Annotated in this window: 52 protein-coding genes, 1 other RNA gene and 2 riboswitches (1 of these 55 running past the window's edge); of the genes, 42 read left to right on the top strand and 11 right to left on the bottom strand. The window is 42.1% G+C overall.

Annotated features, from left to right (window positions below; all coding sequences use genetic code 11):
• On the top strand, window positions 1-789 hold the 3' portion of the coding sequence (gene eno / locus IOC57_RS08475; protein WP_063574712.1) for a phosphopyruvate hydratase. The gene continues 507 nt to the left of window position 1, outside the view; 789 of the gene's 1,296 nt are visible here — the last part of the coding sequence; its start codon lies beyond the left edge, outside the window; the stop codon is at window positions 787-789.
• Between the two features lie 223 nt (window positions 790-1,012).
• On the opposite strand, the gene IOC57_RS08470 is transcribed toward eno, so the two are convergent.
• Together IOC57_RS08470 and IOC57_RS08465 are read right to left on the bottom strand one after the other, a co-directional pair.
• Window positions 1,013-1,837 carry a M15 family metallopeptidase gene (locus tag IOC57_RS08470; RefSeq protein WP_207438309.1) on the bottom strand — a complete coding sequence of 275 codons (825 nt, stop codon included), beginning with the start codon at window positions 1,835-1,837 and terminating at the stop codon, window positions 1,013-1,015.
• 55 nt (window positions 1,838-1,892) lie between these two features.
• Window positions 1,893-2,435, bottom strand: a complete 543-nt coding sequence (locus IOC57_RS08465; RefSeq protein ID WP_207438308.1) for a hypothetical protein — start codon at window positions 2,433-2,435, stop codon at window positions 1,893-1,895.
• A gap of 176 nt (window positions 2,436-2,611) precedes the next feature.
• Between IOC57_RS08465 and secG the strand changes: the two genes are divergently transcribed.
• The 6 genes from secG to IOC57_RS08435 all read left to right on the top strand — a co-directional run bounded on the left by secG (window position 2,612) and on the right by IOC57_RS08435 (window position 8,390).
• Window positions 2,612-2,845, top strand: a complete 234-nt coding sequence (gene secG, locus IOC57_RS08460) for a preprotein translocase subunit SecG (RefSeq protein WP_063233970.1) — start codon at window positions 2,612-2,614, stop codon at window positions 2,843-2,845.
• A gap of 139 nt (window positions 2,846-2,984) precedes the next feature.
• On the top strand, window positions 2,985-3,731 hold the full coding sequence (locus IOC57_RS08455; RefSeq protein WP_207438307.1) for an alpha/beta hydrolase: 747 nt from the start codon (window positions 2,985-2,987) through the stop codon (window positions 3,729-3,731).
• A gap of 33 nt (window positions 3,732-3,764) precedes the next feature.
• Window positions 3,765-6,122 carry a ribonuclease R gene (gene rnr / locus IOC57_RS08450; protein ID WP_207438306.1) on the top strand — a complete coding sequence of 786 codons (2,358 nt, stop codon included), beginning with the start codon at window positions 3,765-3,767 and terminating at the stop codon, window positions 6,120-6,122.
• Window positions 6,123-6,190: 68 nt separating this feature from the next.
• A complete protein-coding gene (smpB, locus tag IOC57_RS08445) occupies window positions 6,191-6,658 on the top strand; it encodes an SsrA-binding protein SmpB (RefSeq protein ID WP_057912049.1) in 468 nt (155 codons plus the stop codon).
• 123 nt (window positions 6,659-6,781) lie between these two features.
• Window positions 6,782-7,143: a transfer-messenger RNA gene (gene ssrA / locus IOC57_RS08440) on the top strand.
• A gap of 188 nt (window positions 7,144-7,331) precedes the next feature.
• The gene (locus IOC57_RS08435) at window positions 7,332-8,390 is read left to right on the top strand and encodes a nuclease-related domain-containing protein (RefSeq protein ID WP_286184647.1); all 1,059 of its coding nucleotides are present in this window, start codon (window positions 7,332-7,334) and stop codon (window positions 8,388-8,390) included.
• 311 nt (window positions 8,391-8,701) lie between these two features.
• Here IOC57_RS08435 and IOC57_RS08430 read toward each other — a convergent pair whose 3' ends face one another.
• Together IOC57_RS08430 and fdhF are read right to left on the bottom strand one after the other, a co-directional pair.
• The gene (locus tag IOC57_RS08430) at window positions 8,702-9,178 is read right to left on the bottom strand and encodes a helical membrane plugin domain-containing protein (protein ID WP_207438305.1); all 477 of its coding nucleotides are present in this window, start codon (window positions 9,176-9,178) and stop codon (window positions 8,702-8,704) included.
• Window positions 9,179-9,197: 19 nt separating this feature from the next.
• Window positions 9,198-12,137 carry a formate dehydrogenase subunit alpha gene (fdhF, locus tag IOC57_RS08425; RefSeq protein WP_207438304.1) on the bottom strand — a complete coding sequence of 980 codons (2,940 nt, stop codon included), beginning with the start codon at window positions 12,135-12,137 and terminating at the stop codon, window positions 9,198-9,200.
• Window positions 12,138-12,472: 335 nt separating this feature from the next.
• Here fdhF and IOC57_RS08420 point away from each other — a divergent pair, with 335 nt between their 5' ends.
• The 17 genes from IOC57_RS08420 (at window position 12,473) to IOC57_RS08340 (ending at window position 29,074) form a co-directional block, all read left to right on the top strand.
• Entirely contained in the window at window positions 12,473-12,835 is a 363-nt protein-coding gene (locus IOC57_RS08420) for a Na-translocating system protein MpsC family protein (RefSeq protein WP_063234138.1), read from the top strand.
• A gap of 55 nt (window positions 12,836-12,890) precedes the next feature.
• Window positions 12,891-13,688, top strand: a complete 798-nt coding sequence (gene fdhD, locus IOC57_RS08415; protein ID WP_207438303.1) for a formate dehydrogenase accessory sulfurtransferase FdhD — start codon at window positions 12,891-12,893, stop codon at window positions 13,686-13,688.
• Window positions 13,689-13,835: 147 nt separating this feature from the next.
• Entirely contained in the window at window positions 13,836-14,708 is an 873-nt protein-coding gene (locus IOC57_RS08410) for a LysR family transcriptional regulator (protein ID WP_207438302.1), read from the top strand.
• A 153-nt stretch (window positions 14,709-14,861) separates the two neighbouring features.
• Window positions 14,862-15,788, top strand: coding sequence for an AEC family transporter (locus IOC57_RS08405; protein WP_207438301.1), 927 nt, complete (start codon window positions 14,862-14,864; stop codon window positions 15,786-15,788).
• 160 nt (window positions 15,789-15,948) lie between these two features.
• Window positions 15,949-16,971, top strand: coding sequence for a tripartite tricarboxylate transporter substrate binding protein (locus tag IOC57_RS08400; RefSeq protein ID WP_207438300.1), 1,023 nt, complete (start codon window positions 15,949-15,951; stop codon window positions 16,969-16,971).
• Window positions 16,972-17,028: 57 nt separating this feature from the next.
• Window positions 17,029-17,484, top strand: coding sequence for a tripartite tricarboxylate transporter TctB family protein (locus IOC57_RS08395; RefSeq protein WP_207438299.1), 456 nt, complete (start codon window positions 17,029-17,031; stop codon window positions 17,482-17,484).
• An 18-nt stretch (window positions 17,485-17,502) separates the two neighbouring features.
• A complete protein-coding gene (locus IOC57_RS08390; protein ID WP_207438298.1) occupies window positions 17,503-19,029 on the top strand; it encodes a tripartite tricarboxylate transporter permease in 1,527 nt (508 codons plus the stop codon).
• Window positions 19,030-19,106: 77 nt separating this feature from the next.
• Window positions 19,107-20,696, top strand: a complete 1,590-nt coding sequence (locus IOC57_RS08385) for an ATP-binding protein (protein ID WP_207438297.1) — start codon at window positions 19,107-19,109, stop codon at window positions 20,694-20,696.
• The gene (locus IOC57_RS08380) at window positions 20,697-21,404 is read left to right on the top strand and encodes a response regulator (RefSeq protein WP_207438296.1); all 708 of its coding nucleotides are present in this window, start codon (window positions 20,697-20,699) and stop codon (window positions 21,402-21,404) included.
• A 313-nt stretch (window positions 21,405-21,717) separates the two neighbouring features.
• Window positions 21,718-22,773 carry a Delta(5) desaturase DesA gene (desA, locus tag IOC57_RS08375; RefSeq protein WP_207438295.1) on the top strand — a complete coding sequence of 352 codons (1,056 nt, stop codon included), beginning with the start codon at window positions 21,718-21,720 and terminating at the stop codon, window positions 22,771-22,773.
• Window positions 22,774-22,867: 94 nt separating this feature from the next.
• Window positions 22,868-23,989, top strand: a complete 1,122-nt coding sequence (locus IOC57_RS08370; RefSeq protein ID WP_207438294.1) for a sensor histidine kinase — start codon at window positions 22,868-22,870, stop codon at window positions 23,987-23,989.
• Between the two features lie 12 nt (window positions 23,990-24,001).
• Complete coding sequence (locus IOC57_RS08365) at window positions 24,002-24,610, top strand: response regulator transcription factor (protein WP_207438293.1); 609 nt, start codon at window positions 24,002-24,004, stop codon at window positions 24,608-24,610.
• Window positions 24,611-24,730: 120 nt separating this feature from the next.
• Window positions 24,731-25,252, top strand: a complete 522-nt coding sequence (msrA, locus tag IOC57_RS08360; RefSeq protein WP_207438292.1) for a peptide-methionine (S)-S-oxide reductase MsrA — start codon at window positions 24,731-24,733, stop codon at window positions 25,250-25,252.
• Between the two features lie 367 nt (window positions 25,253-25,619).
• Window positions 25,620-26,315, top strand: coding sequence for a response regulator transcription factor (locus tag IOC57_RS08355; protein ID WP_207438291.1), 696 nt, complete (start codon window positions 25,620-25,622; stop codon window positions 26,313-26,315).
• On the top strand, window positions 26,312-27,667 hold the full coding sequence (locus tag IOC57_RS08350) for a sensor histidine kinase (RefSeq protein WP_207438290.1): 1,356 nt from the start codon (window positions 26,312-26,314) through the stop codon (window positions 27,665-27,667). Before IOC57_RS08355 ends, IOC57_RS08350 begins: the two co-directional genes overlap by 4 nt.
• Before the next feature lie 65 nt (window positions 27,668-27,732).
• Window positions 27,733-28,287 (top strand): PepSY domain-containing protein, encoded by a 555-nt coding sequence (locus tag IOC57_RS08345; protein WP_207438289.1) that lies wholly within the window; start codon window positions 27,733-27,735, stop codon window positions 28,285-28,287.
• Between the two features lie 304 nt (window positions 28,288-28,591).
• Window positions 28,592-29,074: a tetratricopeptide repeat protein gene (locus IOC57_RS08340; protein WP_207438288.1), complete on the top strand. Its 483-nt coding sequence runs from the start codon at window positions 28,592-28,594 to the stop codon at window positions 29,072-29,074.
• Between the two features lie 215 nt (window positions 29,075-29,289).
• On the opposite strand, the gene shc is transcribed toward IOC57_RS08340, so the two are convergent.
• From shc to IOC57_RS08325, 3 genes are all read right to left on the bottom strand, one after another.
• Window positions 29,290-31,185 (bottom strand): squalene--hopene cyclase, encoded by a 1,896-nt coding sequence (gene shc, locus IOC57_RS08335; RefSeq protein WP_286184643.1) that lies wholly within the window; start codon window positions 31,183-31,185, stop codon window positions 29,290-29,292.
• Between the two features lie 146 nt (window positions 31,186-31,331).
• Entirely contained in the window at window positions 31,332-32,981 is a 1,650-nt protein-coding gene (locus IOC57_RS08330; protein ID WP_207438286.1) for a M14 family metallopeptidase, read from the bottom strand.
• Window positions 32,982-33,200: 219 nt separating this feature from the next.
• Window positions 33,201-33,542 carry a DUF1450 domain-containing protein gene (locus tag IOC57_RS08325; protein ID WP_286184642.1) on the bottom strand — a complete coding sequence of 114 codons (342 nt, stop codon included), beginning with the start codon at window positions 33,540-33,542 and terminating at the stop codon, window positions 33,201-33,203.
• Between the two features lie 272 nt (window positions 33,543-33,814).
• Here IOC57_RS08325 and IOC57_RS08320 point away from each other — a divergent pair, with 272 nt between their 5' ends.
• The 5 genes from IOC57_RS08320 (at window position 33,815) to ltaS (ending at window position 40,677) form a co-directional block, all read left to right on the top strand.
• Window positions 33,815-34,765, top strand: coding sequence for an ABC transporter permease (locus IOC57_RS08320; RefSeq protein ID WP_207438285.1), 951 nt, complete (start codon window positions 33,815-33,817; stop codon window positions 34,763-34,765).
• Window positions 34,758-35,705 (top strand): iron chelate uptake ABC transporter family permease subunit, encoded by a 948-nt coding sequence (locus IOC57_RS08315; RefSeq protein ID WP_207438284.1) that lies wholly within the window; start codon window positions 34,758-34,760, stop codon window positions 35,703-35,705. The genes IOC57_RS08320 and IOC57_RS08315 overlap by 8 nt, the downstream gene beginning before the upstream one ends.
• Window positions 35,699-36,457: an iron ABC transporter ATP-binding protein gene (locus tag IOC57_RS08310; RefSeq protein WP_207438283.1), complete on the top strand. Its 759-nt coding sequence runs from the start codon at window positions 35,699-35,701 to the stop codon at window positions 36,455-36,457. Before IOC57_RS08315 ends, IOC57_RS08310 begins: the two co-directional genes overlap by 7 nt.
• Window positions 36,458-36,667: 210 nt before the next feature.
• A complete protein-coding gene (locus tag IOC57_RS08305; protein WP_207438403.1) occupies window positions 36,668-37,612 on the top strand; it encodes a siderophore ABC transporter substrate-binding protein in 945 nt (314 codons plus the stop codon).
• A 1,097-nt stretch (window positions 37,613-38,709) separates the two neighbouring features.
• Complete coding sequence (gene ltaS / locus IOC57_RS08300) at window positions 38,710-40,677, top strand: lipoteichoic acid synthase (RefSeq protein WP_207438282.1); 1,968 nt, start codon at window positions 38,710-38,712, stop codon at window positions 40,675-40,677.
• A gap of 62 nt (window positions 40,678-40,739) precedes the next feature.
• Here the strand turns inward: ltaS and IOC57_RS08295 are convergent, their stop codons facing one another.
• Window positions 40,740-41,360 (bottom strand): RraA family protein, encoded by a 621-nt coding sequence (locus tag IOC57_RS08295; RefSeq protein WP_207438281.1) that lies wholly within the window; start codon window positions 41,358-41,360, stop codon window positions 40,740-40,742.
• A 127-nt stretch (window positions 41,361-41,487) separates the two neighbouring features.
• On the opposite strand from IOC57_RS08295, the gene IOC57_RS08290 reads away from it, so the two are divergent.
• A complete protein-coding gene (locus tag IOC57_RS08290; RefSeq protein WP_207438280.1) occupies window positions 41,488-41,760 on the top strand; it encodes a hypothetical protein in 273 nt (90 codons plus the stop codon).
• Window positions 41,761-41,778: 18 nt separating this feature from the next.
• Here IOC57_RS08290 and IOC57_RS08285 read toward each other — a convergent pair whose 3' ends face one another.
• Entirely contained in the window at window positions 41,779-41,958 is a 180-nt protein-coding gene (locus tag IOC57_RS08285) for a hypothetical protein (protein WP_063233999.1), read from the bottom strand.
• A gap of 118 nt (window positions 41,959-42,076) precedes the next feature.
• Between IOC57_RS08285 and IOC57_RS08280 the strand changes: the two genes are divergently transcribed.
• From IOC57_RS08280 to IOC57_RS08250, 7 genes are all read left to right on the top strand, one after another.
• Window positions 42,077-42,406, top strand: a complete 330-nt coding sequence (locus IOC57_RS08280) for a DUF948 domain-containing protein (protein ID WP_207438279.1) — start codon at window positions 42,077-42,079, stop codon at window positions 42,404-42,406.
• A gap of 40 nt (window positions 42,407-42,446) precedes the next feature.
• Window positions 42,447-42,545: riboswitch (guanidine-I (ykkC/yxkD leader) on the top strand.
• A 48-nt stretch (window positions 42,546-42,593) separates the two neighbouring features.
• Complete coding sequence (gene sugE, locus IOC57_RS08275) at window positions 42,594-42,914, top strand: quaternary ammonium compound efflux SMR transporter SugE (protein WP_207438278.1); 321 nt, start codon at window positions 42,594-42,596, stop codon at window positions 42,912-42,914.
• Between the two features lie 54 nt (window positions 42,915-42,968).
• Entirely contained in the window at window positions 42,969-43,487 is a 519-nt protein-coding gene (locus IOC57_RS08270; RefSeq protein WP_207438277.1) for a YhcN/YlaJ family sporulation lipoprotein, read from the top strand.
• A 162-nt stretch (window positions 43,488-43,649) separates the two neighbouring features.
• Window positions 43,650-45,158, top strand: a complete 1,509-nt coding sequence (locus tag IOC57_RS08265) for a spore germination protein (RefSeq protein WP_309487688.1) — start codon at window positions 43,650-43,652, stop codon at window positions 45,156-45,158.
• A 23-nt stretch (window positions 45,159-45,181) separates the two neighbouring features.
• Complete coding sequence (locus IOC57_RS08260) at window positions 45,182-46,156, top strand: GerAB/ArcD/ProY family transporter (RefSeq protein WP_286184638.1); 975 nt, start codon at window positions 45,182-45,184, stop codon at window positions 46,154-46,156.
• 123 nt (window positions 46,157-46,279) lie between these two features.
• Window positions 46,280-47,362, top strand: coding sequence for a Ger(x)C family spore germination protein (locus IOC57_RS08255; protein WP_207438275.1), 1,083 nt, complete (start codon window positions 46,280-46,282; stop codon window positions 47,360-47,362).
• Between the two features lie 85 nt (window positions 47,363-47,447).
• Window positions 47,448-49,127 (top strand): glycoside hydrolase family 13 protein, encoded by a 1,680-nt coding sequence (locus IOC57_RS08250; protein ID WP_207438274.1) that lies wholly within the window; start codon window positions 47,448-47,450, stop codon window positions 49,125-49,127.
• A 49-nt stretch (window positions 49,128-49,176) separates the two neighbouring features.
• Here the strand turns inward: IOC57_RS08250 and IOC57_RS08245 are convergent, their stop codons facing one another.
• Together IOC57_RS08245 and IOC57_RS08240 are read right to left on the bottom strand one after the other, a co-directional pair.
• Window positions 49,177-50,628 carry an amino acid permease gene (locus IOC57_RS08245; protein WP_286184637.1) on the bottom strand — a complete coding sequence of 484 codons (1,452 nt, stop codon included), beginning with the start codon at window positions 50,626-50,628 and terminating at the stop codon, window positions 49,177-49,179.
• 96 nt (window positions 50,629-50,724) lie between these two features.
• A riboswitch (Lysine riboswitch) is annotated at window positions 50,725-50,909 on the bottom strand.
• A gap of 245 nt (window positions 50,910-51,154) precedes the next feature.
• Window positions 51,155-52,117: a LacI family DNA-binding transcriptional regulator gene (locus IOC57_RS08240; RefSeq protein ID WP_207438273.1), complete on the bottom strand. Its 963-nt coding sequence runs from the start codon at window positions 52,115-52,117 to the stop codon at window positions 51,155-51,157.
• Between the two features lie 701 nt (window positions 52,118-52,818).
• Between IOC57_RS08240 and IOC57_RS08235 the strand changes: the two genes are divergently transcribed.
• The 5 genes from IOC57_RS08235 to IOC57_RS08215 all read left to right on the top strand — a co-directional run bounded on the left by IOC57_RS08235 (window position 52,819) and on the right by IOC57_RS08215 (window position 57,642).
• Entirely contained in the window at window positions 52,819-53,742 is a 924-nt protein-coding gene (locus IOC57_RS08235; protein ID WP_207438272.1) for a metal ABC transporter solute-binding protein, Zn/Mn family, read from the top strand.
• 12 nt (window positions 53,743-53,754) lie between these two features.
• Window positions 53,755-54,510 (top strand): metal ABC transporter ATP-binding protein, encoded by a 756-nt coding sequence (locus IOC57_RS08230; RefSeq protein ID WP_207438271.1) that lies wholly within the window; start codon window positions 53,755-53,757, stop codon window positions 54,508-54,510.
• Between the two features lie 10 nt (window positions 54,511-54,520).
• Entirely contained in the window at window positions 54,521-55,444 is a 924-nt protein-coding gene (locus IOC57_RS08225; RefSeq protein ID WP_207438270.1) for a metal ABC transporter permease, read from the top strand.
• Window positions 55,441-56,322 (top strand): metal ABC transporter permease, encoded by an 882-nt coding sequence (locus IOC57_RS08220; RefSeq protein ID WP_286184636.1) that lies wholly within the window; start codon window positions 55,441-55,443, stop codon window positions 56,320-56,322. Before IOC57_RS08225 ends, IOC57_RS08220 begins: the two co-directional genes overlap by 4 nt.
• A gap of 147 nt (window positions 56,323-56,469) precedes the next feature.
• Window positions 56,470-57,642 (top strand): FtsW/RodA/SpoVE family cell cycle protein, encoded by a 1,173-nt coding sequence (locus IOC57_RS08215; protein ID WP_207438269.1) that lies wholly within the window; start codon window positions 56,470-56,472, stop codon window positions 57,640-57,642.
• Window positions 57,643-57,671: the final 29 nt, after the last annotated feature.

Below are 57,671 nucleotides of genomic sequence, written 5' to 3'. Positions count from 1 at the left end.
GTAGGAGCTCCTAGCTTCAAAGAAGCAGTTCGTATGGGTGCAGAAGTATTCCATGCATTGAAATCTGTCCTTTCTGCCAAAGGCTTGAATACGGCAGTCGGCGATGAAGGCGGCTTTGCGCCAAACCTTGGTTCAAACCGTGAAGCACTGCAAGTCATCATCGAGGCAATTGAAAAAGCTGGCTACAAGGCAGGCGAAGATATCTACCTTGGCATGGACGTAGCTTCATCTGAATTCTATAACAAGGAAACAGGCAAATATGATCTTGCAGGCGAGGGCCGCAATGGTGTTACATCCGAAGAAATGGTTGCCTTCTATGAAGAGTTAGTGAATGAATTCCCAATTCTATCCATCGAGGACGGCCTGGATGAAAATGACTGGGACGGCCACAAACTTTTAACGGAACGCATCGGTTCTAAAGTTCAACTTGTTGGTGACGATCTTTTCGTGACGAACACGAAAAAATTGGCTGAAGGCATTGAAAAAGGCATTGGTAACTCTATCCTGATCAAGGTGAACCAAATTGGTACATTGACTGAAACGTTTGATGCAATCGAAATGGCTAAACGCGCAGGCTACACTGCAGTCGTTTCCCACCGTTCCGGTGAAACGGAAGATGCAACCATTGCTGATATCGCCGTTGCAACAAACGCAGGACAAATCAAAACGGGTTCAATGTCCCGTACGGACCGTATCGCTAAATACAACCAACTTCTTCGCATCGAAGACCAGCTTGGTGACTTGGCTGTATATGGTGGCTTGAAATCTTTCTATAACTTGAAGAAGTAATTATTTTGGATTCCGCTTCTGACGAGAAGATGGATTCTGGACAGTAATCACTTTTCCCCTCCTATTCAATGTGGCGATCCACATTGAATAGGAGGTTTTTTGATGCTTATAAAGTCAGCTGGAATTACGTCCAGTCACTGATCTGAGCTTGGTTCAGGGTATTAATCAAACGTTTGATTAATACCATTTCATAAAAAAAGGTGCCGCATGGGGGCACCTTTTTTTATTTATCCGACACAGCTTCCACTGGTACGGCATTATAGTATTCTTCTAATGTACTCTTCGTTTCAAAAATTTCAGTTGCAGCATCAACACCGACATAGCGAATGTGCCATGGTTCGTATTTATAGCCTGTGATGTTTTCCTTGCCTTCCGGATAGCGGATGATAAAACCGTATTCATGGGCATGTTCTGCAAGCCAGGCCGCTTCATTCGTGTCACCGAAGCAGTCCTGGGCGGCACATGCACCGTCATGGGTCGTGACGTCAATCGCTAGACCCGTTTCATGCTCGCTTGTCCCAGGCATTGCACTGTAGGTTTTCGCTTTTTCTTCCCCGTCCTTAGCCACATAGTTGTTAAAGACAGCGATTTGCGTTTGATGTGAACGGTAAGCGGAAACACCGGCAAAGTGCATGTTTTCGCTTTCGGCAGCTTGGAACATCTCTTCAAGCGCTACTCCCGCTTCTTTTCGCATCATTCTTTTTTCAATTTTATCTTGAAAGATGAAATCCACTTTTGGATAGATAAGGTCATTAGGTTTGTAATCTTCCGGCAGGCTGTATTGTTTATTGACAAGTACAGGTATGCTTTCCGGGTTCGCTAACGTCTGAAGGCCAGCCTGTGCGGGTTCAGACGTTTCATCAACTTCTACCTGTCGTTGGGGCGTTTCCTTTGAATCATTATTCTTATCAGTCTCCGTCTTCGAATTCTGGGAGCTCGGCTGTTCTTCTTTTGGCTCTTTTTTTTCCTCGTTTGATTGGTCGAATGAGCATCCGGACAATAAAATGAAAGATGATAGAGCGGTTGCTGCAAATATAGGTTTTAACATATGAAAGGCCCCTTGCTTATAATATAAGATTTCCAATGAAAGTAGTGTTGAAAAATTATCGTGATAAGTAATCCCTTGTTAATTCACTTTGATATTTATCAAGAAATAAGCCAATCCAGACGACCATCAACAAAAAGGGATAATCATTACGGACTGCAGTTTCCACGACCGGATCAGACCAAAAGTTCGGAAGGAAACCTGACGACATCCTGATTGTCTCGAATGTGACAAGGGCGTGCAGCGATAACCAAAGAATCGTAAGGGTATTGGTCCCAAAACCAATGACCGCTGCTATGATGCTCAGCAAGGCGGCTGCTGCCCCGATCAGGAGGACATTGAAGCTGGATTGGAAAAAGTCGGTACTGCTATTGGAGAGTCCATTATAAATAATAGCAGTAAAATAAACGGTTGTCGTGATATATGCAGCAAATAATAAGTATCGATTTCCGTGATACTTTGCCAGCAGCAATAAAACCGGTGATAGGATGATTAATAGAACACTGATAAGATTGCTTCCGCCTGTCCATAAAGAATAGCCGGCAACCGCCGAGAATAGGATGGTCAGGAGATCAAGAATCCGAAGTATGGACTTAAACATGTTGACACCTCTTTCTCTATTTATGCAAATTATCTCAAACTTTGTTCCAAAAAGAAATAAATGACTATGGATATTTAGGAATTCCTACCATCATAGTATAACAAAGATTGTGGATATGTAGTGGGTGTGGTAAAGTTAAAGTAATTGTTTATTGGTTCTTCAGGAGGTGTAATTGCATGCATGCATTTCTCATAACGCTTTTAGTGATTGTCAGTATCGCCCTCATCGTGACGGTATTGCTTCAATCAGGTAAGAGTGCAGGTTTATCAGGTGCGATTGCCGGCGGTGCTGAGCAGCTATTCGGAAAGCAAAAAGCACGCGGTCTGGACCTGGTTTTACATCGTGCAACGATAGTATTGGCGATTTTATTCTTTGCTTTAACTTTACTTGTTGCATTCTTTGATGTGTAATGGATCAAAAATGAGTCTAGCTAAATAGCTAGGCTTTTTTCTTTGCACAATAGTTGCATGAATAGATATAGTGATTTTAGTACTTAATTATAGGATAGGCATTTTTTGATTCTATTTAGTGATAAAGGAGCTTAAAGTCATGAAAATCAAGCTGCAGCAGCCCTTTACTTTTGAAGGCGGAAAAAGAGCTGTCTTACTTTTACATGGATTTACGGGGAATTCAGCGGATGTGCGGATGCTAGGCCGTTATTTGGAGAAACAGGGATACACCTGCCATGCGCCGCACTATAAAGGACATGGCGTTCCGCCAGAGGAGCTGGTGAAAACGGGTCCGGGAGATTGGTGGAAAGATGTCATGATGGCCTACGATTTTTTGAAAAACAAAGGCCATGAAGAAATTGCTGTCGCCGGACTCTCATTAGGAGGCGTATTTTCTCTTAAATTAGGTTACACTGTACCTATAAAGGGTATCGTATCAATGTGTGCGCCTATGTATATCAAAAGTGAAGAAATGATGTTTAAAGGAGTATTGGAGTACGCCAGAGAATTTAAGAAGTATGAAGGGAAAACTCAAGAGCAAATAGAGCTTGAAATGGACCTCCTTGCCGATAAACCCATGAATACATTGAAAGCACTTCAGGAGCTGATAACGGATGTACGAGAGCACGTCGACCTTATTTACGCGCCGACATTTGTCGTGCAGGGCAGGCATGATGATGTTATCAATCCAAAAAGTGCCGATATTATTATTGACGCCATTGAATCACCGGTCAAAAAAATCAAATGGTATGAAGAATCCGGTCATGTCATAACTCTTGATAAAGAGCGAAACCAGTTGCATGAAGATGTATTGGGATTTTTAGAAAGTCTGGATTGGTCCGAATAACAAATTAATCATACCCTGAATAGGAGGGTTTTCATGGAAGATAACATTCAAGAACATATTGATAAGCTTCTGACGTACATGACAGATGAAGCATATAAGCCGTTAACGGTGCAAGAACTGGAAGAGGCTTTGAAGATCGAAGACTCGGCGGATTTCAAGAATTTCGTTAAGGCTTTAGTGAAGATGGAAGAAAAGGGATTGGTGGTCAGAACGAGGAGCAATCGCTATGGCCTGCCGCAAAAAATGAATTTGTTCCGCGGTAAATTAACGGGACATGCAAAGGGATTTGCCTTCGTGACACCTGAAGATAACCCAGGAATGGATGATATCTTCATTCCGCCAAATGAAACGGGTACAGCGATGCATGGAGATGTCGTCATGGTACGGGTATCTTCGGAAACATCCGGCTCAAGGCAAGAAGGCACGGTCATCAGAATACTTGAACGTGGAATTACACAAGTGGTTGGTACATACTCCGAAAGTAAAAGTTTTGGTTTCGTCATTCCTGATGATAAAAAGATTGCAAACGATATCTTCATACCACAGCATGCTTCACATGGAGCGGTAGAGGGCCATAAGGTTGTCGTTAAGCTTACTTCTTATCCTGAAGGACGCGTAAGTGCTGAAGGCGAAGTCATTGAGATTCTTGGGCATAAAAATGATCCGGGTGTAGATATTCTTTCAGTGATCCATAAATATGGTTTGCCGATGGAGTTCCCGGATGATGTCATGGAGCAAGCCAATGCCGTTTCGGATACCATCCATGAAAGTGAAATTGGCAATCGCAGGGATTTGCGCAATGACGTTTTGGTCACGATTGACGGAGCGGATGCAAAGGACCTGGATGATGCGGTCACTGTTTCTAAACTTGAAAATGGCAATTACAAGCTGGGTGTTCATATTGCTGATGTCAGCCATTATGTGACGGAAGGCTCGCCGATCGATAAGGAAGCTTTGGAAAGAGGGACGAGCGTTTATTTGGTGGACCGGGTCATTCCAATGATTCCCCATCGTTTATCGAATGGCATTTGTTCCTTGAATCCACAAGTCGATCGTTTTACACTATCTTGTGAAATGGAAATCACGCAGGATGGCCAGGTCGTTAACCATGAGATTTTTGAAAGTGTGATTAAGACGACGGAACGTATGACATATGGCAATGTGAACAAAATCCTTGTGGATAAAGATGAAGAACAGCTCGAACGCTATGAAGCGTTGGTGCCGATGTTCCAGGACATGGAGAAGTTAGCGGCCATCCTTCGTAAAAACCGGATGAACCGCGGTGCGATCGACTTTGATTTCAATGAAGCGAAAGTTATCGTTGATGAACAAGGCCATCCCACCGATGTGGTTTTACGTGAAAGGTCGGTTGCGGAAAAGCTGATTGAAGAATTCATGCTTGCAGCTAATGAAACCGTTGCTGAGCACTTCCACCGTCTAAAGGTTCCATTCATTTACCGTATTCATGAAGATCCCAAGCCGGAAAAACTGCAGCGGTTCTTCGAATTCATTACGAATTTCGGATATATTGTACGGGGATCGGCCAATGACGTTCATCCTAAGGCGTTACAGGAAATCATTGAGGCGGTTGCCGGCAAACCGGAGGAAACGGTCATATCCACCGTTATGCTTCGTTCCATGCAACAAGCGAAATATGATCCGGAGAGCTTAGGCCACTTTGGGTTATCAGCTGAATTTTATACACATTTCACATCGCCTATTCGCCGATATCCCGATTTAATCGTACACAGGTTGATCAGGACCTACCTGGTGGAAGGTAAACTCGATGAAGCTACGAAGGAGAAATGGAATGCCATTTTACCTGAGATTGCAGATCATACATCGAAACGTGAACGTCGCTCAGTCGATGCTGAACGGGAAACGGATGATCTGAAGAAAGCGGAATATATGCTTGATAAAATTGGTGAAGAATATACCGGGATCATTGGTTCGGTTACGAATTTCGGAATGTTTGTAGAATTGCCGAACACCATTGAAGGACTTGTCCATGTCAGCTTCATGACGGATGATTATTACCGCTTCGATGAGCGTCAGCTCGCAATGATTGGGGAACGTACCGGTAATGTGTTCCGGATTGGCGATGAGATCGACGTACGTGTTTCCAACGTCAATAAAGAGGAACGCGCCATCGATTTTGAAATTATCGGCATGAAGGTAAGCCGTCCGCGTCCATCTGGCGAGAAGAAAATATTCAAAGCCAATTCTGGTGAACGTAAACGTGGCCGAGGCGGCAATGGAGGACGTAACGAAGGGAAGGGCGGCGGCCGTAATGGAGAAAAGCCTTCTTCTGAGAGAAAACCGAAAAAGAAGAAAAAATTCTTTGAAAATGCGCCAGCAGCCAAGCGCAAGAGAAAACCAAAAAAGAGATAAAGATTGAGGCGGGGGAATGATCATTTCATCCTCTCGCCGCGATTGGATGTAAAAAAGGGGAGAGTTAGATGCCAAAAGGCTCAGGTAAACAACTAGCACAAAATAAAAAAGCTTATCATGATTTTTTTATTGAACAAACATTTGAAGCGGGAATCGTTTTAAAAGGGACCGAAATCAAAGCAATCCGTGCGGCCCGAGTGAATTTAAAGGATGCCTTTGCTAAAATAGAGAATGGTGAAATTTATCTTCATAATATGCATGTCAGCCCGTATGAGCAGGGAAACCAGTTTAACCATGACCCGTTGCGGACACGGAAGCTTCTTTTGCATAAGAAAGAAATCAGTAAACTGATCGGTGAAACAAAGGAAACAGGTTACACCATCGTCCCGTTGAAGATGTATTTAAAGAATGGCTTTGCCAAAGTTTTAATCGGACTTGGAAAAGGGAAGAAACAATATGACAAGCGTGATGACCTGAAGAAGAAGGAAGCGAAGCGTGATATTGAACGTGCTTTCCGTGATCGTCAGAAGATGTAGAACTGCCAAGACCTTACAATTGATTTTTTGAATCAATCTGTTATAATTAATCCTGTACCGATGACAATTGAATATCAGCCAACTTGCTGACTATTCTTCTCTCGTACGCTCCATTTCTATCATGGGGACGTTACGGATTCGACAGGGATAGTTCGAGCTTAAGTTGCGAGTCGAGGGGATCGGCCTCGTTAAAACGTCAACGCCTATAACTGGCAAACAAAACAACAACCTAGCTTTCGCTGCGTAACAACAGTCGATAGCTGTTCCTCCCTCCATGGCCCACGTGGTAGGGTAAGGGACTCACTCTAAGTGGGATACGCCGGAATCCACCGTCTGAGGATGAAGGAAGAGACCAATCAGACTAGCTGCTCTGCCGCCTGTCGATAGGCTAATGAGTTCGCGAAATGCGAATATATCGACTACACTCGTAGAAGCTTAAGTGCCGTTATGTCTGGACGTGGGTTCGACTCCCACCGTCTCCACCAATACATATATTGGTGGTTTTTTATTTGTTTTTTTTGTCGAAAAATCGATATATCGTATAATTCGCTGATATATCTCCATTTTCGGAGATATATTTCCGCTATCGCAGATAAATTATACAATCGCCTATCATTTAAAGGGAAATCCCCTACTGCCATAGAATCCTTTGGGAGAAACCAAGATTGGAACGATGAAATTGATTGTAAAAAAGCGAATAGTTCCTCTTGCCATACGTAAATTGCGTGCATTAGCGTGCAGGCTTCCTCAGAATCACCCTAAAATCCCCGTAATCATGAACGATCTTAAAAAAAGGGAAGCGGGTCATAAAGGGGAATGTTCCATTGATTTTCCATTAAGCTTTCTTGAACCGAAAAGCTATTTCATCTTCCACGATTTGAGGCTGCAGGATCAATCAAGGTTTTTTCAACTGGATACCTTATTGGCCTCCAAAAAATATGTGCTTATCATTGAAGTGAAGAACATTGCAGGGACAATCTATTTTGATCCGCATTTCAATCAGCTCATTCGAACGATAGAAGGAAAAGAGACGGCATTTCCCGATCCCCTCATCCAAGTCAGCCGCCAGGAATCGCAGTTGACGAATTGGTTTTTGAAAAATGGTTTTCCCCCATTACCCATCCTTTCTTTAATTGTCATCAGTAATCCCAAAACAATCATCCGTACATCTCCTGAAAACGATAAACTCCACTATAAAGTCATCCATCGCGATGCACTTCCATCTAAAATTATGCAAATGGAAGATTCCATAACAGACTCCAGTTTTAGTGAAAAAGATTTGAAGAAAGCAATTCGCCTAATGAATAAACATCACATCGATGCGGACTTTTCCATTCTGGAACGATACAATCTTACCGAAGAAGACCTAATAAAAGGAGTGATATGTCAAAATTACAAGGGGAATCAGTTATTCAGAAAGCATGGCACATGGTTTTGCAATCGAAGCCAACAACCCAGTAAAACTGCGCATATCCAGGCTTTACGAGATTATTTTTATCTATTAGGCTCGACCATAACGAATAGGCAGTTGAGACATTTTTTGAACATTTCCTCTGTATCCAGTGCAACGAGGATCCTACAATCATGGGTGAGAATAAGGGGAGGGTGTACAGCTTGTTTTTTGAGGAATGATCTGGCCCTCATTCAATCATTCCTCTATATTTACAACAACATTTTGGAAACCCCCAGAATAATATCTATTACTGGAAATGCCCTTAGATTGATAAGCTAATCAGTTTTTTTACTGTGGATCTAACTCACTGTAAAGCCATTTGATAATTCTCCATAATACCTAGGTTTTAAATTCGGGGACATACTGTCATGTACTTTAAAAAGTGCATGCTTCAATAAAAACAATTCGTATTCTAATTTCTTAATTTTTTCTTCTTGATTCATTAAATCATCCACTCCGAGGCTTTTAACATTAGTTAACGTAGGTGTTGGCTTAGTAGGTATCCCAATTCAGGATCTTCAACGCATTTCATCACGTACAGAAAAAAGACCCAAAAGAAGCATGAACTTCTCTTAAGTCTTTGTTCCGATTCATTCTTTTAATTCTTTGCCCATTCCCTTTAGGAAGTGGACGCCAAAACCGATCGCCCGGTTTATGTCTGGATCATTCAAAGTTTTCATTAAATCCAAAACACCAATCTTTTTATCAGTCTGAAGGAATTTGTTTCCTTCATCGATTCCTGCAAGTGCACTGTTAAGCAGTTTCGTGGATTGTGCGGCATCGGCATTCATCAAGGCTCCTGTTGCGCCCATAAGGGTATTGATCAGGTTGGTTACAGGTTGCCTGGTGACTTGTTGAAGAGCGATTTTCGCAATTTTTTCTTTTCCTTGAAGCATGGAGGTCGCGGCTTCGAATACTCCCGAGTCATTCAGTTCATTGACGATTTTAAACATATTGTTTAAGGCATCTTCATTGTCGGTGATCAGCGTTTTCAGTTCTTCTAGTTTTTGTAGCTTCATTTCTTCCTCAGTAATGGGATTATGAATTTCCGTAATAGGAGCTGCCATGTTCTTCACCCTCCTTAATTTATTTATCCGTTAAGTGAACATACCCTGGACGTGCCCACTTACGTTCAACCTCGACACCATGTTGAGGATGGCGTTTTTTGTTCCGCGGATTTGTACCCGGTAATGGGATTTCCCCGCTTGCGCTCAATACTTCCATGCGGACCATCGTCTGTTTGTAAGCAGGCGTGCTTGTGCGTTGATCATAGATAGGACCAGTCAGGAAGTTAATGGCTGAGTCTTTATCGACGGAGTTCATCGGTAAAAATAGCTCATTATTTTTTACGCGGTCTGTGATCAGGGCTTTTAATTTAACGGCCCCGAATGGGGATACTAAACGAACGAGCCCGCCATCACTGACTTTACGTTCTTGTGCAAGTTCTGGTGAAATCTCAACGAAAATATCAGGTACTTTCGATTGGATTCCATTGGATTTGTTCGTCATATTTCCTTCATGGAAATGCTCCAGCATGCGACCATTATTGATATGAAGGTCATATTCTTCCGGGAATTTATGCGGTTCTACCCAGTCAGCCAGTGCAAAGCGCGCTTTCTTATCAGGGAAGTTGAAGCCATCGACATAAAGTAGTGGCGTGTTTGATCCATCATGGCTTCCCCAGAGGAAGCTGTTCCATCCTTCCAGCACCTCGTAATTCGCTTGGCTGAATATCGGTGACAGGCTTGCCATTTCATCATAGATTTCTCTAGGATGTGTGTAGTTCCAATTCGCACCTAAGCGGTTGGCGATCTCTTGAGTGATTTCCCAGTCCGCTTTAGAATCTCCCATTGTGGGAAGGGCTTTATATAAACGCTGTACACGGCGCTCCGTATTGGTGAACGTTCCGTCTTTTTCAAGAGAGGGAGCTCCGGGCAATACCACGTCGGCATATTGGGCTGTCCTTGAAAGGAAAATATCCTGGACAACAAAGAAATCCAACCCAGATAGCACTTTATCTACATGGTTTGCATCCGCATCAACAAGTGCCATATCTTCACCGACAAGATACATGGCCTTCATGTCGCCTTTTTCTATCGCTTTAAGCATTTCAATATTATTCAAGCCTGGTTTTCCATCGATCTTCACACCATAAGCTTTTTCGAATTTAGCACGTGCCACGTCGTCGGTAACATGCTGATATCCTGGAAGCCATGTTGGCAGGGTGCCCATATCGCAAGCGCCCTGTACATTGTTATGGCCACGAAGCGGATAAGCTCCCGCTCCGGGTCGACGGTAGTTACCCGTAGCCAATAGGAGGTTGGAAATTGCCGCCGAAGTATCGGAAGCACCGGTGTTTTGTGTAACGCCCATTCCCCAGAGAATGCATGTTCCGTCTGCATCGCGAATGGTCTCAGCTATTTGGATCAATGTTTCTTTTGAAATACCTGTGTGTGTTTCTGCATATTCAAGGGTATATTTTTCAAGTACTTCTTTATAATCATCGAAGAAGTTAACATTTTGATTGATGAATTCTTGGTCATGCCAGCCTTGATCGATCATATACTTTGTAAGCGCCATCAACCAAACTTGGTCTGTTCCTTGTTTTGGACTGATATGGATGTCGGAACGCTCTGCCATTTCATTTTTGCGGATGTCAGCTACGATCAGTTTTTGTCCGTGAAGCTTGTGTGCCCGTTTAACGCGTGTCGCCAATACGGGATGGCCTTCTGCCGGGTTAGCCCCAACGATGATGACCAGACCTGCTGCGGCAATATCTTTGATCGTACCAGCATCTCCGCCCATGCCGACTGTACGGAACAGTCCGTCTGTTGCCGGGGATTGACAGTAACGCGAGCAATTATCGACGTTATTCGTTTCGAACATTTGACGTGCCAGTTTTTGAATCACATAGTTTTCTTCATTCGTGATCTTGGATGAGGAAATGAAGCCTATTGAATTTCCGCCATATTGCTGTTTGATCGAACCCAGTCTGGATGCAACCAAATCAAGTGCTTCTTCCCAGCTTGATTCAACGAATCTTCCGTTTTTCCGAATCAGGGGTTTTGTCAAACGTTTTTCCGAGTTTACGAAGTCCCAACCGAATTTTCCTTTCACACATGTGGAAATCGCATTGACGGGTGCTTCATGAGTAGGTTGGATCTTAAGGATTTTACGGCCTTTTGTCCAGACTTCGAATGTGCATCCTACCCCACAGAACGTACAGACCGTTTTTGTCTTCTTCGTCCGTGTATCACGCATTGCCGCTTCAATCTCCGAAATGGCGAAAATTCCGCTGTATCCAGGTTCCACTTCTTTAACAAGGTCAATCATTGGTTCAAGCATATCGTTTTTCAAACCTGACATGAAGCCAGCCTCACCCAACATCGATTTTTCCATTAATGCATTACATGGACAAATGGTTACACACTGTCCGCATCCTACACAGGATGAGTTATTGATTTCCGTTCCTTCATCCCAGATTACCCGAGGGCGTTCTGCTTCCCAGTCGATGGACAGCGTTTCGTTGACTTGAAGGTTTTGGCAGACTTCGACACATTGCCCGCATGCGATGCACTGATTGGCATCATAGCGGTAAAATGGGTGGGACATATCGACGGCATCCAATTCCACTTTTGGTGTGTATGGATATTTTTGGTGTTCAATTTCCATTAATTCCGCTGTGTTATGCAGTGTGCAATTTCCATTATTATTATCACATACTGTACAGTATAAAGAGTGGTTTTCCAGGATCCGGTCCATGGCTTCGGTTTGGGCTTCTTTTGCCTTGCTTGAGTCCAAGGCTATATCCATGCCGTTCACTGCCTTTGTTGAACATGATCGGACGAGTTTCCCATTAACTTCGACGATGCATGTGTCGCATGTTTGGATCGGATCCACTTCAGGAACATAACAGATCTGTGGATGGGCCATCTTATTTTGATTGATTATCTCCAGTATTGTCGCTCCTTCATCAGCGGTATAATCCTTCCCATTGATTTTGATGGTGATGTTTGGATCGCTCATTAAATTTCCCCCTTATATAGCAAAAAAACACGCAAAAAACCACCATGATCACACTTCCGGCTCTGAACGGACATGTAGGTCATGGTGGAATAGTTTAATAGCAAAGCTTGCCAATATACCAATCCATACCATAATGGATAATTTTTAAAAAAAGATAGGACACAACAGTACACTATTATGCTCCCAACTTTCATCATTGATATTATACCTTTAATTATGAAAAGAAACAATCCTGGAAAGAGGCTATCATTCCCAAATTCCTTTCGTTTTTCTTCGCTTTGATTTATGATAAGAAAATTGAGAACTTATTTTTCTTGAATTGGAGTGACGTAACGGTGTCTAAAGTTATCCATGAATTCAATGATATGATTCGTAAGCTGCGCAAGGAACTATTCGGTAAAGGACCAGAACGCATACACACGGTATTCGTGGAAAATATGGCCGTTTCTACGTTATATGGGAATTTGACTCCTACGGAAATGTTCATATCAAGGTCAGAGGAAGGAAGGGATATGGTCCATTCAGCACGAACTAAAATGGTCCAGGATGTGTATTCGGAGAGTCCTCCTGATGGAATGGAAGAACTGGTCGGAGCTAAACTGGTCCATTTGTTTTCAGACATCAAAATCAAAGAGAACATAGCGATTTCCGTATTTGTATTTGATAAGAATATAGCTGACAAACTCAACGGGCATTGACCAGGTCCATAACATATTGGTCAATTGGCTCCTGGATATTAAAAGGAGTGGGAACATGAAAGCGATTGAAAGGAAAAGGGACATCATCCGGATAACAAAAGGGAACATCGAGCGGACGGAGGATACGATCGTAACGGAGTATCCCGTTACTGTCAAAATAAATGGCCAGGAATTCGTCACGATGGTATGTACGCCTGAATACATCGAGGATATGGTGATTGGCTATTTGGCTTCGGAAGGCATCATCAAAAAATATGATGAGATAAAGGAAATCTGGTTCCAGGAAAAAGAAGGCTTTGTTCATGTGAAGACAGATAAAGTGAATCCCTACTTCCGGGACTTTCAAAATAAGCGGTATATTACATCATGCTGCGGAATGAGCAGACAAGGGTTCGTCTTTGTGAATGATGCATTGACTGCCAAGAAAATGGATAATGTTTCGGTGAGCCTGACTCCTGATGACTGCTTCCGCTTGATGGCGGATTTACAAAATTCCGCTGTCACCTTCCAGAATACAGGCGGAGTCCACAATGCCGCATTATGTGATGTCGATGGCCTGGTATTAAGCAGGGTGGATATAGGACGGCATAACGCCTTGGACAAAATATACGGCCATTGCTTGAAAAATGACATTTCAATAGAAGGGAAAGCTATCGTGTTCAGCGGCCGGATTTCATCGGAAATTCTCTTGAAAGTGGCGAAAATCGGCTGTGAACTGATACTCTCGAAATCCGCTCCTACCGAATTGGCCCTGGAGTTGGCTGAAGGATTGGGAATCACCACGGTCGGGTTCATTCGTAATGATTCACTGAATATCTACACATGCCCTGAAAGAATTCAATTGAATGACTGAGCATCTTCCGCTTGAGAGATGCTTGTGGGAAAGTCCTTGCCGGCATGGCCTGGGCTTTTTTGGACTTGTAAAAGGATATAACCTACAGGCCTATTGTGGTACAGTTTGGATAAAACATTCAAGGAAAAGTGTATCGGGGGAAGGGTTATGAACGAAAGGGATTGGCATATTTTAAAGGTGTTGCATGAAAACAAGAATATTACTAAAACGGCGCAAAGTTTATATATCTCGCAACCTTCTTTAACGAAACGGATTCAACAAATCGAGAAGGAATTCAATCTAAAAATAGTGGAACGTGGTACAAGGGGAGTGCAGTTCACCCCTCAAGGGGAATATTTGGCCATCTGTGCAGATGAGATGCTGATAAGGCTCCGGCAGATAAAAGAGACAGCATTCAATATGGGGCAGGAGATCAGTGGAACATTACGGCTAGGTGTTTCCAACTATATTACGCTGCATAAATTGCCAGGCCTGTTGAAAATATTTAGTGAGCGATATCCTAAAGTGGATTTCCATGTGACAACTGGATGGAGTAAAGAAGTGCTGAACCTCATATATAAGGAAGAAGTGCATGTCGGGATTGTTCGGGGGGACTATCAATGGTCAGGATTAAGGCATCATCTTTTTAAGGAAACGATTTGTATTGCTTCTAAGGAAGAAATCGAAGTCCGGAACCTGCCTTTCTTGCCGAGGATCGATTATGGGACAGATACTCTTTTGAAAACAATGATCGATAATTGGTGGAGAGACAATTTCTCTGGACCTCCTCTGGTGGGGATGGAAGTGGATAAAGGTGATACATGCAAAGAAATGGTCAAGAATGGCCTGGGCTATGGCATCCTTCCTAGTGTTTTATTGGAGAAAGACCAACATCTCCGTCAAATGGACCTTAAGGATAAGCAAGGCAATCCCCTTATCAGGAATACGTGGATGTTATACCATGAAAAGTCGCTGGAATTAAAACTGGTCAAAGAGTTTGTTGAATTTGTCAAAGAAGTCGATTTCATGCGTGATATTTAAAAGGAAGCGCAGAAACTTCTGTGCTTTTTATCATTCCTTTTTTGAATGGTTAACGATAATTTATTGGTATTTTAATTATGGTTATCCCGGCATTATGATAGATGGGAGATGTAAATCATCAGGAATATGCCTAAGGAATGGAGAGGAAGTCAAGTGAGTGTCCTGTTACTGATCGTATTGAATGTCATTGTGCCGGTCTTTTTCCTAATAGGGTCGGGGGCCATTTTGCATCGTAAATTCAAGTTGGATATGAATACACTATCCAAATTGAATCACTTCCTGCTCATGCCGGCCATTAGCTTTGTCAATATCTATCAAAGCAACATGGGCGGTGGGATGATTGTCCAGATATTCAGCTTCCTTGCTCTTCAAGCAGTAAGCCTCATCATCGTGAGTACATTGGTGGCTAAACTAGCCGGGTTTGATCAAAGTCTTTCTGCCACGTTTAAAAATAGTGTAGTCTTGAATAACTCGGCCAATTTCGGTTTACCGGTCAGTCAGATGGTTTTTCATGGAAATCCCCTTGGCCTGTCGATACAAGTCATCGTGATCATCTTTCAAAACCTGTTGACCTATACCTATGGATTGATGAATTCCGTTTCCGTCCATACAAAAAGTGCAAAGGGGGCCATTCGCGAGTTCTTGAAGAACCCTGTCATTTATGCTTTATTACTCGGCTTTCTATTACAGGCCGCTTCATACGACATTCCTCTGTTCTTATGGACCCCGATTGATAATATCGCGAGTGCCTTCATAGCCATTGCCCTGATTACATTGGGTGCACAGAGTGCCTATTTGAAAATAGCGCATTTCCCGCTCCCGCTTATCCTTAGTTTGATTGGGCGGTTAATACTTTCACCATCCATCGCATTCTTGATCATTCTCCTGCTGGGCTTGGAAGGGACAGTCGCTCAGGGATTATTTATCGCAAGCTCATTTCCAACATCAAGAAACAGCGCATTATTCGCTTTGGAATATGGCAACCATCCGGAGTATGCGGCACAGGCGGTTTTGATGTCGACTTTATTCAGCAGCATAACGGTAACGATGGTCGTTTATCTTTCAAAAATATTATTCTAGCAGGGCTGCTCTTAAGGGGCAGTCCTTTTCCCCATGTCCGCCCCTGAAACTTTATGAACAATATGGGAGGTATGGAATTTATGCATCTTAGTTGGGTAATAAAAGAAAATGACAATATTTTTGTAGAATTAAGAAAACGCTTTCAATGAGGGGGATTATCATGTTTTCTCGTAAAAGGATTTCAGCGGTACTATTGGCAGGTTCGTTAGCTTTAAGTTTAGGTGCATGCAGCAGTTCGGATACATCAGGAGAAAAGAAAGAAAGTACAGGCTATCCGAAAAAAGCGATAACGGTTGTTGCTCCTTCGGGCGCAGGCGGGGGATGGGATTTAACGGCCCGTTCATTTACAAAGGTCATGGGTGAGACAGAACTGGTGAACCAGCCATTGACCGTCGAAAACAAACCAGGAGGCGGGGGTGCAGTCTTTATGGCGGATTATGCAACACAGCAAGCGGATAACAATGACATGCTGTTCGTGAATTCACCGCCTGTCATCATCAATAACCTGAAAAAGGAAGGAAACAGCCCTTATGGATATAAAAATACGACTCCTTTGGCGCAGCTGACAAAAGATTATGGTGTGATAGTGGTCAAGGAGGATTCTGAATTCAAGGACTTGAAATCGGTGCTGGAAGCGGTGAAGAAAGATCCGCGTAAGTTGACCTTTGCAGGAGGATCGGCTCCGGGCTCCATGGATCATTTGATTTCCATTCTTCCAGCCTATGAATACGGCTTGAATCCAACTGAACTTAAATACGTTTCGTACGACGGTGGCGGGGAAGCGATTACGGCCTTGCTAGGTGGAAATGCAGATGTGATCGGAACGGATGCATCCAGTGTCAGGGAATTTTTAAAAGCAGGGAAGATTAGAGTGTTGGCCGTAACCTCGACTGAACGTTTGGGTGGGGACCTTAAAGACATACCCACGGCAAAGGAACAGGGTGTTGATGCTGAATTTACGATTTGGAGAGGGGTTTTTGGACCTCGGAATATGACTGATGAAGCGAAAACCTTTTGGGACGGAACCATTGCAAAGCTAGTTGAAACTTCTGAATGGAAAAAGGAAGTGGAGGTTCAAGGGTGGGAACAGGAATATAAAAACAGTGAAGAATTCAGCAAGTTTTTAGTAGAACAGGAGAAACAGGTACAGCAATTATTAGATGCTTTAGGCATGGGAAAATAATCGAGAAGAAGGGGGTGCTTTCACCTTCTTCTTATTTTCTGAAATGGAGGGATTATAATGGATGTTAAATTTGATCGCTTTGCATCTGTAGCCTTTCTGGCTGTCGGAGTACTGTTTATGATAGGTAGCAAGAAACTGGCCAGTTCTTCTTATGGAAGTTCGGTGGGACCGGACATTTTCCCTTTTGTTTTGGGGCTCGTTCTTGCCGTTTTAAGTATTCGCCTGTTCTATGAAGCATTTCGGAGCAAGGTGCAGGAATCGGGTAAGGAAAAGCTTGAATATAAACCCTTTATTATCATTCTACTCTCCACCTTGATTTATATTTTGACATTGGAAACGGTAGGGTATGTCATTACGACCTTTCTCTTTTTGTTTGTTTGCTTTCAAACGATGGAACGTAATAAGTGGGTGACCTCGCTCATCATTTCCGCAGGATTTTCCGGGATCATCTATTATTTATTCGTGAATATTTTAAAAGGAACACTGCCGGGCTGGCCAATCTGGTTTTCATAAAAGGAAGGGGGATGTGAAGTGGGCACTTTTGATTATTTAATTCATGGATTTGAAACGGCACTAACTTGGTATAATATACTTTTTGCATTTGTCGGCGTATTGATCGGTACGGCTGTCGGCGTTTTGCCGGGAATCGGGCCGATGAGCGGTGTGGCTCTTTTAATTCCGGTAACCGCTTCGATTACAGGGGGACTTCCACCAGAGCAAGCGGCGACAAGCGCCATCATTTTACTTGCAGGTGTTTATTATGGAGCGATGTATGGGGGATCGACAACTTCAATCTTATTGAATACACCTGGCGAATCTTCTTCTGTCGTCACCACATTGGATGGCTACCAAATGGCGAAGAAGGGAAGAGCCGGGAGTGCTTTATCGATTTCGGCAATCGGTTCCTTCGTAGGGGGGATCGTCACCCTTATCGCCATGATTGCCTTGGCTCAGCCATTGTCGACGATTGCCATTAAATTCGGTCCGGCTGAGTATTTTTCGCTTATGCTTCTAGGGTTGGCGGCAGTCAGCGGACTAGCGGGAAAATCCGTAACCAAGGCACTGATCATGACGGTTTGCGGTTTGTTGATCGGGACGATAGGCATTGATAATGTATCAGGGATCGCCCGTTTCACATTCGACTTTCCCTGGCTGTATCAGGGGATTGAATTCCTGACGATCGCAGTCGGTCTATTTGCCCTTGGAGAAGTATTCAAGACAATCTTGGAAAAAGACGAGGATGATGGGGAAATGGCAAAGATCAATAATCTGCTTCCTTCCAAAGAAGAATTCAAGGAATCTGCGGGGCCCATTGCAAGGGGGTCGCTCTTAGGTTTCTTTGTTGGAATCCTGCCAGGTGCAGGGGCTACTCTTGCTTCTTTCTTCTCCTATCTTATGGAAAAACGGATTTCAAAAAATCCCGGGAGATTCGGTACTGGGGCGATCGCTGGAGTGGCTGGACCTGAAACGGCCAATAACGCGGCATCTGGTGGAGCGATGATTCCTTTATTGACGCTGGGAATTCCGGGTTCCGGTACAACGGCGATTTTAATGGGTGCGCTCATGATGTACAATGTTCAGCCGGGTCCATTATTATTCGAGGACCATCCTCAGGTGGCCTGGGGACTTATCGCCAGCATGTTCATCGGAAATTTGATGCTTCTCATCCTTAACCTCCCACTCGTTAAGGTTTTTGCGAAAATCATTGAAACGCCAAAGAAATATTTGATTCCGATCATTATCGCCATTTCCATTTTTGGCGTTTATGCGGTACAAGTATCAACTTATGATCTATTGCTATTACTAGGGTGCGGGGTCTTGGGATATTTCTTAAGTAAAAATGATTATCCAATCGCCCCGTTGGTATTGGGACTGGTTTTAGGGCCGATGATAGAAAATAATATGCGCAGGGCCCTGACGATATCCGATGGTGATTACAGTTTGTTTTTCACTCGCCCGCTTTCCCTGACATTCCTGATCGTAACGGCATTATGGCTGCTCATTCCTGTTTTACTTAAGAAGAGAGGGAAGGATGTTGTCATCAATATTGAAGGCTAATCATTATTTTCTGAATGTTGCGAAAAACCCTTTTTTAAAGGGGTTTTTTTTTATATGATGTAAGTAGAGGTGATTGAATGCGTTTACACACCAAGTTAATGCTGGGCATCTGTACGTTAATCATCTTAATGGGTGGAATCTTTGAAGTTATTTTCATAAATATCTTGGAAAATAACCTGAAGCAGGAAACAGGGGAAAAAGCATTGTCGGTTGCCCAGACCATTTCTTTGCTGCCTGAAATTAAACAAGCTTTTGGAACGGATAATCCTTCTGTAATCATTCAGCCCATTGCGGAAAGAATTCGCAGGCAGATCGATGCGGAATTCATAGTAATAGGGGATGAGAATGAAACACGGCTGTCCCATCCTGATCCCAACTTGATCGGGAAGAAAATGGTAGGGGGAGATAACGCCGAGGTTTGGGATGGGAGATCCATCATCACGGAGTCCACTGGAACATTGGGACCTTCCATTAGGGGGAAATCCCCGATAATCGAAAATGAAACAGTCATTGGTGTAGTCTCCGTGGGCTACCTTCAGGATGATATCGAAAAAGAATTATCTAGTATACAAAGAAAGATAGTCTGGATCATCTCTTTTATATTAATCGGTGGTTTATTCATTGCCTTTTTCATTTCATTCAATATAAAAAAGGCGATATTGGGTCTGGAGCCGAAAGAAATCGCATGGATGTTTCAAGAGAAGCATGCCATTTTGGAATCCATTCATGAAGGCATCATTGCCATTGATGTTCATGGGAAAATCACGGTCGTCAATGAAACGGCGCATAGAATCCTTCATATCCCTAGAGACGTCATGCTTCGCGGGCAAAAAATTGAAGAAGTCATAACACATATACATTTGCTTGATGTAGTCAGCACGGCACAGGCGGGGTATGATCAGGAATTCATGATTGATGGTGAAGTTTTTTTGGCAAGCCGGATCCCCATTTTGAATGGACAGGGTGAAATCATCGGTGCAGTAGCAAGTTTGAGAAATAAATCGGAACTGTCCAATCTCCTTCAAGAACTGTCACATGTAAAGGCGTATGCAGAAGGGCTGAGGGCCCAGACACATGAATATTCGAATCGGCTCTATACTCTGCTAGGTTTGATTCAACTTGGTTCACATAAGGAAGCGATGGATTTCATATCGAAGGAAGTGGATGTCACCCAAGGCTTCATTCACTTTCTAATGAAGGAAGTACCTGATCCACTCATTGCTGGGTTCATCTTAGGGAAGGTAAGTTTAGCCAGCGAGCTGAAAATTGATTTTACAATTGACAGAGAAAGCAGTTTTAAAGATCTTCCGCCTGAAATAGATCGGAATTTATTAGTGACGATCATCGGCAACCTCATCAATAATGCCTTCGAGGCCGTTCGGGAAAACGAAAGGGAGGAAAAAAGGGTATCGTTGTTCGTCACGGACTTGGGTAAAGAGTTGATCATGGAAGTTGAAGATAATGGTAAAGGGATGAATCCTGATGTTTCCGAACTGATTTTCCAGAACGGTTTTACGACGAAAAGCCATCAAACCAATTCTGGTATAGGTTTGAGCCTTGTTCAGGAAGCGATTGATGGATTAGGGGGATATATCACTTTTTCGACGAAAGAAGGGGAATATACGATTTTTACTGTTGCCATACCAAAAAAACAGAGGGGTAATTAAATGATGGCCAATCGCGATATAGAAGTTTTAATCGTAGAGGATGACCTGCGGATTGCCGAGATACAAAAGCTATTCATCGAAAAGCTTGAGGGGTTCCAAACGATCGGAATCGCGTCAAGCTATGACGAGGTTAAAAGCTTCATTGAAATCATGCAGCCGGATCTATTGCTGCTCGATATGTATTTTCCGGATATGAATGGGCTCGATATCCTGAAAGAAATCAAGCAGCAAAGCAAACTTATGGATGTCATTATGATAACGGCGGCTAAAGAAATCGAAAAAGTCCAGGAAGCCATCAAAATCGGTATATTTGATTATATTATCAAGCCTGTCGCATTTGAACGTTTCAAGCAATCCTTACGCCGATATCAAGAGTATCGCATTAAGCTGTCAGAACTGGAAAAGGGCAATTTTCCCGTAACCCAGCAACAGGTGGATAAGCTTTTGCGAAAGGAAATGATAGAAAAAGGGAGGGAACAAACTTCACTGCCAAAAGGGATCGATCAGATGACTTTGGAGAAGGTGATGGTTGTGCTGGGGAAATCCTCCCCAGGGTTAACTGCCGAAATAGTGGCAAAGGAAATCGGAGTGAGCAGGACAACGGCAAGGCGTTATCTGGAGCACTTGATATCAGAGGGAAAAATTGAGGCTGATTTAACATATGGCACGGTAGGACGTCCAGAACGGGTTTATGCGATCAAGTTATAAATGGGTTCGCCAAAAGGCGGATCTTTTTTTATTTGACCGAATAAATGTCAGGCATTTTCTTGGAATCGGATTGATTGGAATTCATCGTTTTTTGAAGCGTAAAAATGATGAAAAAGGAAAAAATACGTGTGGAAAGTGTTGAAGCAGACAAGTATATGACAAGTGTCATGGCAGGGAATTGACGTTTATGACTATAGAAAGTCGGTTATTATTTCTATACTTAAAGAAGAGATACCGCTAAAGTTTTTCGGAATATGGAAGCAAAACCAATCCAATTAAACACTCCAATCCTATATATTATGAGGAGGAAACCATGAGTAAGCATAATCAAAAACAATTAAGAAAAGATATTGCGCCTTTTGAAAAATCCAATACTAAATCAAGCGTGAAACAGCTCATAAATACATTTCCGCCATTTTTTCTGTTATGGTTTTTAGCTTATCAAAGCTTAACCATTTCATACTGGCTGACCCTTGCATTGGCTGTTCTGGCTTCAGGATTCGTAGTCCGGATTTTCATCATTTTCCATGATTGCTGTCATCAATCATTTTTCAAAAGCAGGAAAGCGAATAGCATCCTGGGTACAATCAGTGGAATCGTTACATTATTTCCGTATGAGCAATGGAAGCATAGCCATTCCATACATCATGCAACAAGCAGTAATTTAAACAAGCGCGGTACAGGAGATATTTGGATCATGACCGTTGATGAATATATCGCCGCTTCATTCTGGGGGCGTTTGGCTTACCGTTTATATAGAAATCCGATCGTCATGTTTGGATTAGGTCCCTTTTATCTATTTCTTGTATCGAACCGTCTGAATAAAAAAGGCGCTAAAAAGAAAGAACGGATGAATACGTATTTGACAAATGCCGCAATCGTGGCAATTTATGGTCTTTTATGCTTGGCCATCGGATGGCAGGCATTCCTGATGATTCAGGTACCGATGCTTTTTGTAACGGGATCACTGGGCATCTGGCTGTTTTATGTACAGCATCAGTTCGAAGATTCTTATTTCGAAGAGGAATCGGAATGGGATTACGTGAAGGCTGCCATTGATGGAAGTTCTTATTATAAACTTCCGAAGGTTCTGCAGTGGGTAACCGGCAATATCGGATTCCACCACGTGCATCATCTTAGCCCTAGAGTCCCAAACTATAACCTGGAAAAAGTCCATGATTCCACCCTGCCTTTGCAGCAGGCAACGACAATCACCCTTAGTTCAAGTTTAAAATCGCTTCGCTTCCGCCTTTATGATGAAGAAAACAAGACGTTTGTAAGTTTTAAAGAGATTAAGGAACGACGTCTGAATGAAACAAAATCAAAGGTGGAAATCAATAATAAACGTCCAAGTCTTCAAGAAAAATAAATAGTTCATCAAAAAACCATTCAATTTCCATTGGGTGGTTTTTTGATGAAACTCCTTAGTATATACTAGGGTAAAAAGAAATAGAGGCGGCGCCATGCAAAGTTGGTATCATATCTTTCCAAAGAACACAGGGCTGAGCCCATATGTCTGGATCATTTTTTGTATCCTACCTTTTTATTTCATTTTCAAATCTTCTTCGATGTTGGAGATTGTCTTTGGAATCGTCATGATCATTTTGTTTTTCATATCATATGGTCTCTCATTCGTTTCCAAGGGATGGCCCGTATACGTATGGACGGCGATACAAATAGTCATATCCATATCCATGACCATATTTTTCAGCTACATTTACTTTTCGCTTTTTTTAGCATTCTTTATCGGGAATGTTCAAAATAAGGTTGGTTTTTTCGTGTTATATTCGATCCAGCTATTAGCTACCATCGTGTCTGTCAATATTGGATTCATCATGAAAGATCCCACTTTCTTTTCGCAATTTCCCTTTATGCTCATTTGTGTGGTAGGCGTGATCCTGCTCCCATTCAACACATATAATCGGAATAAACGGGGCAGGCTGGAAGAACAATTGGAGGACGCACATAAAAGAATATCAGAGCTTGGCAAGATGGAAGAACGTCAGCGGATTGCCCGGGACCTACATGATACACTTGGACAAAAACTGTCTTTGATTGGCTTGAAAAGTGACCTTGCAGGGAAATTGATCGATTTAAATCCGGAGTCGGCCAAGAAGGAAATCAAGGATATCCGTCAAACAGCGAGGACGGCACTGAAGGAAGTACGTGAAATGGTGTCGGAAATGCGCGGGGCAAAGCTAAGCGATGAAATCATCCGGGTCAAGCAGATATTGAAAGCGGCAGAGATAGAATTCAGTTTGGAAGGCACCACGGAATTGCAAGATACCCCTTTGCTTGTTGAAACGGTTTTAAGCATGTGCCTGAAAGAGGCTGTGACCAATATCGTCAAACATAGCGGTGCCGACTGCTGTAATATCGTCATTGAAGAATTGCAAACAGGAGTGACGATCACCGTACAGGATAATGGAGTGGGGCTTTCACATAGAACAGAGTTTTTTAAAGGCAATGGGCTTCAAGGAATGAAAGAGCGGCTGGAATTCGTTAATGGCAGCCTGGATATTAAATCAACAGATGGAACGACACTTTATATAAGGGTTCCGAATGCTATAAAAAATAATGGATAGGAGGGATTAACATTGATTCGAATCGTAATTGCCGAAGACCAGCGGATGCTGCTTGGCGCGCTAGGTTCCATCCTTGATTTGGAAAGTGATATGGAAGTTGTAGGAAAGGCGAGCAATGGGGAAGAAGCAATGAATCTCGTCAATCAATTAAAGCCGGATATCTGTATAACCGATATTGAAATGCCAGTTAAAACCGGGCTCGATGTAGCGGAGGAGATCAAGGATCAGGGCCACCAATGCAAAGTCATCATTTTGACCACTTTTGCACGCCCTGGGTATTTTGAAAGAGCCAGAAAGGCAGAGGTTGGCGGATATCTGCTGAAGGATAGTCCAAGTGATGAACTTGCGAATTCGATCCGTGTCATCATGGATGGTCGTCGCATTTATGCTCCTGAGCTGGTGGATATGGCCTTCGAAGAAGAAAACCCTTTGACTGAACGAGAGAGCCAAGTGCTCAAATTGATAGCGGATGGTAAGACCACAAAGGAAATCGCTAGCCAGCTTTATCTGACCAACGGCACGGTCCGTAATTATATATCGGTCATCCTTGATAAATTGGATGTAAGCAACCGCGTTGAAGCGATTGTAAGATTCAAGGAAAAGGGCTGGTCAAAAGATTGATCGAGGGGTAGAGCCCTTTTGGCGCATATAATGGAGGCTTTGTAAATCAAAAAAGCACAGTGTCAGGATTGGAATATGGTATATTAATTTTTATTACATACAAGGAAGGGGATGACCATTATGCAAAAGGCTACATTTGCTGGAGGCTGTTTTTGGTGCATGGTGACACCGTTTGAAGAACAACCGGGGATTGGGGGGATCGTATCCGGTTATACAGGAGGACATGTTGAAAACCCGACTTACGAGGAAGTGAAGACGGGAACTACGGGGCATTATGAAGTCGTGGAAATCACTTTCGATCCTCAGTTATTTCCTTATGAAAGATTGCTGGAACTGTATTGGCAGCAAATTGATCCAACTGACGATGCCGGACAATTCCATGACAGAGGCAGTCAATATCGGACGGCCATCTTCTATCATGATGAAGCTCAGGAGAAACTGGCTCTTGATGCGAAGGAAAAGGTAGCGGCCAGCGGGAAATTCAAGAAACCCATCGTAACGGAAATCCTTCCGGCCCAAACCTTTTATCCTGCCGAAGAATACCATCAAGGCTATCATAAAAAAAACAAAGATGATTATAAAGCGGACCGTGCGAAATCGGGACGCGATGAATTCATTGACCAGCATTGGAACGGTGAATGAGAGGGATCATTATTAAACGTTCCAGTTGATTTCAGAAATCCCCTCCCTTTCCGCAAAGCGCCTATGGGGTCTTGGCTAGCCAGTTATTGGGGTAGACCGTTCCGAACCCTATTTTGTCCACAAACTGTGACTATGGAAATATTCCATAGTCTTTTTATTATGGTTGGCCATTGAAGATTTTTTATGATTGTGAGGAATCTGTTTATGGTGACTGAAAAGTCCCTTTTGGACTTTTCACATCGGGTATTTTTTTACCTTTTAAAGGCATGAATATAGGCATTTTTCATGGGGTTTTTATGCGGTGTGTTCAATTTCTCATGATATTTTCATATTTCTTCAGTACACTAAGGGGGAGGCGGTGATCATCATGAATAAAAGAATTTTGATAATAGAAGATGAAGAAAAAATTGCGAGGGTTCTCCAGCTGGAGCTTAATCATGAGGGGTATCATACAGAATCGGCTTTTACCGGAAAGAAGGGGCTGGAAAGGGCAGAAGCCGAAGAGTGGGATTTAATCCTATTGGATGTGATGCTGCCCGAGTTGAATGGCATAGAAGTACTTAGGCGTTACCGGAATAAGAATGGATCGACACCTGTCATCCTTCTAACCGCAAGGGATGCTGTGCCAGACAAGGTGAATGGCCTGGACCATGGTGCGAATGATTATGTAACGAAACCGTTTGAAATTGAAGAGTTGCTGGCACGGATCCGCGCTTGTTTTCGCACTAATGTACGGGAGAGCCGATCAGAAGGGGAAGTGGATGAACTAAAAATCCATGATCTGAAGTTGAATCTTGGGACAAGGGACATTCACAGGCAAGGCAAAAGGATTGAGCTGACCTCCCGTGAGTTCGATTTGTTGGTTTATCTTTTGCAAAATAAAAATCAAGTACTTTCGAGGGAGCAAATCCTGACCCATGTGTGGGGATATGATTTTGCAGGGGATACGAATGTGGTTGATGTGTATATCCGTTATTTACGCAAAAAAATAGATTATCCCTTTGAGTTGCAGCTCATACATACTTACCGAGGTGTAGGCTATAGCTTGAAGGAGCCAGTATGAGGATTCGGACGAAAATCCAATCGTATTCCAGTCTTTTTTTAAGCGTCATGCTTATATTGTTGAGTATCATCGTTTTAATCGCCTTTCTTTGGATATCGGTTGAGAGGGAACGGGATTTGCTTGAAGACCAGGCTTCATTAATTGAAGAAAATATCCTGACGAAAGATTTGATTTCCGGTGATTCCGATTTAATGGAGCCGTATATCCCGGACGATGGAATGGTGAGGATATTCGGCACGGATGGAAGGTTGGTAAAAACATTTACGGATGAAGAGGGCCTTAATGGGCTTGCGGTTAAAGCCATTAACGAGAACGGATATGATTTTACCAAAGCTGATGGGGAGTATGTATTGACCTACCGTTATCTTTATCCTGATGAAGGGGAGAAACTAGGGGTGATCGAGGTCACACAGCCGCTTGATACCCTCCTTGATAATTTATCGACGCTTGCCCTCGTTTTAGGCGGGGCATCGCTTTTTGTCATTCTTTTATCCATTCTTGCCGGTAAGTGGCTGGCCAATCTAATTCTCAAACCCATCTCGATCATGAGCGGAACGATGAAGGATATCGAGAAAAGCGGGGAATTCAAACGGATACCGCTATCGGATCATTCAAAGGACGAGCTGCAGGTGATGGGAGTGGCATTTAACGGGATGATGGAAAGGCTGGAGCGGAATTATAACCAACAGCAGCAGTTCCTTTCAGATGCTTCACATGAATTGAAAACACCGATTACGGTCATAGAAAGCTACTCCTCTCTATTGAAACGATGGGGAATGAAGGATGAAGCGATTCAGGAAGAGGCGGTGGAGGCAATCCATCATGAAGCCGTCCGGATGAAAAAACTGACGGAACATTTACTGCAGTCAGCTTCCCTAACGGAACCTTCAGCAGATGTGAAAGGGAAAATAGAACTTATTTCGTTTTGTGAAGGGATTGCCCAAACATTCAGAAGGACGGGTAATCGTGAAATAGAGATAGAATCAGAGTTTAAGGAAATACATGCAATGGCCATTTCCAGTAAGCTTGAACAGGTGATTGTCATCCTATTGGACAATGCAATGAAATACAGTGAATCAAGTATACAGATCATGATAAAACGGCAGTCGGATGAAATTCACATCAGTGTGAAAGATCACGGCGCAGGGATATCACGAGAACATCTCCCCCACGTATTTGAACGTTTTTATCGGGTGGATTCATCAAGGGCAAGGAAAACGGGAGGCAATGGACTCGGGCTTTCAATCGCCCGGACGCTTGTCGAGTCATTCGACGGTAAATTGGAGATTCAAAGCGAAGTGGGAATGGGGACGTTGGCGACTCTTATTCTTTCTCATCAAATTCTAATCTAACGCTCATGTTCGTTTCATGAAGGGTGCTTATTATTAAGGTAACAACTTAAAGGAGGAATTCATTCATGAAAAAACAGTGGAGTACGATTAAAGAAGGTATCATTCGAAGGAAAAAGGTAATCATGACGGTCTCCATAGCTTCCGTATTGCTTTTCGGCGGTGCTGCTGGAACGGCGGTATATGCAGTCAATAAGGGGAACATATCCGAGGATGAGGCTGTCAAAATGATTTCAGAAAAACTAGGCGGGGAAGTTACTCAATTTGAAAAGGATTGGGACCAGCCAATGACCTATGAGATGACCGTTAAAACGAAAGAAGGCTATCAAGACGTTGACGTCGATGCTGCAAAAGGAGAGATTCTTTCCCTGGAGATGGAAGACGATGACGATGACGATGACGATATGAGCACACAACAAGCGGTGGAAGCTGCAAAAATCAGCAGTGATCAAGCTGAAAAGATTGCCTTGAAAGCGGTGGATGGCCAAGTGACGGATGTCGAGCTGGATTCGGAGAATGGAACCCTTGTGTACGAGCTGGAAATAAAACAAGGACTAAAGGAATATGATGTAGTGGTAGATGCCACCACGGGAAAAGTATTGAAAAACCAGCTGGATGATTAATCAAATATGATAAGTCATAAGTAATCTGTGAAATATGAATGATCTCGAACTGAAGTGTATGAAAGGATTTGCCAAGTGGCAGATCCTTTTTTAAATTGCCAAGACAGTTAGGGAGTGTAGCTTCCTCATCCTTAACAACCATGCATAAACTAATGGAAGTCGAGTAAATCACCTCCAGTATCAGCATTTTAATTCCTTCCTTTGTTTGGAGAGTGTGCTTAGAGATATCAATGATTAAGAAGGAATTAAAATGGGGAATCGCGAATAGGGGCAATGAGGAATCTTATTCAATGGAGGAATGGCAATGGGAAATTTGGAAATGGCACTGTCATTAAGGGGAAAGAAGGAATTCGAAAAATCCAATCGGTTATTGATGGATCTGGCAAAGCAAAATCCCGTGGATGCAGTCATGCAGTATCAGTGTGCCTGGAGTCTGGATATACTTGGACTTGAGGTAAAGGCGGTGGCCTATTATGAAGCGGCACTCAAATTAGGTTTGCCGGAGGATGATGCAAAAGGGGCTTACCTAGGGCTGGGGAGCACATATCGCACCATAGGGGAGTATGAAAAATCAAGACAGACATTGGAATCTGGGCTGGCGAAGTTTCCTGAGGGTAAGGCTTTATTGGTATTCAGGGACATGGCATTTTATAATTTGGGCCAACATGATCTTGCGATGGAATCCCTATTGAAGATCATTGCCGAAACGTCTAAGGATCGAGAAATACAATCTTATGCGAAGGCCATAGAATTTTATAGTGATAAACTGAATGAAGTTTTCACATAATAGCGATCATCCCCAAACTATCCACAAAGCCTGTATAAAACCAGTCATTCTTACATACCCGAAATGGATTAATCAACAAATTTTCTTGCATTTAGCACTTTTATGGATAAATGAATGTGGATAACCTCGGATTGTGGATAACTCCCCGGTGTTATTCACTACTTTTCCACAGGTAATCCACATATTCACCTTTATATAATAAAAAACACTGGCGATTAAGTCTGCAGGAATTTGTTATTGTAATGACTTAAGGCTAAAAGGGGATAAATATAGCGATAGCTATGATAATGGATATACAAAAAATCTGCCATTCCCTGGCCAGCAGGATAATCATTGGTCCAGCTTTCTAGCTGACCTGCACGGATGAGGTAGGCAATGCCTTTTTCGATTTCGGCTGTCGGCTTATCGGATGCCGATATCAACGCATCTACTGCCCAAGCTGTATGTGTCAGTGTACTTGCTCCGAGGGGGATATATCGTTGCTTGATATCACTGTAACAAGATTCACCCCAGCCACCATCTTTATTTTGAACTTTTTTCAACCAAGTTAGGGCTTTTTGGATGGATGGATGTCCAGTGGCCTGACCCGCTGCCTTCATGCCGGTCAGTGCAGACCATGTGCCATATAGATAGCAGATGCCCCAGCGCCCATACCAGGAGCCATCACGCTTCTGGTCTTCCAATAGCCAATCCACCGCTCTTTTACTGATTTCTTCCGGCTTCTTGATATTTGTATAGTTCCCCAGGAATTCAAGCGTTCTTCCTGTCAGATCAGCGGTAGAAGGATCAGTCAGGAGATATCTCGAACCCTCTATAGGAAGAAGGTGCAGCCATTTATGGTCGTTATTCCGTTCGAAGGCTGGAAATCCACCATCATCATTTTGCATGGATATCGTGAAGGAGACACCGCGCTTCCAGCTGTCCCGAATATCCGGTTTTGTTTGCAGATGCTTAGCCAGCGCCCGCAGTGAGGCAGTCGTATCATCGACATCTGGATTCATGGTATTGAAATCCGAGAACCCCCAGCCGCCTGGAATCGCGTTAGGATTATGGATCAGCCAATCTCCATACATATAATGCTGGCGTGACAGTAAGTACTGATTGGCGGCCTTAACCGTTGGGTCTTTGGAAGATATGCCCGCTTCTTGAAGGGAGTAGCTAATTAAGGAGGTATTCCAAACATGGGGCGTTGTGAATTGGATATGTGTATGTCCTTCAATGGAGCAGGCCATCCCCTTCAGACCGGCAATTGCCTTTAGAATCACTGGATCCTTTTTCGAATATCCAATTGAAAGGAGGGCAAAGATCATGAAAAAGGTAGAACCGAAATAATTGTACAGTGTTCCGTCCGGTTCCAGCCTGTCGAGCATGAACCTTTTCGTTGAATCCAAGGCTAAGGAATGCAAATAATCCGGATAACCAATCAAAGTTTTGACGCCTTTTTGGAGTTTGTTGAAGAAGGAACGATATTCTGCGGTACGATACTCTTCCCACATATGCCCTTCGGAACGGTCCTCCCTTGTTAGGAATAAATCTTTTAAACTTGGACTGTCCGGGGTCTTGAGCTGAAACTTTTTATGGCCAAGCAATAGCAATGGAATCATGTTGACCCGCCCATATACGGAAAGATCATAAATGCTGACGAAAAAGGTCGGAGGCAGTAAGACCACTTCGAGAGGAATGGGAAATAGGCGCGGCCATTGATATTGTCCGGTGACAGTAAGCATCATTTTCGTTAACATTTTGGCCTGTTTGATGCCACCCTTGGAAAGAATGAATTGTTTGGCTTTCCTCATATGGGCATCGTGCTTATTGCGGAGTCCGCTAAAAAGAAGGCCATAGTAAGCTTCGATTGTAACCGTAACATTACCGTCCTGCTCGTCTTGGAAAAGTTTCCATGAACCGTTTTCGGTTTGCTTGCTTTCAATTCTTTTTACTAAAGCCTCTATAAGAGGGGCATCTTCCATATCTAAAATTTTCAATAAAATAATCATATAGGCATCTGCCGTTATCCCGGTGTCAAAGGGATAATTCCACGAACCATCAGCGGATTGGTCTTGTTTCAAGCGATGAACAAGGCGATTGATTTCCAATTGTACATGTTGGTTCAAAGACTTTCCTCCTCTAAAAACACTTTTTCCGTTTATATGTATATTCAAAACTTGTCGTTGCATTCAAGAAATCATGTCAGGCATATCGTCATAAAAAACGCTTTGGCAATGAAAGCTGCCAGAGCGTCATTTAGATATCCTATGCATCATTTAACGGGTAAGGAAGATGGCCGCATATAGCGGTAAATCGGCAATTCTTTTCCCTTGTCAGCCGGGATGAAATTGAATGTCACATAGCTGTCTATGCCTTCAGGTTCGAGGGCAAGGGAGATGAAGTTGGCATCAGGCTGGGCCATGTCGAAAACATAGCTTCCTTTTGGGAAATCACGGGTTTTTGAAGTAACGGTGGTCGTTACTTCCCTTGTGGAATGTCCGCTTTCCAGTTCAGCGGAAATTTTTAAATCCTTGACCCTATAGCTTTCAACAGCTACTTTCATAGGTTTTTTTAATCTTTTCACTTCGACTCCCAATAGTTGAAGTTTCTTTGAGATATTTTTATATTCGGGTGGAAGGATATAAGCTGTCGGACGATCTCTAACAAGGGTAGGGTAGGCATCGGTAGAATCCAGCCAATCGATGGGGGCATCGACCATTTTAGCTTTCGCTAAATCAACTACTTTCAATTTTTGATCCTTAACCAATTTATTTTCGCTGGTGATGACAATTTTATCGTTATCATTTGCTTTGCGCCCTTTTTGCACGACTTCAGTTTCGGCCTGTTTAACGGCCTTTTTAACTTTACTTGCCTGTTCGGCTGCCGTTTTGATGAAAGCTGCCTGTGCTGTAGCCTGTGCAAAAACACGTCGTTTAAAATCCGTCCGGCCAATATTGATTCCCCTTGTTTCAATTAAATAAGTCATTGTATTTTTCAAACCGAGGGCATTTCGGCCAATCCGGGCTTCTGTGCTTCCTTCTGTGGCGGTAAGGACTCCATCATCAGAAGTAGCCAGTGTATAGTAGTCGTGATAGGTAAGCTTTTCTTTTTCCAATGTTTTAAAAACATGAGGTAAAATCAGTTCATCCGAGGCCTTTCGAAGCCGTTCGGGAATATTTAAATTCTTGGCTGAGGAGATGAGTAAATCATAGGAAGCGATCGATCCATTTGCACCCACCTTTTTCAGGGGGGCGGGATTCACTGTATATTCATGTACATCCAGAACGATTTCCGGTTTGTAATCATCGATGGATTGATGAATCGCCTGTACTTCAGGATACTCCACTTTTAAGTAATCCCTATTCGCATCCATATCATTTGCGGTATAGCGCTTGAAGTAATAAGAGCCATCAGGATTGACGCGTGGGATGATGGCAACATTCACTTTATCGAGGACATCACCAAGCTTGCCTTCAGCCAGCGATTGTGCAAGGACTAATGTCGATTCACCTGAAGCAGGTTCATTGCCATGGATTTGACCTTGAATCCAAATCAATGGTTTATGGGAACCCTTATTCAGTCTTTTTGAATCCTTGCTGAAAAGAAGCATCGGGATGTCGCGTCCTTCTGTTGATTTACCTATCGTCCTGACCTGGATGTTCTTGTTTTTATGGGAGATGGACTTGATATGATTCAACATTTCTTCCTGGCTCGTAAAGGCGATTTTGTTTTGTTTAAAGGCAGGGGTCTTGAAAGATACCTTAGGATCAGGGAAAAGGTGGGAGAGGTTATCTGGTTGAATGTAGCTTGGACCATTTCCATAATAAGGAGTGAATTCTTCTGCTTCGGCTATAGGGCCAGGCAATCCAGTGACAAGACCTAGTGTTACGATTGATATGATGGTAGGAATGATTTTTTTCATGGACGTCCTCCTGTCTATCTTTTTCCATAAATTATCATATATTAAGCTATTTATACAGTGAAAAGATAGGGAATGGTAAAAAACAGGAAGTAACGACTAGATTAATGATTCCATAGCACACTTCGCAATTCCTATTAATGGATGTTCATCACCTGTATTCTGTATAATTACAGGTAGAAAGTAAAAATGACACGGATCAAGCAATTTGCTTGGTCTGTATCATTTCAATTCATCATGTAACTGATTTAAAAGATCCTGTGAATCTTCGCTGCTTATTATCCGGCCGTTCACTTTCGCATAGGGGGTTTTCATACAAAGCTTACACTCACTCAAACATTCATATTCCTTATATTGAATTCTTGGATCCGATAAGAACTGACCATAATCGGCACCTGTTTGTTCATTAAGGAAGCGGTCAAGATTATTTTGGCAAAATTCAATCTGGATTTTGGCCTTTTTTGAGAACATTTTGGATAGCAAATTTTTCATCATATCGCTTCTTTCATTGGAAGAGTAAATATTTGTTATTTTGATTTTATCACTTTCTTTAACGAAATGCATGATGGGTTCATCCGAATTCAGTACAATATGACTAGCAGGAGTTTCTCTAAGTAATTCCCTTGTATATATTGACACATGTCTAAGAAATGATAGAATAGGAATGACTAATAATGATAATGAATCTCATTATCATAAATGGAATAACTTTGTAACTATTGCAACCTTAGTGATTTCCATTTCAATAGGTGACTGTGCAATAGTCTTTATTCAAATATTTTTAATTACAAATATTATCGCTGTATTAACTGAGATAGGAAGAGTAGGAAATGTAGATGAAGATAAGATATTTAGTCATGGCGTTAATCGTTTTATCATTTACGTCATTATTCATTGGTGTAAAGGATATTACTCCCCTGGATTTATTGGATCTAAGTGATGATAAAGTGCAAATCATGCTGCAAAGCCGTTTCCCAAGAATGGTGACCATAGTCATTGCCGGTATTGTGATGAGTATAAGCGGTCTGATCATGCAGCAATTGAGCCGTAATAAATTTGTATCCCCGACGACTGCCGGAACCATGGATTCTGCAAGGCTTGGCCTTCTTCTCGCCATTATCATTTTTCCATCGGCGGCACTTATTGAGAAAATGGCATTCGCTTTCATATTCGCTTTGGCAGGTACATTATTGTTCATGAAAATTCTTGATCAAGTGAAATATAAGGATACGATTTTCATCCCATTGGTTGGTTTGATGTTTGGTAATATCGTCGGATCCATCTCGACTTTCTTTGCCTATAAATATGATTTGATTCAAAGCCTCAACACTTGGATGAATGGGGATTTCTCGATGATCATGTCGGGAAGGTACGAACTTATATATGTAAGCATCCCTCTAGTCATTCTCGCATACTTCTTTGCCAATAAATTCACTGTGGCAGGGATGGGTGAGGAGTTTGCTATCAATCTAGGACTCAATTATAAGCTAATAGTTAATTTTGGGTTGATCATCGTGGCATTATCCTCCACTGTCGTTTTGTTAACGGTGGGAACGATTCCTTTCATAGGATTGATCGTACCAAATATTGTATCCCTTTACCTTGGCGACAATTTGAAAAAGAGTCTTTCTCATACAGCATTGCTAGGGGCAGTATTCCTATTGATCTGCGATATTCTGGGCAGGATCCTCATATATCCATTTGAAATCCCGATCGGACTCGTGGTTGGTGTCATAGGAAGCGCCGTATTTATCTATTTGATACTGAGGAGAAAGGCATATGAATAATAAAAGTAGGATCATTATATTGGCTGTTCTTGCAGCAGCTTTAACGGCAGGTTATATCTTTTGGGACCTTGGCCCGAATTGGGATTATGCACTTCCGAGAAGAGTTATAAAAATCATCGCCATCATCGTTGTTGGTTGTGCAATAGCTTTTTCAACAGTGATTTTCCAGACGGTCACGAATAATAAAATCTTGACACCAAGCATTTTAGGGTTGGACTCCATGTATATGCTGATCCAAACGGGAGTGATTTTCCTCTTCGGTTCAACGCATATCATGATCATGAATAAAAATCTCAATTTCCTGATTACACTTGCGGCCATGCTTATTTTTTCCAGCCTGCTGTTCAAGTTCATGTTCAAGAAAAACCGCAATATTTACTTCCTATTGCTAATCGGCATCATCTTCGGAACCTTATTCGGCAGCATGTCTTCATTCATGCAAGTATTGATTGACCCGAATGAATTTCAAATCATTCAAAATAAAATGTTCGCAAGCTTCAATAATGTCAACACGGAACTATTAACCTTAGCTATTATCCTCATGATAGCGGCAATGATCTATTTCATGAGATTTTTGAAGTATTTGGATGTCATGTCCCTAGGGAGGGACCAAGCTATAAACTTGGGTGTGGATTATGATTTTGTCACGAAGCGGGTTTTAATCGTCGTTACGGTGTTAATCTCCATTTCGACTGCCGTGATCGGTCCGATCACGTTCCTCGGATTGCTTGTTGCAAATGTGGCTTATCAATTCATTAAGTCCTATCGGCATAAACATATCATCCCGGGTGCAATGCTGATCAGTGTGATTGCCCTGGTCGGCGGCCAATTCATTGTGGAGAGGGTCTTTACGTTCACTACCACATTGAGTGTCATCATCAACTTTGTCGGCGGTGTCTATTTCATCTATCTTCTATTAAAGGAGAATAAATCATGGTAGAAGTGAAAAAATTATTCAAAAAATATAATAGTAAAACGGTTGTCGAGGATGTTTCCATTGAAATAATGAAAGGGAAAATCACATCCTTCATCGGTCCCAATGGAGCGGGGAAAAGTACCGTCCTTTCGATGATCAGCCGGCTCATTACCCGGGATTCAGGAGAAGTCCTGATCGATGGTAAGGATATGGGGAAATTCAATAGCAATGAACTTGCGAAGAAGATTGCCATCTTAAAACAGGCTAACCACATCAATATCCGATTAACGATTCGTGAACTCGTCGCCTTTGGCCGTTTTCCGTATTCACAAGGCAAGCTGACCAAAGAGGATTGGAAATATGTCGATGAAGCGATTGAATATATGGAACTTGCAGACATGCAGGATAAGTTCCTTGACCAGCTTAGCGGCGGGCAGCAGCAACGGGCATTCATTGCCATGGTTATTGCACAGGACACGGAGTATGTACTTCTTGATGAACCCCTGAACAATCTTGACATGAAGCATTCCGTCCAAATCATGAAGGTATTGAGGAGATTGGCCGATGAATTAGGGAAAACGGTCATTATCGTCATTCATGACATTAATTTTGCATCCTGTTATTCCGACTATATTGTCGCATTGAAGGATGGCAAAGTTGTTCATAATGGACCTACCGAACAAGTCATCAATTCCAATGTATTGAAGGAAATCTATGATATGGATATTGAAATCCAAAATATCAATGACAATAAGATCTGTGTGTACTTCACGTAAGACCATTCCATTTGGTTTTAAATTACTTCAGTATTCGTAGCCGTCCCAGAATCACCTCATCCGCTCATTAGGCTGTTAAGAATTGGCGGGCGCCCAAGCTTTAGCCGCCTTCTGTTTCATATGGCAGGGAAGCGATGTAGGTGGACTCTGTGAAGGTGGGGATTCGATATGTAATTTTAAATAAAAAAAATTTTCGAGGTGACCATAATGATTAAGAAATTATCTTTACTGCTTTTGATTGCAATGCTGGCTGTAGTGGCTGTAGCATGTGGATCAGATAAGGAAAAGGAAGAATCAAGTGCGAAAAAGGAAAGTGCTAAAAGCGAAGAAATTACCGTTAAGCACCAACTAGGAGAAACGAAAGTAAAAACAAACCCGGAAAAAGTAGTTGTATTCGACATGGGTGCTCTTGATACCCTTGATAAATTAGGTGTGGAAGTGGCAGCTGTTCCTCATGATGGCCTTCCAAAATACCTTTCTAAATATGAAGGCACAACTGAAAATGCCGGCGGATTAAAAGAGCCTGACTTTGAAAAAATCAACGAAATTGCTCCTGACTTAATCCTTATTTCTGGCCGTCAATCAGAAGCATATGAAGAGTTAAGCAAAATTGCCCCTACTGTCTTTGTGGGTGTAGATACAACTAAGTATATGGAATCATTTGAAGAAAACGTGACGCTTTTGGGTAAAATCTTCGATAAAGAAGACGAAGCGGCTAAAGAATTGACAAGTGTTGAAGAAAATATCAAGGCTTTGAAAGAAAAAGCTCCAACTGACAAAACTGGTTTAATCGTTCTTTCCAGCGGTGGAAAAGTAAGTGCTTACGGACCGGATTCAAGATTCGGAATCATCCATGATGTTTTCGGGGTACCCGCAGTAGATGATAAGTTGGAAGTATCGACACATGGTCAAAGTATTTCTTTCGAATACATTGCTGAAAAGAATCCTGACTACCTATTTGTTGTAGATAGGGATTCGGTTGTCGGTGATGGAGCTGCAGCGAAAGAGGCTGTTGAAAATGACATTGTGAAAAATACAAAAGCATTTAAAGAAGGTAACATCATTTATCTAGACCCTAACTACTGGTACCTATCAGGCGGCGGTTTGGAATCTGTTGACGCTATGGTTAAAGAAATTTCAGAAGGCATTAAGTAATAGTAATATGGTTAATGGAAGTCCTGTCCTCGATTGATTGAGGGCAGGATTTTTTTTTATAATAAAGCTGGATGAAACAAATATACTAACAAAGGGGACGAAAAGAATGCCTGCAAAACACAGATAAGCTTATAAGCCCCTGCAACCAATTAAGGGGAAATGAAAGGGACAAGGGCCCATATCCACATCTGTTGCACTGCTATGGCCCATATGGGCCCCACTCGCAAGAATATAATCCTTCAGCCAATTGAAAAAATTCAGTTTCTTCCTATTAATATGTCATCCTTTCCGGTTCGTAAAGGGGTTTTAACGTTGTAATTTAAATGAACTTTAGTAAATTGAATCTTTATGGATGGTAAAAGTATCTTGAGGAGTAAAAATAAAAAAATAGATCATTCAAATCATAGGGGAGAATGGGCTGGATCAATTTTCAGGAAAAATTATTTTTAAAAAAGCTAATCAAATATGTCGGAGGGGAATGATGTCGATATTACGCGAATCGCATTTGTTATTTTATGGGAACCGGGAGTGGCAGGATGTAATTATAAACGGGTCAAACTTCTGCAGGATTCGATTTTGAATAGGGTATTAAAAGTAGAAAGAGTGAGGCATCCATGTAGCTGGAAATCAATTCTAAACTGTCGAATTATCAGGAAATAAATCCTGGATATATCAATAGCTTCCAATGATTGAAGATTTATATCTTTACATATTTTGTAATGTGCTGGTTTTTTTATAAAGAGTCGTTTATAATGGTAAAAGCCTGAAGGACGTGTAAATCAAATAGTGACTGTCATCCGCATTAACCCCAAAAAGTTACGGTGATATTTATTGGATTAAGACATGGAGTTCCTATATATTTGTTATAGGTGCGCTAAACATTCGAGACGGGCGAAGCTCTGTTTATTTTTTTAATGGCTTGTTCATAAGCTGAAAAAGTGTTCTGGATATAAGAGTCATGGATGTGACAAAAGGTGGTTTTCACAATCTTGACTATCCGAGTGTAAGAATGCTATTATAAGGTTTCGGTTTTTCCGTCTTTTGTAAGTATGTAAAAATTTATATAAATAAACCACTAGATTAATAGAGGTGAAAGCATGAATAATTTTCTTAAAAAAAGCCAGCATTTATTTGCAAATAACATACTAGGCTTTTTCTTTATTGCGGTAGTCATGTTTTGGATAAAAACTTATATTGGATATCGAGTTGAATTTAACTTAGGTCTTGAAAATGGCCTGCAACAGTTCTTACTGTTCATAAACCCGATTAGTTCAGCCATTTTATTCTTTGGCCTGGCATTATTGGTGAAAGGGAAAAAATCGTTCAAATGGATCATCAGGTTGAACCTATTGATGTCGTTATGGTTATTCTTCAATATTGTATACTACCGTTCATTTACCGATTTCATTACATTACCAACCTTGACGCAAGTGCAAAATGCCGGGGATTTAGGACCGAGTATTCTAGAATTATTTAAAACCCATGATGTATTTTATTTCCTTGATACGGTTCTTTTGATCGTATTGTACAGATTCAAAGACTTTAAAGTGGAAGACTTCAAAGTCAAACGCCGTACGGTTGGAATGGTGTACCTAGCGGGACTTGCAATTTTCGCCATCAATTTGGGACTTGCTGAAAAGGATCGCCCGCAATTATTATCAAGAACATTTGACCGGAACTATATCGTCAAATACTTGGGCATGTTCAACTACACGGTTTATGATGCCGTCCAGAATACGAAAACATACGCTCAGCGTGCGACTGCAAATAGCACGGATATTGCAGAAGTGGTCAACTATACGAAGGCAACAAGCGCTGAACCGAATCCTAAGTATTTTGGTGCAGCTAAAGGTAAGAATGTCATCTACCTGCATTTGGAATCCATGCAGAATTTCTTGATCGATTATAAGTTGAATGGGGAAGAAGTAACTCCATTTTTGAACTCACTTGCAGCAGATAAGTCAGATTTCATGCACTTTGATAACTTCTTCCATCAGGTAGGCCAAGGCAAAACGGCGGATGCCGAGTTCATGCTCGAAAATTCCCTGTTCGGTTTACCTCAGGGGGCAGCATTCACGAATAGATCCCAAAATACGTATCAAGCAGCACCTGCGATTTTAGGACAACAAGGATACACATCCGCTGTGTTCCATGGTAATTACAAATCTTTCTGGAACCGGGATAATATGTATAAGTCTCTTGGTTTTAATCAGTTCTTCGATGCAAACCATTATAATATGGAAAATAAAGAAGAAGTACTAAGTTATGGATTAATGGATAAGCCTTTCTTTAAAGAATCGATTCCTATGTTAGAAACGCTTAAACAGCCTTTCTATACAAAATTCATAACGGTATCTCATCATTTCCCATATGCGATGGACCAGGAAAAAGCAACAATCGGTAAGCATACGACAGGCGATGCTTCCGTGGATAGTTACTTCCAGACTGCACGCTATGCCGATGAGGCGCTTAAAGAATTTTTCGATTACCTGAAGGAATCTGGTCTATATGATAACTCGGTAATCGTTATGTATGGTGATCACTATGGTATTTCCGAAAACCATAAAGAAGCCATGTCAAAAGTGCTTGGCGAGGATGTTGATGCATTTGAGAATGCCCAATTGCAACGTGTACCATTATTGATTCATGTTCCGGGTGTTGAAGGCGGGGAAATGCACCAATACGGAGGACAGATTGACCTTCTCCCAACTTTATTGCATCTGTTAGGAATCGAATCTAAAGATTATGTACAATTCGGTTCGGATTTATTGTCAAAAGATCATAATGAAGTGGTACCTTTCAGGAATGGTGATTTTGTAACACCGGATGTCACTTCCATTAAAGGGAAATACTACGATACGGAAACAGGGGAATTGGTCGAGGAAAATGATAAGATCCTCAATTATAAAACGCGAGCTGAAACGATGCTCAATTTATCCGACCAAGTAGTGAACGGCGACTTACTCCGTTTCTATACTCCAAATGGCTTTAAACCAATAGACCCTACTGATTATGATTACACATATGACGAAGAAGGTTCAAAGGAAGATAAGACCGATAAATAAGGCTAATGAAAAGAACAGGCAGGAAGCCATCGCTTCCTGCCTGTTCTTTTATATGTGTTAAATCATGCTTTAGTGGCCATCATGGCGATATACTTTCTTATTTCTTCAGGCTTCCCTGCATATTTTTCAGAACGATGCTCATCTTTCATGATTTTATCCTTTGCTTTGCTCAGGATTTCTTCGCCCATGGCTTGTGGAACGACCACGACTCCATCTATGTCCCCTATGATAATGTCCCCTGGAAATACAGTGACACCTCCGCAGGAAATGGGGATATTGGTTTGTCCTACTCCCGCCTTGCCACTTGAGGCAACCGTCGTTCCCTTGCTGAAAACAGGGAAATTCAACTCTTTAATGGCTTCAAGATCGCGAATGACTCCGTCGACAACGAGGCCGCCAATTTCCATGGTCTGCATCATGCCGACAACAAAGTCTCCTGCTATAGCCCGGTAGGTATCTCCTTTGCTGTCAACGACTATTATATCCCCTGCCTTTGCTTCGCCGATTGCTTTTAGCACGGCTGAATTATCACCAACGGGCATTTGTACGGTCAAAGCCCGTCCGGCCAGACGAAATTCTTCCTTTAAGGGTTTAATCGTTGATTCCATATTGCTCAACCCCTCCATTGCATCTGAAATCGCAGTGGTGGGCAAAATCCCGAACTGCTGAATGAGAGCATCCATGACTATGATTCCTCCTTGAGAGTTAATGAATATAGCCTAATTATACACATTTTTTAAAATTTTCTAATAGTTATATGTTTGATAAAATGGTAAATGCGGCGTAATCATTAAATGAAGGGGGAGGGAAGTGCTGCTGACACAAAGGGGTTTTAAGACGGATTTCCTTTTAATCAATCGTTTGATTAAATTAAATACTACGCATTTTTTTATGTTCATTAATCAAGTCAAGCATGGCAGGCCCCTTCCTGATGATCATATCAATCAAAAGAAGGCCACCGATCCGTTACAGGGGCATTCTTCTAAAGACAAGAGCAGAATGTTTGTGAATATTCTCGGTGTTTTCCTGATCTGGATGCCGATGTTAACGAAGAAATCCTTAACAGTTGCCGGAGGTCGCTAAAGGGCTTTTCAACAATCTTCAAAGCAGGAGCAGAATTAAGACGGAGGTTGCCAATGTAAGCCAAATGGGGCTGAAAACTTCTGGATGAATGATTAAAAAAATGATTCCTGCAATAGTGGCAGCCTGCTGAATGGTCATATGTCTAATGAAGTGTATTCCAGCTTTAAAGCAGGCTTTAAGCAGTGGCATTTGATTCATTTTCATTCCTCCCTTTTCTTTCAATAATATGACCAGGCATAAAAGAAAATACTTGGGGATTCGTTTTTCGCTCAATTATTACGGGTATAGTAGAAGTAAAATCAAAGGAGGAATCTAGGTGGTCATTGTATATATTAGTCTTGCCCTCTTTATCGGGTCGATTATCTATTTAGCGTTTTTTGCTTTTAAAACATTTAAGGATTCCAAACCGACTATTGATAATGTGACTGAAACCGTTATACGCATCCAGGCAAAAACGGACCAGATTAAATCGGAGACGGACCAACTCACCATGACACAGCATGAAATCACTGAAGATGTTCAATATAAAAAAGAGGCCGTACAATATGCGGTTGATGCGGCTAAAGAAATACCTGAACCCTTTAAAAATATTTGGTTTTCAATGAAAGGTGACAAGTGGAGGCTTAGAAACAGAAGTGATTCATAAGCGTTTGACCGATTTGAATTGTACATGATATATTATGGATATAAGAAGTTTCTAGGGTTCCTCGGTTGAATTTTATCGGAATGGTCCAAGAGAAACGCGCAGGAATCTGCGTACACGGAGGGAAAAAAGCCCGGGAGGTTATGATTTATGACCTTTCGGGCTTTTTCTGTAATTGGAGGGAAAAATATTGGCTTGGATTCAATTGGTGATTGCAGGATTATTTGAAGTGGTTTGGGCAACAAGTTTAAAGTATACCGAGGGTTTTACGAAATTATTACCTTCTTTCATAACGATTGCCGGTATGGTTGTTAGTTTTTATTTTTTGTCATCGGCTATAAAAACCCTGCCAATGGGAACAGCGTATGCAATTTGGACAGGAATAGGGGCTCTTGGGGCTGTTCTGATAGGCATCATCGTGTTTAACGAACCTAAGGATGCCATGCGTTTGGTATTCGTCGGTTTTATTTTAGTTGGAATTATCGGATTGAAGGTCACTTCTTCTGAATAATCTATCGTCTCCTCGCAAATATTAATAGTAAATAATTTTAGAGGAGTGAAGAAAATGAATTATAAAGCGATGGTATCAAGTGTGATGATGGCTTTAGTGATTACAGGTTGTTCACCTAATGATAAAGAGGATGCCAGTGAAAATCTTGGCCTGAACCGTACACATCAGGATAATTTAGATAATCCGATGAATGTAAGCGACACAAGGCGAAATGTTAATGATGATGATAATGGTATAAATGATATGAGGGTCTCCAAGGATATCTCGAATCGAGTCGAAGCCTTGAAGGAAGTAAGTAACGCTAATGTCATCGTGACTGAAAATAATGCCTATGTAGGGGCAGTATTAAAAAATGAAGGGGATAAGGATATCACGAATGACCTTAAGGAAAGGATTGCTGATACAGTAAGGGGAGCCGATCCATCGGTAGATCAAGTTTATGTTTCGGCAAATCCGGACTTTGTTCAAAGAATGGAAGGGTATGCGAATGATATCGAGAATGGAAAACCCGTTGCAGGATTTGCTGAAGAGTTCCGTGAACTTGTAACCCGTATTTTTCCAAGTCCAAGGTGATTGGTAACGTTAACGAATGAAAACGAAAAGACTTATCCGGTGGATACCGGATAGGTCTTTTCCTATTTTAAGGATATTGGTGAATCATGACTAACTTTAAATAGGGTGGTTACAATAATCGAGTGAACTAAAAACTTTGGGAAAGGCAATGGGGGTGGAATGGTGAAGTTGTTTAAGGGCAGGAGGGAAATGGATACAGCATCCTTTCAGGCCACTTCGCAGGATTTTCAGGAAGTCCTTAAAAGGTTTAATGCATCTAATGATTTTCTTACCTTCCAATTCCCGGATGATGAAGGCTATACCATCTCCTATTACAATTCACTGGTTAGCGCACAACAGCTCCATGAACAAGTTCTTGCTGTCATATTGAATCATCCAAAGAAGGATCTTAAGGAATTTAAAAGCGATATACCGATGGAAGATATGCAATTGACTGCTGATATAAAAGATATTCAAAGGTTGGTATTGGCCGGATCGGTCATGATTCAATACAAGAAAGATGATGAAATGTGTTTACTGATTCCATGCGCTCACAGTGTGAAAAGGCAAATTTCCACACCCGAGTCGGAATATACTGTCGTTGGGTCCAAGGAGGCCTTTGTTGAATCGCTTGATTCGAATTTGAATCTGATCCGTAACAGGTTGCCCACTCCAAAATTGCAGTCCAAGGAATTTCGGGTCGGGAGCATCTCGCAAACAAGGTTAGCGGTACTCTACATAGATGGGATAGTAAATCAACAGACCATTAAGACAGTCATGCAGAGAATAGAAGGTTTAGAATATGATACGATCGTTGATATTTCGTTTGTAAGCCAGATGATCACAGATAATCGGAATTCGATGTTTCCGCAGCTGATTGATACGGAGAGGCCTGATCATCTGGCCAGTGTATTATCGGAAGGGAAAATAGGGATTATGCTGGATGGATCTCCTCATGCATTAGTTGGTCCCAATACCATCATTTCGTTCTTTTCGTCCTTTGAAGATTATTTTCAGATTTGGAATCTCGGTACTTCATTCCGTTTGATTCGGCTTTTCGCAGTACTGTTTTCCGTTTTGTCATCACCTCTGTATGTAGCCGTTTTAACCTATCATTATCAAGTGATCCCAACTGATTTGCTGCCCATCTTAATATCATCCAGGGGAGTGATTCCTTTTCCGCCGATATTGGAAGCAATCGTGCTGGAAGGGACAATCGAATTGCTGAGGGAAGCAGCGGTCAGGCTGCCAGCTAAGGTTGGCTCCACCATCGGCATTGTTGGCGGTATAGTTATCGGTACAGCAGCTGTGGAAGCGGGATTTGTCAGTAATGTCTTGTTGATGCTTGTCGCTTTGGCTGCCTTGGCTTCATTTACGGTGCCGATTTACCAAATCAGTAATACGATTCGCCTGATCCGCTTCCCATTTCTAATTGCTGCCCAGTTATACGGATTGTTTGGAATAGCTTTATGTAGTGCATTCATTTTAAGTCATTTATTGAAATTGACTTCGCTTGGCAGTCCATATTTAGACCCTCTTTACCCGTTAAGGATTCATGACTTTAAAGATAGTCTGATTCGCCTTCCTTTTTCAAAGCAGAAAAAACGCCCGCAGTTTCTGCGGACGGAAAATCCGCTAAGGATGAGGAAGGAGGCAGAAACTCCAACCCCCCCAAGCGATATTGATGAATAAGGCGTAGAAAGCGGTGAGAAGGTATGGAACTAAAACCAAATGAAACGAAACAAATATCTCCATTTTTTGTTTTTTTCCTCATGCCTGGCATGCAGATTGGAGTAGGGATATTGGGGTTTGAACGGATCATAGCGAAAGAGGCTGGTCAAGACGCATGGATAGCTGTCCTTATATCAGGGTTACTCATAAATGTTCTGCTTTGGATGTGTTTCAAGCTATTAGGAAGGGGCCCCAAAATACTTGATTTGGTTGCCATCCACAAAGATTTGTTTGGTAAATGGGTAGGAAATGCCCTCAATGTTTTATTCATCCTCTACTTTATAATGATCTCCATCATACTTATCAGGACTTATTTAGAAGTCATTCAGGTTTGGATGTTCCCTGGTGTCAATATCCTGATGCTATTAACCTTTATTCTTATTCTCGTGTATAGTTTTGTGGGCGGGGGGTTCAGGGTCATTACTGGTTTTTGCATAATCGGGCTTATTATCGGATCACCACTATTCCTTTTGCATTACTTTCCTTTGAAGTATGCCCACTTTGAAAATTTGGGTCCCTTTCTTGATCATTCCTTTTTTGAAATCATGAATGCCAGTAAGAAAATGACCCTGAATTACCTTGGTTTTGAATTACTCCTGATTTATTACCCATTCATTAAAAATCGTGAAAAATCCCAAAAGTGGGCCCAATTAGGGGCGTTATTTACTATGTCGATATATTTGTCATCGATTATTGTTTCATTAGCCTACTATCATCAAGATCAGCTGAAAGATGTAATTTGGGCCACTTTGACGTTATGGAAAATTGTAGACCTTCCGTTCATTGAAAGGTTCGAATACATAGGTATTTCCGTTTGGGTGTTCATGGTGCTGCCGAATGTTTGCTTAGGGGTTTGGGCAGCAAGCAGAACAGCGAAAAGGGTATTTGGATTTAGACAGAAAAAGATGGTAGTTTTCATTCTGCTTATCATCTTGATATCCTGCATTTTTTTTAGATAATCGCTATAGAATCGATAAGTTTAACACGATCAGTTCTCAAATAGGTTTTTATATCATTTATTTGTACCTTCCTCTCTTATTCATATGGCAGTCGATCGTCTATAAAGTTAGGGGGCATAAATCATGAAAATCAAACTCCTATTAATTACATTAGCATGTTTCTTGGTGACGGCGTGCGGTGTGGAAAAGCAAATATTGGAAGATATTTTAATTGCTGAAGTCGTAGGCTATGATGATGCCGAAGATAAAAAAATCAAAGGTACGGTCGTCGTCAGCGTTCCTCAGCCTGGGGAGGAAGCAAATCTAGGTAAAGAAGTATATGAATCGATCTCCCATGAAATAAAGGCAGCACGCCAGCAGGAAAATGCAAAAACACCATTCCCGATTGTCGGCGGGAGGCTGACAGTCATTCTCTATGGTACGGAATTGGCAAGTAGGGGATTGAATGATTATGTCGATACATATAGGCGTGACCCGATGGTGGGAAGGGATTTGTATTTAGCAATCGTTCATGGCAAAGCGGAGGATGTAGTTAAAATGGAGCCGAAGTTGATCAAAACTCCAGGGGTTCAAGTGAAAGAGCTGATCAAACAGAATATCAGGACTAATTTGCCTGATGTGGATTTGCACAGGTATTTATATGCGTGTCATGGTAAAGGAATCGATCCGGCCTTGCCATTATTGGAAACGGCAGGAGATCAAATTAGGGTAAAAGGGATTGCACTGTTTAAAAAGGATCGCTATATCGGTAAATATATCCCTTATGAGGACGGATTTTTATTTAAAGTCCTTAGTGAAAACTTTAAGCTGGGGAGTTATGAAATTAAATGGAAGGAAAATGACTTTACAGACATCAATAACGTGGAGTCACGTGTCCATTATCATGTTTCGAATGCCAATCAAGACCCCAAGGTCAGGATTGAAGTGAAATTAAAAGCGAGTCTGCTAGAGGTCCAAGGCTATGATTTGGGCAAAGCGTTCGACCTGAATAAAATAGAGGCCAGGGCAGAGCGTGTCATTGGTGAAAAATTAAATGAGATGGTAATTATGTTTCAGGAGAACAATATAGATCCGATTGCACTCGGTGATCACGCAAAAAGTAAAACAAGAAATTTCGACCAAAAACATTGGGAGAAGGTATATCCCCATATTCCAATCGAGGTGGATCTGGATATTGAAATGATTCAAACGGGAATAGCTGAATAAAAGTAGAATATTCTGAAGTTTCCTCTTTTATAATAGGGGTATTGGTGTAATGATTAGATCAATGCGGCTAAAGAGGGGGAAAGGCATGGACAAAGCATGGTGGAAAGATGCAGTTGTATATCAAGTGTATCCAAGAAGCTTCATGGATAGTAATGGCGATGGGATAGGGGATATAAACGGGATATTTATGAAGCTCGATTATTTACAAGAGCTGGGGGTGAACGTGATATGGCTATCCCCCGTTTATCAATCTCCCAATGATGACAATGGGTACGATATCAGTGATTATAAATCAATCATGACTGAATTCGGGACCATGGCTGATTTCGATAGGTTGTTGTTGGCGGTACATGAGCGCGGAATGAAGATCATGATGGACCTGGTGGTCAACCATTCTTCAGATGAACATCCTTGGTTCAAGGAATCACGATCCTCAAAAGATAATCCGAAACGTGATTATTATATTTGGAAACCTGGCAGGAATGGGAAAGTACCAAATAATTGGGAGTCCATTTTTAAAGGTTCAGCATGGGAATATGATGAAGGAACCGATGAATATTATTTACATTTATTCAGCAGGAAACAACCGGATTTAAACTGGGAGAACCCTAAGCTGCGTGAAGAAATCTACAGTATCATGACTTGGTGGCTGGATAAGGGTGTCGATGGTTTCCGGATGGATGTCATCAACTTCCTTTCAAAAGATCAAAGCTACTCGGATGGAGCCGTTCATCATGAAAAGCTGTATGGTGATGGAAGTCCCTTTTTCTTGAATGGGCCGCGCATACATGAGTTTTTACAGGAAATCAATCTACGGGCACTTTCTGGATATGATGTGATTACGGTTGGGGAGATGCCGGGCGTCACACCGGAGGAAGCACAATTGTTCACAGGTAAAGATCGTGGTGAGCTACATATGGTCTTTCAATTCGAACATATGGATCTGGGGAGCGGGCCGGAAGGTAAATGGAGTAACGATAAATGGAAGCTAACCGATTTAAAGCGAATACTCTCCAAGTGGCAGACTGGTTTGGAGGGGGATGGCTGGAACAGTTTATACTGGAACAACCATGATCAGCCCCGGGTTGTCTCAAGGTTTGGCAATGATGGAAAGTATCGTATTGAAAGCGCAAAGATGCTTGCGGCATGTCTTCATATGCTTCAAGGGACACCTTATATATATCAAGGGGAAGAGCTGGGCATGACCAATGTTGCATTTGAAAGCATTGATGAATACCGGGATATCGAAACGTTGAATTCATATGACGAACTCGTCCATTCACATGGCTGGTCAAAAGAGCGTATGATGTCAGCCATCCACGCCCGCAGCAGGGATAATGCGAGGACACCGATTCAGTGGAATGACTCCCGGAACGCAGGTTTCACGAAAGGGACCCCTTGGATTAAGGTTAATCCCAATTTCCCCGAGATTAATGCAGAAATAGCCTACAATGATCCGAATTCCATTTTTCATTTTTATAAAAAGCTTATCCAATTACGCAAAGAACATGAAATCGTCGTAAATGGACGTTTTGAACTGCTTTGGCCAGATGATGAACGAATATTTGCCTATACGAGATCGTTTGAAGAAGAAAAGCTGCTGGTACTATGCAACTTTAATGAAGAGCAGGCCGCCTATACTTTGCCTGAAGAGCTGCATGCTTATTCTGCTACAAAGCTGATCGGTAATTATGATCAGGAGGAAGAAGGAATCTCCACCAAACCTCTGCGTCCATATGAATGCCGTGTTTATCATTTGAAATGAAAAAGGGATCTGTTCTCCTCCGATTAGAGAAGAACAGGTCCCTTGTGCATTATTTTGATTTAAGGTCACATTCCTCTAGGGGAATGATTTTCGTTTTATGCTTAATTTTATAGCCGAACCATAGGACGAAAAATAGAATCAAGCCAATGTAGGAAACAAACATTGAATTCCAGTCGATCCCATCGCTGCTGAAAGCTTGGTACCCTTGTCCGATGATAATGATTATACAAAGGACAAGCGCGAAAATAGGCCCGAATGGGAAGCCTTTAGCCCGATATGGTAAAGCATCCATATCAAGGCCTTGAGCTGCGTAGGCTTTGCGGAAACGATAATGGGCAATCGCAATCCCGACCCAGGTGACGAATCCCGCCATGCCTGACGCGTTCAATAACCAGATATAAACGACGCCGTCTCCGAAAAACGAAGCTAAGAATGCAACGCAGCCAACTAAAGAAGTCACGATTAGTGCATTTACGGGTACGCCTCTTTTATCTAACTTGCCAAGAAATTTCGGTGCTTTCCCATCACGTGCCAAGTCCCATAGCATACGGGTTGAAGCGTACATGCCAGAGTTACCGGCAGAGAGAACGGATGATAAAATGATCGCGTTCATGATGGATGCAGCAAATGCAAGGCCTGCACGCTCAAATACAAGCGTAAATGGACTTACGGCAACATCTTCACTCAATAAACGTGAATCAGTAAACGGAATGATCATTCCAATTACAAAAATTGCAAGGATATAGAATAAGATGATGCGCCAGAAAACGGATCTGATCGCTTTTGGGATATTTTTTTCTGGATCCTCACTTTCACCAGCAGTCACTCCAAGCAATTCCGTTCCTTGGAATGAAAAGCCGGCCGCCATGAATACGCCTAGAATCGTGAAGAAACCTCCATTAAAGGGACCTTCGCCCATTGTGAAATTGGAAAAACCAATTGGGTCTTTCCCACCCATGATTCCGAGAATGATCAGAACACCCGTGATCAGGAAAATGACGACTGTCACGACTTTTATCATGGCAAACCAGAATTCTGTTTCCCCGAAACCTTTAACTGACATGTAATTGATAAGAAACATAGTGATTAACGCTATGGCACTCCAGATAAATGAAGGGCTATCCGGAAACCAGAACTTCATAATTAAGACAACGGCTGCCAATTCAGCAGCTATGGTGATTGCCCAGTTGTACCAGTAGTTCCAGCCAATCGCAAAACCGAAAGACGGATCGACGAATTTGGATGCATAGACACGGAACGAACCGGCCACTGGCATGAACGCTGCCATTTCTGCAAGACTTGTCATTAAGTAATAAACCATGATGCCGATGATCGCGTATGCCACCAAGGCACCGCCGGGACCGGCTGAATGAATGGCACCGCCACTTGCTAAAAATAAACCTGTTCCGATCGTTCCACCTAACGAAATCATCATTAAATGACGCGCTTTCAGGCTCCTTTTCAGTTCAGTAGGGCTTGATGCTGATTGTGAATTTGACAATTGATGTTACACTCCTTTTTATTGGAAGGGAACGAAAAATAAAAAAACAGCAGTCGAAAAAGATCGACGGCTGTTTATAATAAACCCGTTTATCCTTCCGAAGATAGCTCCCCACGCTTTTTGAAAAAACGTGACAGTGGTGTTCCTGTTCGGTAACACCGCCAGCAAGAATATACATGGAATATACCCTAACTTCGGCAACTTATCCTTTTAAACGGAGTCATTAATTTTCCAGAATCTCGTCCGTTTTACTTTTATAAGCTGCAGCCTCTAACTCATCGGTAAATGAGGAAGTATTCAATTTTCTAAAATCGTTGCGCCAGCTTGTAATTGACGACGGACGATGGTACTCATGAAATCGCTAATAGATTGCTAGTAACTGAGTAAACTTTACTATATCAAAATTATAAAATAACTTCTAGGATATCGCAATGATTATTTTGTGTGGTTATTTTTCCCTAGTTATTGAATGATGGAAGCATGGATGAATTCAAATGTCGATATACTAAAATAAGCATCCTGATAACTAGACGGTCCTCCTTTTAATGAGGGCATATTCCAGTTTTACATGTTTGACCACTTCAGGATTCTCAAATAAGTCCACTGCCATCTTCCCAATCCATTCAAGTGGTAAGGAAATGGTCGTGATGTCGAGCATTTCACTAAGGCCATCATTATTGAATCCGAGAATGGCCACGTCTTCCGGTACCCTTATACCCGATTTCTTAGCGGTAAGAATGAAGCCTGCCGCCGTGTCATCATTCGTGATGATTAAGGCCTCAGGTTTATCTGACATTGAATTCCATTCCTGAAACAATTGTTCACCGTCCTTGATGTGATAACTGCCTTCAAACAGCCAGTTTTTATTGTTTATCAGTTGATGTTTATCCATGATATCGTTGAAGGCCTTTGTACGATGAGAACTATTTCTGCTCTTTTTACGGCCAAGGCTGTATCCAATTTTCTTATATCCTTTAGCAATCACGTACTCAAGGGCACAGGAGAAAGCTGCATAATGATCAATGCTGATGGATGAGAACTCAGCCTGGGCTGTATCTTCGCATAAGATGATCGGTCCGTATTTTTGATAATCCAAAAAGATTTTCATTTCCGAAATCCTCGAACAAACGATAATGCCATCGAGCTGCTTCATTTGCAGCATATTCAGAGCCTGGATTTCTTTCTCTCTATCATAATTTGTTTGAAAGATGACTATATGACAGCCAATTGCATTTGCCTGTTTAGTGATTCCGTTAACGATTGCCCCGTAATAAGGGTGATTGTTGAAGGGGATGATGATGCCGATAAGATTCGTTTTGCCTTTTGAAAGATGAATGGCATTGATGTTCCTCGAATAATTCAAACGATCGATGGCTTCTAAAACACTCTTTCTTTTATCGGGGCTTACATAAGGATGATCATTCAATACACGAGACACTGTGGAGACAGATACACCGGCACATTGAGCAATTTCTTTAATATTTGTCATGGTATCACCGTTTTTTCTTTTTTTTTATTGTACAGTATGAAACCCATTTCAGGGCAAGAGAACAGATTGAGGCTGTTGAAGAATCCTTCAAATAAGGTCTTGTTGTGGTATGGGTTTCATCCTTTAAGATTGGTTTAGTCTTAGAGGAGGAGGGAATCATGATGTTCCAAACTTTATTCACCCTGTGTGTGCTTTGCGGAATCGAATTGGGATTTGCGTACTTGGCAATTTCCTTGAAACAGGAAAAATGAGTGGCAATGATTTTAAATGCCGGGTACCCGTCAAGAATGCCGCGGCATTACTCATGAAATCCGCGCATTTACTCGGGAGTTTCACGTCGTCCCGCCATAAACTTTTAAAAAAAGCTCCCCTAGTTTATATTCACCATTAAAACTCCACAATATAAATATACCTTCATCGTTACGTTTCATGTACGGGAGGGTAACGCACTCTCCATAGAAATGACTGACTGTCTAGAAGCTCCAAGTAGTGATTCCAGACAGTTTTTGCTGTGTGTAAAAGTCATTGGGCTTTTTGAAATGTTTGAAAAAATAGTTGCACTTTTTTCGTATAATTGTGTATAGTATAAAATAAGTTGTGTAGAGGAAACTTTTTAGCATTTGCGACAATGTAAAAAAATTTACACTGAGTTTTGTACATGGCAAACTATTTTAGAGAGATGAAAAAGGGAGGGAATATGGATGGGTTTTCTAAAATCTATTGGGGGCGTGCTTGCTGCATTGCTGATTTTAACAGGGTGCGGCAATGATACGGCCGAAAAGGATAACGGCAATGGCAAGTTGGACGTCGTTACAACAACGGGAATGATTGGGGATTTGGTTGAGAATATCGGCGGTAAACATGTCGAGGTCACCAGTTTAATGGGACCGGGAGTCGACCCCCATCTATATAAAGCGACACAGGGTGATGTGAAGACACTGGATTCGGCTGAAATGATTTTTTATAACGGCGTGCATCTTGAAGGGAAGATGACGGATATATTCGAAATGATGAGCAAGGATAAACCGACGATTGCCGTAACGGGGGACTTCAAGGAGAACCAGCTTCACAAGGTGAGTGCTACGGAACATGATCCCCACGTATGGTTTGATGTAAAGCTTTGGATCGTAGCGGCGGACACAGTCAAGAATGAGTTGATTGCCAATGATCCAGACCATGAAGCAGAGTTCCGCGAAAATTATGAAGAGTACGTTCTGCAATTGGAGGAACTTGATAAATACGTTCAAGATGAAATTAATAAAATACCAGAAGATCAACGGGTACTCGTTACAGCACATGATGCTTTTGGATACTACGGTCAGTCATATGGCCTGGAAGTAAGGGGTCTCCAAGGAATCAATACATTATCGGAATATGGATCAAAAGATGTTACGGATATGAGGAATTATCTTGTGGAGAACAAAATAAAAGCGATTTTCATTGAATCAAGCGTACCAAGGAAGGCTATCGAGGCTGTCATTCAAGGTGCAGGGAAGCAGGGCCACAAAGTTGAAATCGGCGGTGAATTGTTCTCGGATGCCATGGGTGAAAAAGGGACGGAAGAAGGAACATATATCGGAATGGTCCGGCATAATACCGATACCATCGTTCATGCTTTGAAATAAGGGGGAGAAACTATGAATCAAGCAGCTTTAAAGGTAGAGAATTTAACGATTGCATATCATAAGAAGCCGGTTGTCGAGGATGTCTCATTTGAGGTGCCGGAAGGGAATTTAATCGGTATCATAGGCCCCAATGGAGCAGGGAAGTCCACTTTGATAAAGGGAATACTCGAATTGATCCCCAAAATATCGGGGCAAATCACAATAAAGGGTTCGACTTATAAATCGATGAGGAAGAGTATCGGCTATGTACCACAGCGTGAGTCAGTGGATTGGGATTTTCCAACCAATGCACTCGATGTCGTGATGATGGGCAGGTATGGTCATCTCGGATGGCTGAAGCGTCCAGGGAAGTCCGAGAGGCAGAAGGGGATGGAGTGCCTGGATAAGGTGGGGATGGCTGAATACGCTACCCGCCAGATCAGCCAGCTATCAGGTGGGCAGCAGCAGCGGATATTCCTGGCCCGTGCATTGGCACAGGAAGCGGATATTTACTTTATGGATGAACCGTTCGTAGGGGTGGATGCGGCAACAGAGAAAGCAATCATACAATTGCTGATGGAATTGAAGGAAAAAGGCAAAACCGTTCTGGTTGTGCATCATGACTTATCCACCGTGAAGGAATATTTCGACTGGACGATGTTATTGAATAAAAAGGTGATGAAAATAGGTCCGACAGAAGAAGTGTTCATTCCCGAATACTTACAGGAAACATATGGAGGCCGCCTAGCGATACTATCAGACGCCAAGTCCGGCCTTTTATTAAAATGAGGTGCACACGATGAACATACTGGATATTATTACTGATCCAAATACAAGGTGGATATTGCTTGGCACGATGTTTCTCGGGTTAAGCAGCGGGGTCATCGGCAGCTTTGCCTACCTCAGAAAGCAGTCTTTGCTTGGCGACACGCTCGCACATGCAGCGTTACCCGGTATCTGTGTCGCCTTTATGTTAACTGGAGTAAAATCCACTTCCTACTTTCTAATAGGTGCTGCCCTGGCTGGCTTAGTGGCTGTCTTCTTGATCAGTGTGCTTACGAGATACAGTAAGATCAAGCAGGATGCGGCCCTTGGAATCATCTTATCTTCTTTCTTTGGTTTCGGAATTGTCATGCTTACGCAGATCCAGCAGAGCGAGTATGGAAACCAGAGTGGATTGGATACCTTTCTATTCGGGCAGACGGCGTCAATGGTCATGTCCGATGTATATATGATGATGACGGTTTCCTTTATTCTCATTTTCACTTGTACCTTATTTTTTAAAGAATTCAAATTACTGTCCTTTGACCCCGGGTTCGCTAAGGGGATGGGATTGCCGGTTGTTTTTCTGGATTATTTCATCATGATGCTGATCGTGGCAGCTGTAGTGATCGGTATCCAGGCTGTAGGCGTCGTATTGATGGCATCTTTACTGATAACTCCTGCGGTTTCCGCGAGGTATTGGACGGAGCGGCTGCATATCATGGTCATCCTGTCTGGTGTATTCGGAATGTTGAGCGGTGTGTCTGGAACGTTGATCAGTACATCGGTCAATGATTTGCCAACAGGACCGTTAATTGTCTTATCCGCGACGGTATGGTTTTTCTTTTCCATGCTTTTTGCACCTAAACGCGGAGTGCTTTCCTCTGTATGGAGAAGGGTATCGACGAAAAAGAAATATTCTCTCGAACAGGATAGAAGGAAAGGGAGCCACTCATCATGAATGATTTTTGGATTATTTTAGTCGGAGCATTAGTGGCGGGTTCTTGCAGTGTATTAGGATGCTTTTTGATAGTAAGGAAAATGACGTTGATTGGGGATGCGATCAGTCATTCCGTTTTGCCGGGAATCGTATTGGCATTTTTAATAACGGGGACCCGTGATTCGGTTCCAATGCTGATCGGGGCTGCTGCTCTCGGTTTGCTTACCGTATTCTTGATCCAGCTTTTCCAATCGTCGGGCGTTCAATCTGACGCAGCGATCGGGATTGTATTCACTTCCCTTTTTGCAACGGGGATCGTACTCGTGAGCTTATATACGCAACAAATAGACTTTGACCTGGAGCATGTCCTTTATGGCGAAATAGCTTATACTCCCTGGAATACGATGACAATCGCGGGAATTGAAGCTGGTCCAAAAGCTGTTTGGATAGTTGGCAGTTGTTTTATCCTGAACCTCATACTGATCTTCCTTTTCTTCAAACAGTTTAAACTCGTGTCGTTTGATCCATCACTTGCGGCTGCAATGGGAATTCCTGTACTGTTCTTTCATTACTTATTGATGAGCCTCATTTCACTGACAACTGTAGCTTCTTTTGATAGTGTAGGTTCCATTTTAGTAGTTGGAATGCTCATCATACCCGCGGCAACGGCTTATCTGCTGTCAGACCGTTTAAGCCGCATGATATTGGTCAGTATCGGGGTCGGGGTGCTAAGTTCCGTCATCGGCTACTATTCAGCCACCATTTTGGACGCCTCGATATCAGGCTGCATGGTGGGTTCGGCCGCCATATTATTCGGATTGGCCTTTCTCTTTTCCCCAGGGCATGGATTGGTCAGCATAGTACTGAAACGAAGAAAATCAAAGGAGACACAAGCATAGCTCCCCCTGCCTGCAGGCTTCATGGAAATAACTCCATGAAGCCTGTAAACTATTCTTCTATATAGTTGTGATTTTATTTGTTTAAAGTATAATGAATAAGTGTATTTATAGAAGTATCGCAGGAGCCTTTTTAAGGGAGAGTTAAGTATGGAAGAACAAAATAAATTTTCATCACGGATAGATTTTTCTTTGGTCACAATATTGCTGTTATTATGTGTTGGAAGTTGCTTAGCAATCTATAGTGCCCAAACGACTGGACAGTACGCTGAAAACTTCTTAATTAAACAAATTTTTTGGTATATAGTAGGAATCGGAATCGTATTGGGGTTCATCACCCTGGATTCGGATCAGTTGAAAAAAATTTCATGGTATGCCTATGGCTTCGGATTATTTTTGCTTTTTTTGCTGATCATTATGCCGGATTCCATCGTTCCTGTCCGGAATGGTGCGAAAAGTTGGTTCATCATTCCGGGGATCGGTTCGATTCAGCCATCGGAGTTCATGAAGGTTTTCTTAATCCTGGCTTTAGCAAATGTCATCTCAAACCATCATCTCAAAAACACGCTGAAAACGATTCAAACGGATATGTGGCTGCTTATTAAAATCGGTCTTGTGACTGGCGCCCCCTTATTGTTAATCATGCAACAGCCGGATTTGGGTACCTCGCTTGTCATCATGTCAATCATGCTCGGAATGATTTTCATTTCAGGGGTATCATGGAAGATCCTGCTGCCGATCGTTTCAGGAGGAATGGTCGTCGCTTCAGCGGTCCTTTACTTTGTCCTTTGGAAGCCGGAGATCTTGGAAAAATACTTAGGGGTAAAATCCTATCAATTCGGCCGTATCTATTCTTGGCTGGACCCATATAATTATGCCAGCTCTGAAGGGTATCACTTAACCAAATCCTTACTGGCCATCGGATCCGGCCAGACAACAGGCAAGGGAATCGGTTCGAGGGAAGTATATTTGCCTGAAAGTCATTCGGATTTCATTTTCAGCATCATCGGTGAAGAATTCGGCTTCATCGGATCAAGTATCATAATTTCCTTGTTTTTCCTATTGATTTACCACATAACAAAAACGGGAATGGACACGAAAAATAACTTCTATACATACATCTGTGTTGGCGTTATAAGCATGTTGACGTTCCATGTGTTTCAAAATATCGGCATGACGGTAGGCCTTTTGCCAATTACGGGGATTCCGCTCCCATTTGTCAGTTATGGAGGAAGCTCGCTAATGGGGAACATGATGGCCATGGGCTTAATATTCAGCATTCGGTATCACTATAAGAAGTATATGTTTTCAACGGATATTTAAAATAAAGCCGGCCCTCATGGGCCGGCTTT

The sequence above is a fragment of the Bacillus sp. SD075 genome (assembly GCF_017355165.1).
Taxonomy (GTDB): Bacteria; Bacillota; Bacilli; order Bacillales; family DSM-1321; genus Peribacillus.
The sequence above is the reverse complement of the archived record's forward strand: the minus strand, read 5'-3'. Positions and strand labels throughout refer to the sequence as shown.

Coding starts and splice junctions, on each gene's coding strand:
- IOC57_RS08470 (WP_207438309.1), bottom strand. CDS start 1,837: ATGTTAAAACCTATATTTGCAGCAACCGCTCTATCATCTTTCATTTTA.
- IOC57_RS08465 (WP_207438308.1), bottom strand. CDS start 2,435: ATGTTTAAGTCCATACTTCGGATTCTTGATCTCCTGACCATCCTATTC.
- secG (WP_063233970.1), top strand. CDS start 2,612: ATGCATGCATTTCTCATAACGCTTTTAGTGATTGTCAGTATCGCCCTC.
- IOC57_RS08455 (WP_207438307.1), top strand. CDS start 2,985: ATGAAAATCAAGCTGCAGCAGCCCTTTACTTTTGAAGGCGGAAAAAGA.
- rnr (WP_207438306.1), top strand. CDS start 3,765: ATGGAAGATAACATTCAAGAACATATTGATAAGCTTCTGACGTACATG.
- smpB (WP_057912049.1), top strand. CDS start 6,191: ATGCCAAAAGGCTCAGGTAAACAACTAGCACAAAATAAAAAAGCTTAT.
- IOC57_RS08435 (WP_286184647.1), top strand. CDS start 7,332: ATGAAATTGATTGTAAAAAAGCGAATAGTTCCTCTTGCCATACGTAAA.
- IOC57_RS08430 (WP_207438305.1), bottom strand. CDS start 9,178: ATGGCAGCTCCTATTACGGAAATTCATAATCCCATTACTGAGGAAGAA.
- fdhF (WP_207438304.1), bottom strand. CDS start 12,137: ATGAGCGATCCAAACATCACCATCAAAATCAATGGGAAGGATTATACC.
- fdhD (WP_207438303.1), top strand. CDS start 12,891: ATGAAAGCGATTGAAAGGAAAAGGGACATCATCCGGATAACAAAAGGG.
- IOC57_RS08410 (WP_207438302.1), top strand. CDS start 13,836: ATGAACGAAAGGGATTGGCATATTTTAAAGGTGTTGCATGAAAACAAG.
- IOC57_RS08400 (WP_207438300.1), top strand. CDS start 15,949: ATGTTTTCTCGTAAAAGGATTTCAGCGGTACTATTGGCAGGTTCGTTA.
- IOC57_RS08395 (WP_207438299.1), top strand. CDS start 17,029: ATGGATGTTAAATTTGATCGCTTTGCATCTGTAGCCTTTCTGGCTGTC.
- IOC57_RS08385 (WP_207438297.1), top strand. CDS start 19,107: ATGCGTTTACACACCAAGTTAATGCTGGGCATCTGTACGTTAATCATC.
- IOC57_RS08380 (WP_207438296.1), top strand. CDS start 20,697: ATGATGGCCAATCGCGATATAGAAGTTTTAATCGTAGAGGATGACCTG.
- desA (WP_207438295.1), top strand. CDS start 21,718: ATGAGTAAGCATAATCAAAAACAATTAAGAAAAGATATTGCGCCTTTT.
- IOC57_RS08370 (WP_207438294.1), top strand. CDS start 22,868: ATGCAAAGTTGGTATCATATCTTTCCAAAGAACACAGGGCTGAGCCCA.
- msrA (WP_207438292.1), top strand. CDS start 24,731: ATGCAAAAGGCTACATTTGCTGGAGGCTGTTTTTGGTGCATGGTGACA.
- IOC57_RS08355 (WP_207438291.1), top strand. CDS start 25,620: ATGAATAAAAGAATTTTGATAATAGAAGATGAAGAAAAAATTGCGAGG.
- IOC57_RS08350 (WP_207438290.1), top strand. CDS start 26,312: ATGAGGATTCGGACGAAAATCCAATCGTATTCCAGTCTTTTTTTAAGC.
- IOC57_RS08345 (WP_207438289.1), top strand. CDS start 27,733: ATGAAAAAACAGTGGAGTACGATTAAAGAAGGTATCATTCGAAGGAAA.
- IOC57_RS08340 (WP_207438288.1), top strand. CDS start 28,592: ATGGGAAATTTGGAAATGGCACTGTCATTAAGGGGAAAGAAGGAATTC.
- IOC57_RS08330 (WP_207438286.1), bottom strand. CDS start 32,981: ATGAAAAAAATCATTCCTACCATCATATCAATCGTAACACTAGGTCTT.
- IOC57_RS08325 (WP_286184642.1), bottom strand. CDS start 33,542: ATGCATTTCGTTAAAGAAAGTGATAAAATCAAAATAACAAATATTTAC.
- IOC57_RS08320 (WP_207438285.1), top strand. CDS start 33,815: ATGAAGATAAGATATTTAGTCATGGCGTTAATCGTTTTATCATTTACG.
- IOC57_RS08315 (WP_207438284.1), top strand. CDS start 34,758: ATGAATAATAAAAGTAGGATCATTATATTGGCTGTTCTTGCAGCAGCT.
- IOC57_RS08310 (WP_207438283.1), top strand. CDS start 35,699: ATGGTAGAAGTGAAAAAATTATTCAAAAAATATAATAGTAAAACGGTT.
- ltaS (WP_207438282.1), top strand. CDS start 38,710: ATGAATAATTTTCTTAAAAAAAGCCAGCATTTATTTGCAAATAACATA.
- IOC57_RS08295 (WP_207438281.1), bottom strand. CDS start 41,360: ATGGATGCTCTCATTCAGCAGTTCGGGATTTTGCCCACCACTGCGATT.
- IOC57_RS08285 (WP_063233999.1), bottom strand. CDS start 41,958: ATGAATCAAATGCCACTGCTTAAAGCCTGCTTTAAAGCTGGAATACAC.
- IOC57_RS08270 (WP_207438277.1), top strand. CDS start 42,969: ATGAATTATAAAGCGATGGTATCAAGTGTGATGATGGCTTTAGTGATT.
- IOC57_RS08260 (WP_286184638.1), top strand. CDS start 45,182: ATGGAACTAAAACCAAATGAAACGAAACAAATATCTCCATTTTTTGTT.
- IOC57_RS08255 (WP_207438275.1), top strand. CDS start 46,280: ATGAAAATCAAACTCCTATTAATTACATTAGCATGTTTCTTGGTGACG.
- IOC57_RS08250 (WP_207438274.1), top strand. CDS start 47,448: ATGGACAAAGCATGGTGGAAAGATGCAGTTGTATATCAAGTGTATCCA.
- IOC57_RS08240 (WP_207438273.1), bottom strand. CDS start 52,117: ATGACAAATATTAAAGAAATTGCTCAATGTGCCGGTGTATCTGTCTCC.
- IOC57_RS08235 (WP_207438272.1), top strand. CDS start 52,819: ATGGGTTTTCTAAAATCTATTGGGGGCGTGCTTGCTGCATTGCTGATT.
- IOC57_RS08230 (WP_207438271.1), top strand. CDS start 53,755: ATGAATCAAGCAGCTTTAAAGGTAGAGAATTTAACGATTGCATATCAT.
- IOC57_RS08225 (WP_207438270.1), top strand. CDS start 54,521: ATGAACATACTGGATATTATTACTGATCCAAATACAAGGTGGATATTG.
- IOC57_RS08220 (WP_286184636.1), top strand. CDS start 55,441: ATGAATGATTTTTGGATTATTTTAGTCGGAGCATTAGTGGCGGGTTCT.
- IOC57_RS08215 (WP_207438269.1), top strand. CDS start 56,470: ATGGAAGAACAAAATAAATTTTCATCACGGATAGATTTTTCTTTGGTC.